Consider the following 56028-nt stretch of genomic DNA (forward strand, 5'->3'; position numbering starts at 1 on the left):
ACGACGCTGTTCGAGGCCTTCAAGAAGGGCGATGTCGACATCTATCCCGACGGCAATCCCGGTCATTGGGCCAATGCCTATAATTTCCCCGCCGTCACCTCGGGGGCTGTGGTCAAGGACGTGTTCACGCCGAAACTGCCGAGCGGCATGCTCGGCTTCGTGTTCAACACGCGCCGACCGATCTTTGCCGATCCCAAGGTGCGCGAAGGCCTGTCGCTGGTGTTCGATTTCGAATGGGCCAACAAGAACCTCTATTCCGGCGCCTACAAACGCACCCAGAGCTTCTGGCAGAATTCCGAGCTGTCAAGTTTCGGGGTTCCCGCCAATGCGGCCGAGCTTGCCCTGCTCGGGCCGATCAAGGACAAAATTGCGCCGGAGATTCTCGACGGCACCTACAAGCTGCCGGTCACCGACGGCTCCGGCCGCGACCGTAATGTGCTGAAACAGGCCGTCGAGCAACTGAAACAGGGCGGCTACACGATCCAGGGCGGCAAGATGCTCGATGCCTCCGGCCGCCAGCTCGCCTTCGAGATCATGACGCAGAATGCTGACCAGGAGAAGCTCGCTGTCGCCTATCAGCGTTCGCTGCAGACGATCGGCATCGCCGCTTCGATTCGCACGGTCGACGATTCGCAGTATCAGAGCCGGACGAACAGCTTCGACTTCGATATGATCATGAAGTCCTACACGTCCTCGCTATCGCCTGGAAACGAACAGCTCGGCCGCTGGTCTTCGGCCGCGAAGACCCGCGAGGGCAGCGACAGCTTCGCCGGCGCTGCGGATCCCGATCTCGATGCGTTGATCGATCACCTGCTCCGGGCGCGCTCGGCCGAGGATTTCACCGCGGCGGTGCGCTCCTACGACCGGCTGCTGCTGTCCAGCCATTACGTGCTGCCGCTCTATCATATGGGGCAGCAATGGGTGGCGCGCAGCAAACGCATCGGCCATCCCGATACGGTGCCGCTCTACGGCTACCAACTGCCGCTCTGGTGGGATACGAGCGCCCAATAAGAAGCAGCCGGACCGCTCCGGCTTGAATGTCTCCCTTGGGAGATGCACAGAATAAGGAAAATCATCATGGAGCGTATCACCATCGACGTCGTCTCGGATGTCGTCTGCCCCTGGTGCTATCTCGGCAAGGCGCGGCTGGAGCTCGCCATCGCCGAGGTGCAAGACCAAATCGGCGTCGACATCAACTGGCGGCCGTACCGGCTCAATCCCGACTATCCCAAGGAAGGCGTCGACCAGAAGAAGGCGCTGGCTGAGAAGCTCGGCGGCGAGGAGCGCGTGGCGCAGGCGCACAAGATGCTTTCCGATTACGGCCGCGAAGTCGGCATTGCCTTCGATTTCGAGGCGATCAAGATCGGCCCGAACACGCTCGATGCGCATCGGCTGATCCACTGGGCGATGATCGAAGGCCGCGAGAAGCAGGACAAGGTCGTTGCCGCACTGTTCAAGGCGAATTTCGAGGAAGGCCGCAATGTCGGCGACCATGCGGTGCTGCTCGATATCGCCGAAAAGGCCGGCCTCAACCGTTCGGTCATCGCCTCGCTGCTTGCTTCCGAGGCCGATCGCGATCTGATCGTCGCCGAGATCAAGGCAGCGCAGGAGATGGGCGTCAACGGCGTGCCATTCTTCATCTTCGACCAGCAATATGCCGTCAGCGGTGCACAGACGCCTGACGTCCTGGCGAACGCGTTGCGCGATATCGCCAAGGCGAAAGCCGAGGCACGATCAGGCCTCAACTGACGTCGACGGCCATGCGGATCGAGATCGAACAGCCGCGACAAAGCTGGGTCGAAGATTTCGCGATATTCAAGCGCGCCATTATGCAAGCGGCGCCTGCCGGAGCCTATCTGCCCCACATTGGCTCGACCGCTGTTCCCGGTCTGCCCGCCAAGGATATCATTGATATTCAGCTGACGGCCGACGATCTGGCCGAGATCGATAACGGCGCATTCGAACGCGCCGGTTTCGAGCGCAGGCCCATTGTGACCACTAGGACACCCGCTTTTCCTGCATTTGACGGACGATACGTCCCCGCCCGCCATTGCGTCGCTTGCTACCTCTAAACCACCGAAAAGCACCGCATTCGGCCCCGACGACCATCAAATGCACGAAAACTTAACCTCTGGTAGATACCACTTAGGGATGCATTAGGAGATGATCCCTTGTCCGAAACATCCAGAGCGCGAGGCTTTTTAATAGGTCTTACCGGATGTGCCTACGCCATCGTCCCAATACTCGCCTGGATTGTTGGTCTATCGGTGGATCTAAGAGGCTTCACCCAGTTAGTCGCGGCCGCGCTGGTTTTCCTCCTGGTCCTCGGGCCTCTTTGCCATTGGCGCAGAATCCCGTCGCTGAAATGCATCGTTGAATGCACAGGCATGGGTCTATTGTTAACGGCGCCACTTGTGGTGTCCACCTACGTTGCTTTTGCCCTGAATCTGCCTCTGCAGGATCAACAGCTTCTCCAATTGGATCGCCGTCTCGGCATCGACTGGTTGAGCTTGATTGCTTTTTTTGACACAAATCCCCTGCTCGCGAAGTCACTGACGCTTGCTTATCAAACATTTCACCATCAGCTTTTATTTCTTCCAATGGTGCTAAGCCTGTATGGTCAACGCGCTCGCGCATATCAGGTCGTCGGGACATACGGCTTTATTTGCGTCATCGCGAGTATCATCACCATTTGGTATCCTGCGCTCGGAACCTATACTGATTTTGCCGTCAATCCCCATGATCTCAAAAACATCAATGGCATGCTTGGCGTGGAATACGTCCCGCAAATCCTAGCTGTCAGGGATGACCCACACTTTATCCTGCAATTACAGCATGCAAGCGGCATCATCTCGTTCCCGTCGGTCCACGCGGCGGTGGCTGTATTGTGCAGTTGGGGCGCGTGGACAATAAGATGGATTCGATTTCCGATGATCTTCTTAAACACGCTGATGCTGCTGTCCGCCATCACCGAAGGCGGCCACTATGTCGTCGATTTGGTTGCAGGAATTGGCGTTGCGGCCTTCAGCATAGCCTTGGTGTTATATGTTTCCCGTAGCGGCAGCGTTCAATTTTATCACGATCAATTCCAAGGAAAACGCATAGTGGATTTTGTGCCTTAGCATCGGGCTATTAACCGTACACAAATCCCGCTCTCTTTAGGAAGTTTGGACTTCGATGGTTTCATCCCAGAATGATGACTAGTCCCTTAGCTCGAAGCGGGTGCCGTCATTCAGCTGGCGCATAATCAGGGGACGATTCGATGAGCAGCGCATTCCAACTTCGCTATAGAGCGAAGTTGCAGGAATGCCTGCCTAGCGCCTGCCTCAGCCCAGAACCGGAACGCAGCGCACCTCGGTCTTCACCGAATTAGCGATGAAACATTCGCCGTGGGCGCGATGGTGCAGACTTTCCAACTCGCTGAGCGAGGGCTGCTTTTCGCCGCTGAAGACGACATGCGGACGGAGGGTCACGACGGTCATGGCAAGACGGCCTTCGGCATTTTTCTCCATGATGCCCTCGGCAGCATCGGTATAGCTGTCGACGCAAAAGCGCTGTTTGGCGGCGATCGACAGGAACCAGAGCATGTGGCAGCTGGAGAGCGAGGCGACGAAAGCCTCCTCCGGATCGACGGCATCCTCGGCCGAATAGGGCAGCGGAACGACATGCGAGGACGAGGATGCCTTCACCTCGATACCGCCGTCGAAGGTCCAGCGGTGGGCACGGCTGTAGCGGTTATCGGTGAAGGCTTCGCCGTTCCGCTGCCAGGCGATCGTTGCGCCGTATGTTCCCATCTCTATCTCCTTTTTCCATGCAATTCCCCGGCAAAATCGCTTCGCGCTTTACCCAGCAAAACCGCGGGACAGTTTTGCTGGAATTGCTCTATTTCGCCAGTTCCGCCAGTTGCGTCATGATAACAGCTGCGCCCTGCAGGCGTTTTTCCGGCGTCGGCAGGTCGCGGGTCAAGAACAGGCTGTGATCGGGGCGGATCTTCGCCATCGTGCCCTGCTTGCCGATATAACCGACGAGGTTTGCCGGGTTGGGGAATTCCTTGTTGCGGAACTGCACGACGACGCCCTTCGGGCCGGCATCGAGCTTTTCGACATTGGCGGTGCGGCAGAGCGATTTGATGTAGACGATCTTCAGCAGATGCTGGACTTCGATCGGCATCGGGCCGAATCGGTCGATCATCTCGGCGCCGAAGCCATCGATCTCCTTGAGCTCGGTGATTTCGCCGAGACGGCGATAGAGCGCCATGCGCAGGTGCAGGTCGGGCACGTAGCCTTCCGGGATCATTACCGTCGTGCCGACCGAGATCTGCGGCGACCAGCCGGTGTCGTGGATCTCGTCGACCCCCTTGACCTCGGCAACCGCCTCTTCCAGCATCTGCTGGTAGAGCTCGAAACCGACCTCCTTGATATGGCCGGACTGCTCCTCGCCGAGCAGGTTGCCGGCGCCGCGGATATCGAGGTCGTGGCTCGCCAGTTGGAAACCGGCGCCGAGCGTATCTAGCGACTGCAGCACCTTGAGGCGCCGTTCGGCGGTGGCCGTCAGCACCTTGTTGACCGGCAGGGTGAAGAGCGCGAAGGCGCGCACCTTCGAGCGGCCGACGCGGCCGCGCAGCTGATAGAGCTGGGCAAGGCCGAACATGTCGGCGCGGTGGACGATCAGCGTATTGGCCGTGGGGACATCGAGACCGGATTCGACGATGGTGGTGGACAACAGCACGTCGTAGCGGCCTTCATAAAAGGCGTTCATGATGTCTTCGAGTTCGCCGGCCGGCATCTGGCCATGGGCGATGGCGACCTTCAGCTCCGGCACATCCGATTGCAGGAAGGCATGCACGTCCTCGAGGTCGGCAAGCCTCGGGCAGACATAAAAGCTTTGGCCGCCGCGATAATGCTCGCGCATCAGCGTCTCGCGGATGACCAGGCTGTCGAAGGGCGAGATGAAGGTGCGCACCGCCATGCGGTCGACCGGCGGCGTGGTGATCAGCGACAGTTCGCGCACGCCGGTCATGGCAAGCTGCAGCGTGCGCGGGATCGGCGTTGCCGACAGCGTCAGCACATGCACGTCGCTCTTCAGCTCCTTCAGTCGCTCCTTGTGCTTGACGCCGAAATGCTGCTCCTCGTCGATGACGAGGAGGCCGAGATTGGCGAATTTGATGCCGGCGCCGAGCAGCGCATGGGTGCCGACGACGATATCGGTCTTCCCCTCAGCCACCTCCTTCTTCGTCAACGCCAGCTCCTTGGCGCCGACGAGGCGCGAGGCCTGCTGGATGCGCACCGGCAGACCGCGGAAACGCTCGGAAAAGGTCTTGAAATGCTGGCGGGAAAGCAGCGTCGTCGGCACGACGACGGCGACCTGGGCGCCGTTCATCGCCGCGACGAAGGCGGCGCGCAGCGCCACTTCGGTCTTGCCGAAACCGACGTCGCCGCAGACCAGACGGTCCATCGGCCGGCCGGCGCCGAGATCGGAGCGCACCGCCTCGATGGCGTTATCCTGGTCCTCGGTCTCGTCATAGGGGAAGCGGGCGGCGAATTCGTCGTAAAGGCCTTCAGGCGTCGTCAGCATCGGCGCATGGCGCGTCAGGCGCTCGGCGGCGATGCGGATCAGCGCATCGGCCATGTCGAGCAGGCGCTTCTTGAGCTTGGCCTTGCGCATCTGCCAGGCGCCGCCGCCGAGCTTGTCGAGCTGGGCTTCGGTGCCCTCGCCGCCATAGCGCGAGAGAAGATCGATGTTTTCGACCGGCAGGAAAAGCTTGGCCTCGTCGGCATATTGCAGTTCGAGACAGGCATGCGGAGCACCAGCAGCCTCGATCGTCCTCAGCCCTATAAAGCGGCCGATGCCGTGTTCGGCGTGGACGACGATCGAGCCTTCGTCGAGGCCCGCGACTTCCGAGATGAAATCGGCTGCGCGCTTGCGGCGTTTGGAGCGGCGCACCATCCGGTCGCCGAGGATGTCCTGCTCGCCGATGACGACGAGGTCGCCGGCCTCGAAGCCGGCTTCGAGACTGAGCACGGCAGCAGCAGCCTCGCCTTTCGCCAGAGACCCGACATCCTTCAGCGCCTCGATCGGCTTGACCTTCTCCAGGCCGTGCTCGTTCAGCACCTGCAGCAGGCGCTCCAGCGAACCTTCGGTCCAGGCGGTGACCAGCACTTTGGCGCCGGCAGCGCGGCGGTCGGCAATATGCTTGACGACGACGTCGAAGATGTTGATGCGTTCGGCATCGCCGCCGCCTTCGGCGTTCGAACGCGCCCAGCGCTGGCCCTGGCGGGCGTCGACATTGACGACCCGCCGCGCCTCACCCTCATGCTCGTTGAAGGGGCTGATACGGATCGCGCCAAGCGCGTCGAGGGTTTTGACGAAAAGCTTGCTGTCGAGATAGAGCTGGCCTGGCGTCACCGGTTTGTAGGGCGTGCCCTGCGTCATCTGGCCCTTGGTCGGCTGGCCGGAATTCAGGCGGGCGTCGTAATAATCGAAAACGAGCTTGGAGCGCTCTTCTGCTGCCTCACGCACCGTATGGTCGATGACGATACGGAAACCGCTGAGATAATCGAAGACGGTATCGAGGTTCTCGTAGAAAAGCGGCAGCCAATGCTCCATGCCGGGGTAACGGCGGCCTTCGGAGACGGCGAGATAAAGCGCGTCGTCGCGTGTGGTCGCGCCGAAAGCGGAGAGGTAATTCTTGCGGAAGCGGCTGATCGTATCCGGCGTCAGCGTCACTTCGCTCATCGGGTTGAGATCGAGGGATCGCACCTGCCCTGTCGTGCGCTGGCTGGCCGGATCGAAGCTGCGGATGCTTTCCAGCGTGTCGCCGAAGAAATCGAGGCGGACCGGCTCTTCCGAACCCGGCACGAAGACGTCGAGAATGCCGCCGCGCACGGCATATTCGCCGACCTCGCGAACGGTCGCGACGCGCTCGAAGCCGTTGCGCTCCAGGCGACCGGCGAGATCGTCCATGCGCAGCTGATTGCCGGGGCGGGCCGAAAAGGTCAGGCTTTCGATGACATCCTGCGGCGCCACCTTCTGCAGCATGGCATTGGCAGTGACGAGCACGATCGCCGCGTGCGGCTTCTTGCGATGGGCGATAAGGCCGCCGAGTGCGGCAAGCCGGCGGGCCGAGGTGTCGGCACTCGGCGAGACGCGGTCATAGGGCAGACAGTCCCAGGCCGGCAGGGTGAGAACCGGAATGTCGGGGGCGACAAAGCCCAGCATCTGTTCGAGATCGGCCATGCGGTGGCCGTCGGACATGACATAGGCGACCGGCTCTCCCGTTCGGGCGAGCTCGGCGAGCAGCAGCGTCTCCAGACCTGCCGGCACATTGCCGATCGTCAGCGGCTCGGCAATGGCCGCAAGCTTCTTCGCATCGAAACCAGGGATCATTCCGGCGTCCTGAGGGGCTTGTCGAAATCGGGCTTGTAGGCGGCGATGCGGGCAAACATCGGTGTCTGGAAACGCTCAGGCACCGGCCATGTTCCCATGATCCAGCGGACGAGATCATTGTCCTCTTCCGCCATGATCGTCTCGAACTCGTCGAGTTCGGCTTCCGACAGATTCGCGACCTCGGCTTCGGCGAACTGGCCGAAGACCAGATCCATCTCGCGGATGCCGCGATGCCAGCAGCGGAAAAGGATTCTGCGGCGGCGCGGGTCGAGACCGGCACTCGTGAGCGTGACACCTGTCATGGCATTACCTTCCTGTTGATGCGCCTCTATAGACCCTGGAAAGCGGCTTGTCAGCCTTGCCAAGGCCGCATTGTTCATCGCATTTTGGCCGCATGCGCCCCGCCATTCTCGATCCTCTGTTTTCCCCCATTTCGGGCCTTCCGGGCGTCGGCCCGAAGATCGCCGACCTGTTGGTCAAGCTGCTCGGGCGCGAGACGCTGGAGGATTGCCGGGTCATCGACCTGCTCTTCCACGCGCCTTTCTCGCTGATCGACAGACGCAATCAGCCGGGGATCGCGCGCGCGCCGCAGGGCGCAATCGTGACGATCACGGCGCGCGTCGACCGCCACCAGGTGCCGCCGCGCGGCAAAAGCAACATTCCCTATCGCGTCTTCCTGCATGACGAGACCGGCGAGCTGACGCTGGTCTTCTTCCGCGGACAGGCGGCGTGGTTGGAAAAGCAGCTGCCGATCGACGCAGAAGTGACGGTTAGCGGCAAGATCGACTGGTTCAACGGCCGCGCCTCGATGGTGCATCCCGATTATATCGTCAGAGCGGACGAGACGGAGAGCCTGCCGCTGGTCGAGCCGATCTATCCGCTGACGGCGGGGCTCTCGCCGAAGACGCTGCGCAAGATCATCGACGCCGGCCTGCCGCGCTTTCCCGAGCTGCCGGAATGGATCGACCTGGCGTTGACTGAGAAACAGGGCCTGCCGTCGATCCGCGACAGTTTCCACATGCTGCACGAGCCGCGCGACCCTACCGATATCGACCCGCAGGCTCCTGCCCGGCGGCGGCTTGCCTATGACGAGTTCCTCGCCGGACAGCTGTCACTCAGCCTGGTGCGGCAGAGGCTGCGCAAGGTAGCGGGCCAGCCGGTGCATGCGACCGGCACCATCAGCGGCAAGATCCTGAAGACCTTGCCCTTCTCGCTCACATCAAGCCAGAACGAGGCGATCGCCGAGGTTTTGAAGGATATGGCCGGCAACGAGCGCATGCTGCGGCTGCTGCAGGGCGATGTCGGTTCCGGCAAGACGCTGGTGGCGCTGATGGCTATGGCGGCGGTGATCGAGAGCGGCGGCCAGGCCGTGCTGATGGCGCCGACCGAAATCCTAGCGCGGCAGCACCACGCGACGATCTCGAAATTCGCGGCCGCCGCCGGACTCAGCATCGAGGTGCTGACCGGGCGCACCAAGGGACGCGAGCGGGAGGAAATCCTGGAGCGCATCGCCTCGGGTGCTGCCCAGATCATCATCGGCACGCATGCGCTGTTCCAGGACAGCGTCGCCTACGCCAATCTGATGCTTGCCGTCGTCGACGAGCAGCACCGTTTCGGCGTGCATCAGCGCCTGCGGCTGACCGCCAAGGGCCTCTCGCCGCATATGCTTGTCATGACGGCGACGCCGATCCCGCGCACGCTGGTTCTCGCCGCCTTCGGCGATATGGACGTCTCCAAACTCACCGAAAAACCGGCCGGCCGCAAACCGATCCAGACGATCACCGTGCCGATGGAACGGACCGGCGAAATCGTCGGCCGACTGCAAAGCGCGATTGCCGAGGGCAAGAAGGCCTACTGGATCTGCCCGCTGGTCGAGGAGTCCGAGGAGCTCGACCTGATGTCGGCCGAGGAACGGCACGCGACGCTGGTCTCGGCACTCGGCCCGGATGTCGGCCTCATCCATGGCCGCATGAGCGGACCGGAGAAGGACGCGGCGATGATGGCGTTCAAGAACGGCGAGACCCGGCTGCTCGTCGCCACCACCGTCGTCGAGGTCGGTGTCGACGTGCCGGATGCGACGATCATGGTGATCGAACATGCCGAACGCTTCGGCCTGGCGCAATTGCATCAGCTGCGCGGCCGCGTCGGGCGCGGCGACGAGGCCTCGACCTGCATCCTGCTCTACAAGGGACCACTCGGCGAGACCGGCCATGCCAGGCTTTCGATCATGCGGGAGACGGAAGACGGTTTCCGCATCGCCGAGGAGGACCTGAAGCTGCGCGGTGAAGGCGAATTGCTCGGCACGAGGCAATCGGGCACGCCGGGTTTCCGCATCGCCAGTCTCGAGGCGCATGCCGACCTGTTGGAGATCGCCCGCAAGGATGCCGCCTACCTCATCGAGCGCGATCCGGAGCTGACCACCGAGAGAGGAACGGCGATCCGCACCCTGCTCTATCTTTTCCGCCGCGACGAGGCGATCCGTTTTCTCAGGGCTGGATAAAGCGCGCTGCGGAGCGCTTTAAGTCTCTGTTCTATGCATGTCGTTAACCCAAAACCGCTGAATACTTTTGGGCGACATGCATCAATCCGCTTTGGAAACCGCAACCGGCTTCGGCCGCGGCAAATGCTTCTGCTTGGGATCGGCCGGCTTGTGTTCGGGCGCCACAAGCCCGCCTGAAATCAGGAACTTGGCGGCGTCTTCCGGCGACATATCGAGCATGACGATCTTCTCGCGCGGCACGAAGATGAGGAAGCCGGCTGTCGGCACCGGCGTCGGCGGCAGGAAGACGGCGACCATGTCCTGGCCCATGGCATTGAACTTCGAAGCGATTTCGCCCTTGGCGTCGGTGGCGATGAAGATCAGTGCCCAGAGGCCGGGACCCGGATATTCGATGAGGCCGACCTTCTTGAAGGAGTTCGCCTGTTCCTTCAGCACTGTTTCGAAAATCTGCTTCACGCTTCTGTAGATCGTGCGCACCAGCGGCATGCGTTGAACGATCGATTCGCCGAACCGGACGATGCTCTGGCCGATGAGGTTCTTGCCGAGGAAGCCGACGACGGTGATCAGGATAACGGCGGTCAGCAGACCGAAACCGGGAATGGCGAAATTGAGATAGCTTTCCGGATTCCAGCGCGCCGGAATATAGGGCCGGACCCAGCTGTCCGACCAATGGATGAAGGTCCAGGTCAGCCAGATGGTGATCGCGATCGGCGCGCAGATGATCAGCCCTGCGAGAAAATTATTCCTCAGCCGGGTCGCGACCGGCATTCTGGGGGTGTTGTCGGTCATCGTTTCCTGATGATCTCCATCTCAGTCGTGGACAGGCCGGTACGCCGGCCCTTCCCCCTTGTCCGTAGACCAAAACTGCCAGAATTCGGGGCGCCGCACAATATGTTTCGGCGCGACGGTCCCGGCCCTACAGGCTTATTCCACGGTCACGGATTTCGCCAGGTTGCGCGGCTGGTCGACATCGGTGCCCATGAAGACGGCAGTGTGATAGGCGAGCAACTGGATCGGCAGCGAGAAGATCATCGGCGCGATAATTTCGTCGACCACAGGCAGGGTGATCGTCGCCATGGTCGGCAGTTTCGAGGCGGCCGCGCCGGCCTCGTCGGTGATGAAGATGATGCGGCCGCCGCGGGCTGCGACCTCCTGCATGTTCGAGACGGTCTTTTCGAAGAAGCGGTCGTAAGGAGCGATGACGATGACAGGCATGTTCTCGTCGATCAGCGCGATCGGGCCGTGCTTCAATTCGCCGGCGGCATAACCTTCGGCATGGATATAGGAGATTTCCTTGAGCTTCAGCGCGCCTTCCATGGCGAGCGGGAAGCTGGTGCCGCGGCCGAGATAGAGCACGTCCTTGCACTTCGACAGCTCGCGCGACAGGCTTTCCATCTGCGGCTGGATAAGGTTTAGCACCCGGCTCATGATGCGCGGCATTTCGGCGAGATGGCGCACCAGCGCCCTCTCCTCGTCGGCACTCACCGTGCCGCGCGCCTTGCCGGCGCCGATCGCCAGCGCTGCCAGCACGGCAAGCTGGCAGGTGAAGGCCTTGGTCGAGGCAACGCCGATCTCGGGGCCGGCCATGATCGGGAAGACGGCGTCGGATTCGCGCGCGATCGTCGATTCGCGGACATTGACGACCGCGCCGATCTTCAACCCGTTATCGCGGCAATAGCGCAGCGATGCTAGCGTATCGGCGGTCTCACCGGACTGCGAAATGAACAGCGCTGCCTGCGACGGCGAAAGCGGCATTTCGCGGTAGCGAAACTCGGAGGCGACGTCGATCTCAACAGGCAGGCGGGCATAACGCTCGAACCAGTATTTGCCGACGAGGCCTGCGAGATAGGCGGTGCCGCAGGCCGAGATCGCAAGTCCGGTTGACGCCTTGAAGTCGATCGCGGCGGCATTGGCGCCGATTGTGTTCTCGGCGAAATCGACATAGTGGCTGAGCGCGTGGGAGATGACCTCCGGCTGCTCGTAGATTTCCTTTTCCATGAAATGGCGGTGGTTGCCCTTGTCGACGACATAGGCGGTCGCCTGCGAGATCTGGCGGGCGCGCTTGACCGGCTTGCCGGCGAAATCGAGCACCGCGACACCGTCGCGGGTGAGAACGGCGAAATCGCCGTCGACGAGATAGGTGATCTCGTTGGTGAAGGGCGAGAGCGCAATCGCGTCCGAGCCGAGGAACATCTCGCCGCGGCCATAGCCGACGGCAAGCGGCGGTCCGGAACGGGCAGCCATGATCGTGCCGGGATGGGCCTTGAGCATAACAGCCAGCGCATAGGCTCCGGTCACCCGGTTCAGCATCTTCAGCATGGCGTCGCGCGGATCGAGGCCCTCACGCAGGTATTTCGCCAGCAGATGGGCGACCACCTCGGTGTCGGTCTGGGTCTGGAAGACCGAACCCTCCTCGGTCAGTTCGTCGCGAAGCTCGGAGAAATTCTCGATGATGCCGTTATGGACGACGGCGACACCTTCGACGAAATGCGGATGGGCATTGGTCTCGTTGGGAACGCCGTGGGTCGCCCAGCGCGTGTGGGCGATGCCGACGATGCCGGGCAGCGGTTCGCTGTCGAGGCGCTTTTCCAGATTGAACAGCTTGCCCTCGGCGCGGCGGCGATCCATCACGCCGTCATGAATGGTGGCGACACCGGCGGAATCGTAACCACGATATTCGAGACGCTTCAGCGCATCGACCAGGCGCCCGGCAACAGGCGCAGTTCCGACGATCCCCACAATGCCGCACATATAGTATCCCCATGAAGGCTTCGATGACGAGGCCAGTCCTAACGATTCCTGCTTATTTCTCAATCACCTCGGCGGTCACTTTGAATTTCCGCCGGTTACGCAAGGCCGGTCAGGCTTTCGCCTTCTTCGCCGCCTTGATGGCGAGCGCGCGTTCGCGCAGCAGCGTCGCGCGGCCGGGCTTGATCTCTTGCCGGGCGCGGCCGAGCGCCAGCGCGTCGGCCGGCACATTGACGGTGATGACACTGCCGGAGCCGATATAGGCGCCGTCGCCGATCGTCACCGGCGCGACCAGCGAGGAATTGGAACCGATGAAGGCGTTTTCGCCGATCACCGTCTCGCTCTTGTTGACGCCGTCATAGTTGCAGGTGATCGTGCCGGCGCCAATATTGCTGCCGGCGCCGATGACGGCATCGCCGATGTAAGTCAGGTGGTTGACCTTGGCGCCCTCGCCCAGCCGGCCGTTCTTGACCTCGCAGAAATTGCCGACCTTCGCGCCGTTGGCGAGATCGGCACCCGGCCGCAGCCGGGCGAAGGGGCCGACGGTCGCACCCTGGCTGACATGGGCGCCTTCGATATGCGAGAAAGCATGAATGACGGCGCCGCTGTCGATCACCGCGCCGGGACCGAAGACGACGTTCGGCTCGATCAGCGCATCCTGGCCGATGACGGTATCATAGGACAGAAAAACCGTTTCCGGCGCGATCATGGTGACGCCGGCCAGCATCATCTCGTGGCGGCGGCGCTCCTGCCAGAAACGCTCGATGACGGCGAGCTCGGCACGGGTGTTGCAGCCCGTCATCTCGATCTCGGGAGCGTCGACCGCGGTGACGCGTCCGCCGAGCGAACGGGCGATCTCGACGAGATCGGTCAGATAGAATTCACCCTTGGCATTGGCATTGCCGATGCGCGAGAGAAGATCGAGCGCCTTTCTGCCGTTGATCGCCATCAGCCCGCTGTTGCACCAGGTGACGGTGCGCTCGGCATCGGTCGCGTCCTTCTCCTCGCGGATGGCGATGAGTTCGCCGTCCTTGACGAGCAGGCGGCCGTAGCCGGTCGGGCGGTCGGTGTGGAAGCCGATGACGACGACATCGCTGCCATCGGCAAGGCCCTGGCGGGCGGCTTTGAGCGGCCCGTCGGTCTGGAGCGGCACGTCGCCATAGGTGACGAGGATATCGTCGTAACCCTTGGCGATCGCTTCGCGCGCCGCCAGCACCGCGTGGCCGGTGCCGAGGCGTTCCTTCTGCAGATAGGATTCGATGCCGACGCCGTCGATGCTTGCGGCCTTCGCCACGTCCTCGGCGTCACGGCCGACGACAAGGGCGACGGACGAGATGCCGGCGGAGGCGACCGCCTCGACCACATGGGCGATCATCGGCCGTCCGGCGACCGGATGCAGCACCTTCGATTTCGAGGATTTCATCCGCGTGCTGTCACCGGCGGCAAGGATGACGGCAAGACAAGTGCGTTCCATGATTTGCTCCGCGAATCCGCGCCATGAGGCGGCTTTATCGCCTCATACTGCAAAATTCCCTAAATCGGAATCGATTTAAGGATAAATTATGCAGCCATTCAAAGTGCTGCAGCGTCCTTTGCGGCTCTCGAAAAGACGCGCGGCGCTATAGATAAGCAAAGCCTTCACAAAGGTGAAATTGCGGCCGAAATCGGCCCTGTGACGGCGTCGGAACCGCGGGCCACGAAGGCTTCGTGCACATGAACGCGGCCATCCAAGATGACGTCCTCCATCGCGCGGCGCGCGGCGGCGTTATCGCCGGAAACGATCGCATCGACGATGCGCATATGGGTGTCGGCGATATTGGCGAAGCCGTTTTCGGTTGGCGGCGTGCTTATGCGGAACATGCCGACGAGAGCCGCTTCGATGAGGCTGCCGAGCGTCCGCATGAAGGGATTGTGCGAGGCTTCGGCGATCGCCAGGTGAAAACGAAGGTCGGCGAGTGCGAGGCTGTCGGCTGTATGACCGGCCGCGGCCATCTCGAGCGCCAGCCCGCGCAGCATCTCGATATCCTCGGCATTCGCCCGCTCGGCGACGAGACCGGCGGCGAAGGGTTCGAAGGCGAGGCGAATATCGTAGAGCTGCAGCAGAAACTCCTCCGTCACGCCGTTGTCGAAGTGCCAGGCGATGATCTCGCTGTCGAACATGTTCCAGAGGTTCTTCTCGGTCACACGCGTGCCGACCCGCGCCTTGGCGACGACCATGCCCTTGGCGGCAAGCGTCTTCATCGTCTCACGCAAGACGGTGCGGGACACTTTGAAACGCTGCGCCAGTTCCGTATCGCCAGGCAGGATCGAGCCAACGGGATAGGTGCCGGCGACGATCGCCTTGCCAAGTTCGTCGACGACCTGGGCGTGGCTCGTCCGGGTTCTGCGCCCCGTCTTGCGTGTCTCGTCCAATTTGTAGCGCAAGCGATCCGTCTCCCCCTCAGGCGTACCTCTTGTTCAGACTGGAAACGAACAGGATGGCTTTCTGCATTAGGATGAATGCAAATAGCAGAAGGCCAATCAGGATCTTGGTCCACCAGCTCGACAGCGTACCGTCGAAGGTGATGTAGGTCTGAATGAGCCCCTGGATCAGGATACCGATCAAGGTTCCCGCCACGAATCCCGCTCCTCCGGTCAGCAGCGTCCCTCCAATGACCACCGCCGCGATGGCATCGAGTTCGACGCCGACTGCTGCAAGAGAATATCCGGCAGAGGTGTACAGCGAAAAAACGATCCCGGATAGGCCTGCAAGAAAGCCCGACAGCGCATAGATCTGGATTGTCGTGCGTCCGACCGGCACGCCCATCAGCCGCGCCGTCTGCGTGCCGCCGCCGAGTGCATAGACGTTGGTGCCGAAGCGGGTGCGCTGGGCGATGAAGATGCCGACCGCAAAGACCAGAAGCATGATGCCGCCGATCAGCGTCAGCCGCCCGCCGCCGGGGAGACGGTAATAGAGGCTCGTCAGCGTCGAATAATATTCGTGATCGATCGGAATGCTGTCGATCGAGAGCACGAAGGCCATGCCGCGTGCCAGGAACATGCCGGCAAGCGTGACGATGAAGGCCGGCATTTCCAGATAGTGGATGATCGCGCCCATGATACCGCCAAAGGCAGTCGTGATGACGAGCACGATCGCAAAGGCGAGCAGCGGATGGATCGCGGTTTTCTGCAGGATCACCGCGAGGAACACGCCGGTAAAGGCAATGACCGAGCCGATCGACAGATCGATGCCGCCCGAAATGATGACGAAGGTCATGCCGACGGCGGCGATGCCGAGAAAGGCGTTGTCGGTCAATAGATTGCCGATGACGCGCGTCGACAGAATGTTCGGATATTGCAGCGCGCATCCAGCATAGGCGAGCACGAAGATGACGATGGTCGCAAGCAGCGGCAGGTATTTGGAGTTCATTTCGGCTGCTCCCTTCCGCCCTGCCGGCGGCTGGCGAAGATGGCGAGCGATTGCACCGCAGGCGACTGGATGACGAGGATGACGATAATGATGACGGCCTTGATGATCAGGTTGAATTCAGGCGGGAAGCCGGCGGACAGGATGCCGGTATTCACCGCCTGGATGATCATCGCGCCGATCAGCGATCCGAGAATGCTGAAGCGACCGCCGAGCAGCGAATTGCCGCCGACGACGACGGCCAGGATCGCGTCGAGTTCCAGCCATAGGCCGGCATTGTTGGCATCCGCGCCCTTGATGTCGGCTGCGACGATGATGCCCGCAATCGAGGCACAGATCCCGCTCAGCATATAGACCGCCATCAGCAGCACCGGCGTTTGAATGCCGGAGAGCGTGCTGGCGCGGCGATTGATGCCAACGGCCTCGATCAGCATGCCGAGCGCCGTGCGGCGGACAAGCAGGATGACGAGCAGGCCGACGAGAAGCCAGATGACGACAGGCATCGGTAGAAGCAGCAGCGAACCGCTGCCGAAGAAGGTCAGCCCGTCATCGTTGAAGGTCAGGATGGCGCCTTCGGTGATCAGCTGGGCGATGCCGCGGCCGGCCACCATTAGCACCAGCGTGGCGATGATCGGCTGGATATTGAGGACTGCCACCAGGAACCCGTTCCAGACGCCGCAGGCAAGCCCAATCGCAAGTGTCAGGATAATGGTGTAGGCAACTGAATTTCCTGAAACAATCGACGATGCGGCGACGGCGCCGCAGATCGCGATGACCGCACCGACGGACAGGTCGATGCCCTTGGTGGCAATGACCAGCGTCATGCCGATCGCCAGCAGCGCCACCGGCGCGCCGCGGTTCAGCACATCGATCAGGCTGCCATAGAGCCGGCCATTCTGAACAACGACATTAAAAAACTGCGGTGACGTGATGAAATTCAACAAAAGAATGACAACGAGCGCAATCAATTGCGGCGCCAGGCGATATGCCAGCGCTTTCACGGAGGACCTCATGCATCCTCCATCTTGTGTTCGGCGGCGGCAATGGCTTCGACGATGCCGGCAGCGGTGATACGCTCGCCTGTCAGTTCAGCGATATGCTGTCTGTCGCGAAGTACGATGACACGTGAACTATAGGCGACAAGCTCTTCAAGTTCCGAGGAAATCACGATCAGCGACATGCCGCCGGCACAGAGCTCTTCGATGAGCCGGATGATCTCGGCATGGGCGCCGACATCGATGCCGCGGGTCGGCTCGTCGAGGATCAGAAACTTGGGATTGGTCGCCAGCCAGCGGGCGAGGATCGCCTTCTGCTGATTGCCGCCGGAGAGCAGCCGGATAGGCTTCTCGCGATCGGTGGTGCGGATATCGAGCGCCTTGATGTAGCGGTCGGCAAGCGTATTCTGTTCGGCGCGCGAGAGCGGCCGCGTCCAGCCGCGGCGAGCCTGCAGCGCAAGTGCGATGTTCTCCCTGATCGACAGGTCGCCGATGATGCCATCGGTTTTGCGGTCCTCGGGGCAGAAGCCGAAACCCTTTGCGATCGCGGCGCGCGGACTCGAAAGCGTGACCGGCTGGCCGTCGATCGTGGCGCTGCCGCTGTCGGCATGCTCGATGCCGAAAAGCAGTTCGGCGGTTTCGGTGCGGCCGGAGCCGAGCAAGCCGGCAACACCGACCACCTCTCCGGCGCGCACCTCAAGGTCGAATGGTTTGACCTTGCCGCGTTTGCCGTAGCCTGCGAAACGATATCGGACCTCGCCTGCCGCGAGGCTGTGTTGCTTGACCGTCTCCTCGACATGCGCCAGTTCGCGACCGAGCATCATGGCGATCAGGCCCTGGCGCGGCAGATCGGCGACCTCGCGGGTGCCGACGAGCTTGCCGTTGCGCAGCACGGTAATGCGGTCGCTGATCGCATAGACCTGCTCGAGAAAATGGGTGATGAAGACGATGCCCAGGCCGCGCTTCTTGAGGTCTTCGATGATGCGGAAGAGCAGCGCCACCTCCTGATTGTCGAGACTTGCAGTGGGCTCATCGAGGATCAGCACCTTGCCTGAAAGATCAACGGCACGGGCGATGGCAACCACCTGCTGGACGGCGACGGAGAAACGGCCAAGTTCGGCGGTGACGTCGATATCGACGCCATAGCCGGCGAGCAGATCGCGTGCCTTGCGGTTCATCGAACGCACGTCGGTCATGCCGAACCGCCTTGGCTGGCGTCCGAGAAAGAGGTTTTCAGCGACGCTCAGATTGGAAAGGAGATTGACCTCCTGATAGACCGTGCCGATACCGAGCTTCTGGGCGGCGAGCGTATTGGCCGGATTGATTTCCTGGCCGTCCAGCGTCAGGCTGCCCTCGTCGCGATGATAGGCGCCGGTGATGCACTTGATCAGCGTCGACTTGCCGGCACCGTTTTCGCCCAGCAATGCGTGCACCTCGCCTCTGCGGAGCGTGAAATCGACCTTATCCAGCGCCACTGCGCCGGGAAAGAATTTCGATATTCCGGAGGCCGCGAGAACGTTCTCGAAATCGTGAATCATAAGGGTCTGTTTTCCTGATATTGACGGCAAAAGCCGCGCCGCGGCCGGACATGACGTCCCAAGGCGGCAAAGGCAGTTCCGCACCGGTCCATGACGGGCCGGTGCGGTTCTACAGCGCCGCCTGTGTCTTTCGAGACGCATAAGGACGCTGTAGCGCTTTGAATTGCTGCATGATTTTATCCCGAAATCGAGTTCCGATTTAAGGAATTATGCAGCGGTGTCACATCAGATCAGTAGCCCTGACCCTTCTTCTCTTCGTAGACCTTCATCGGTTCGTCGGCAGGCGTGTAGAGCTTCGACTCAGTCTGGATCCACTTGGCCGGAGCCTTCTTGTCCTTCAGATAGGCTTCGAGCGCATCGAAGGCCGGACCTGCCATATTCGGTGTCAGCTCGACCGTGGCATTGGCCTCGCCTTCGGACATCGCCTTGAAGATATCGGGCACGGCGTCGATGGAGACGACGAGGATATCCTTGCCGGGCTTCAGGCCGGCTTCCTTGATCGCCTGGATGGCGCCGACGGCCATGTCGTCGTTATGGGCGTAGAGAGCGCAGATATCCTTGCCGCCATTCTCGGCCTTCAGGAAGCTTTCCATGACTTCCTTGCCCTTGGTGCGGGTGAAGTCACCGGTCTGGCTGCGAACGATCTTGAGGTTGTCGTGGCCGGCAAGCGCCTCTTCGAAGCCCTTCTTGCGGGCGATGGCCGGCGACGAGCCGGTGGTGCCCTGAAGTTCGACGACATTGCACTTCTTGTCGCCGACGGTCTTGACCAAGAAGTCGCCTGCGACTTTGCCTTCATGGACCAGGTCTGACGTCACCGCCGTCAGGTAGAGATCGTCGGGAGCCTTGATGGTACGGTCGAGAAGGATGACCGGAATCTTGGCTTCCTTGGCTTCCTTGAGAACGTCGTCCCAGCCGGTTTCGACGACCGGAGCAATGAGAATGGCATCGACGCCCTGAGCAATGAAGGAGCGCAAAGCCTTGATCTGGTTTTCCTGCTTCTGCTGCGCATCGGCAAACTTCAGATCGATGCCGCGCTTCTTGGCCTGCTCCTTGGTCACAGTCGTTTCAGCCGCACGCCAGCCCGATTCCGAGCCGATCTGCGAGAAGCCGACAGTGAGGCCGGCGGCCGAAGCAGAACCGAACATGCAGGCAGCCAGAATCGTGGCACTCAAAAGTGCAGTCTTCAATTTCATGATTTCCTCCCAATGCCGCATCTCGCGGCGCAGGGTCAAAAAATCATATAGTATTACTTTTGTAAATCGGAATCTTGGGATGCATTGCAGCAAAAAAAGAGCGCCCACAGGGGCGCTCTTCGCATCTGCGAGACAGCTTGCGGGATTATTTGCCCGGCAGCTTGTCGTCGACGCCTTCGATGTAGAAGTTCATGCCGAGCAAAGTGCCGTCATCGGCCTTCTCGCCGGCCTTCAGCCAGGGCGTGCCGTCCTGCTTGTTGATCGGCCCGGTAAAGGGATGCAGCTCGCCTGATTTGATCTTGGCTTCGGTTTCCGAGGCGAGTTTCTTCACATCGTCGGGCATGTTGGTATAAGGCGCCATCGTCAAGATGCCGTCCTTCAGGCCGTCCCAGCTCTGCTCGGACTTCCAGGTGCCGTCGAGAAGCGCCTTGACGCGCTTGGAGTAGTAATTGCCCCAGGTGTCGATGATCGCAGTCAGCTGGACATTCGGGCCGGCCTTGATCATGTCGGAAGCTTGGCCGAATGCCTTGACGCCGCGTTGTTCGGCGACCTGCATCGGAGCCGTGGTGTCGGTGTGCTGGGCGAGGATATCGACGCCCTGGTCGATCAGCGCCTTGGCGGCGTCAGCTTCCTTGCCCGGATCGAACCAGGTATTGACCCAGATGACCTTCATCTTGAAGTTCGGGTTGACCGACTTGGCACCGGCTTCGAAGGCATTGATGCCCATCACCACCTCAGGGATCGGGAAGGTGGCGATATAGCCTGCCGTACCGGTTTTCGAGAGCTTGCCGGCGATGATGCCGCTGATATAGCGACCTTCATAGAAGCGCGAATTGTAAGTCGCGACGTTGTCGGCGGCCTTGAAACCGGTCGCATGCTCGAACTTCACCTTCGGGAATTTCTTGGCGACGGCAACGGTGGCGTCCATGTAGCCGAAAGACGTGGTGAAGATCAGCGAGCAGCCGGAGCGGGCCATGCGCTCAATGGCGCGTTCCGCATCCGGGCCTTCCGGGACGCTTTCGAGGTAGGGCGTCTCGATCTTGTCACCGAATTCCTTCTCGACCTGGAGGCGGCCGTTCTCATGGGCCTGCGTCCAGCCGCCGTCGGTGCGGGTGCCGACATAGACGAAGCAGACCTTGGTCTTGTCGGCGGCCTCGGCGGCCGAGCCGATGCTCAGGACGAGGGCAGCGGTTGCTGCGAGAGCAAGTGCTAGTTTTTTCATTTTGATCCCTGTTGGTTGGAAGTTTCGAAACCCGTCTTTTTGTTGTTGCTCACCGGTCGGGCACAAAGGCCTTGCCGAGCGATGCCGGCGTATTGATCAACGTCGTGCGTCGATTATGCGAGATGATGATGAGGACCACAACCGTCGCCGCGTAGGGCAGCATCGATAGGAACTGCGAGGGAATGCCGATACCGAAGGCTTGCGCATGCAACTGAAGGATCGTCACCGCGCCGAAGAGATAACCACCAGCCAGCAGACGCCACGGCCGCCAGGAGGCGAAGACCACCAGCGCGAGTGCGATCCAGCCGCGCCCGCCCGACATGTTCTCGGTCCATTGCGGCGTATAGATCAGCGATAGCTGCGCGCCGGCAAGGCCCGAGCAGGCGCCGCCGAACATCACGGCGAGGTAGCGCATGCGGATGACATTGATGCCGAGCTCATGTGCGGAGGCGTGATTATCGCCGATGGCGCGGATCTTCAGGCCGGTGCGGCTCCTGAACAGGAACCAGTTGACGGCGATGACGAGCAGGATCGACAGGTAGAAGATCAGATCCTGCTTGAAGAGGACCGTCCCGATATAGGGAATGGCTGAAAGTACCGGGATTTCGATCGGCAGCAGCCGGATGCCGGGGGCGCCGACGAAGGCTTCGCCGAGCATGCCGGAAGCGCCGAGGCCGAGGATCGTCAGCGCAAGGCCTGTTGCCACCTGATTGGCGACGAGCGTCAACGTCAGGAAGGCGAAGAGCCAGGAAAACAGCGCACCGCTGACGATGCCCCCGACAATGCCGATATAGGCCGAACCGGTGAGCTGTGCCGCAGCAAAGGCGCCGACCGCACCCATGATCATCATGCCTTCGACACCGAGATTGAGAACGCCGGAGCGCTCGGTCACCAGTTCACCGAGTGCTGCGATGACGAGCGGTGTGGAGGCGGTGATGACCGTCAGCAGAATGGCTTCGAAGATGCTCATGCCGCCCTGCCCCTTAGCCGCGACCAGACAATGCGGATTTTGTAATAGATCAGCGTATCACAGGAGAGCACGAAGAAGAGCAGCAGACCCTGGAAGACGCGGGTGACCTTGTCGGAAACGCCGAGCGAAAGCTGTGCTGCCTCGCCACCGAGATAGGTCAACGCCAGCACCAGGCCGGATGCGATGATGCCGAGCGGATTGAGGCGGCCGAGGAAGGCGACGATGATGGCGGTGAAGCCGTAGCCCGGCGAGATCGCCGGCTGCAAATGGCCGATCGAGCCGGAAACCTCGCTGATGCCGGCAAGCCCGGCAAGCGCGCCCGAAAAGAGAAAGCTGAACCAGATCATCTTCTTGGGGGAGAAACCGGCAAAGCGCCCTGCCCGCTCCGATTGGCCGAGCACGACGATCTCAAAGCCTTTCAGCGTATAGCGCAACATGAACCAGACGCCGATTGCGGCGACAATGGCGAAGATGAAGGCCCAATGGGCCCGGCCCGATTCCTCCCAGATCGCCGGCAGCACCGCTTCCGGTGCGAAATCGCGCGAGACTGGAAAGTTGAAGCCCTTCGGATCGCGCCAGGCGCCGCGGATCAGCCAGTCAAGGAAGAGCTGGGCGATATAGACCAGCATTAACGACGTCAGGATCTCGTTGGTATTGAAATGCGCCTTCAGCAGCGCCGGAATGGCGGCGAAAAGCGCACCGCCGAGCGCACCAAGGATCAGCATCAGCGGCAGCACGAGCGGCGAATGCCAGTCGTAAAAGACGATCGGCAGATAGGAGCCGGTGATGGCGCCGATGGTGAACTGGCCTTCGGCGCCGATATTCCAATTGTTCGAGCGATAACAGACGGCCAGGCCGACGGCGATCAGGATCAGGGGCCCGGCCTTGATCGCCAGCTCGTGCAGCGACCAGACCTCGAGCAGCGGCTCGATGAAGAAGGCGTCAAGTGCCTCGACCGGGTCCTTGCCGAGCATGGCGAACATGATGGCGCCGAATACCAGCGTCAGGACAAGGGCAAGCAGCGGCGAGACGAAGGCGAAGAGCTTCGAGACGTCGGGCCGTTTTTCAAGTTCAATGCGCATGGGGCGCCTCCGGGCGAGAGCTGCTCTCGTGCAGGCCGCCCATCAGCAGTCCGATCCTTTCCCGCGTCAGTTCGCCGGCCGGAAACGGGTGGGAAAGACGGCCTTCGCAGATGACGGCAATATCGGTCGCCACTTCGAAGATCTCGTCGAGATCCTGGCTGATGACGACGACAGCCGAACCAGCTCTTGCGAGATCGACGAGCGCCTGGCGAATGCGGCTTGCAGCCCCGGCATCGACGCCCCAGGTCGGCTGGTTGACGACGAGTACTGCGGGCTGGCGGTCGAGCTCGCGGCCGACGATGAACTTCTGCAGATTCCCCCCGGACAGGGAGCCGGCGGCCGGATCATCGCCGCTCTTGCGGACATCCATGGCCTCGGAGATGCGCCTTGCGGCAGATTTCACCGCCGCATGGCGGATGATGCCGAGCAGGCCCAGGAACGCCTTGCGGTCCGACTGGCTGCGGGCAAGGACGAGATTGTCGGACAATTTCATGGCGGAGACGGCGGCATGGCCGTGGCGCTCCTCCGGCACGAAGCCGGCGCCGAGAAGACGGCGAGCGGTAATGCCCTGATTGCCCACGTGCTTTTTGCGGATGACGATCGCCTCGGCCGAAGCAACCGGATATTCGCCGGACAGAGCGTCGAAGAGTTCACTCTGCCCATTGCCCGCGACACCGGCGATGGCGAGGATCTCGCCCGAGCGCACCGCCATCGACACATCGCGCAGCGGCATAGCGAAGGGCGTGCGGGCTGCGACGGAAAGGTTGGCAACGGCAAGCTGCACCTCGCCCTTGTCGCTGCGCTCCGGATGCGTCACGGTCGCCACCTCGCTGCCGACCATCATGCGGGCGAGCGAGGCCGGCGTTTCATGCTTGGGATCGCAGGCGCCGGTCACACGGCCATGGCGCAGCACGGTGGCGCGATCGCAGATGCGCTGCACCTCCTCCAGGCGGTGGCTGATATAAAGAACCGAACGCCCCTCGGCGCGCAGCTTGAACAGCGTCTCGAACAGCTTGTCGGCCTCCTGCGGCGTCAGCACCGAGGTCGGCTCGTCGAGGATAATGAGTTTCGGGTTCTGCAGCAGTGCGCGGACGATCTCGATGCGCTGGCGTTCGCCGACCGAGAGATCGGCGACATGGGCATGCGGATCGAGCGGCAGGCCGTAGGCGACCGACAGCGCCCTCGCCTCCTCGGCGATTTTGTCGATCGGGATAGCGTCATCGAGCGACAGCGCGATGTTTTCGGCAACCGTCAGCGCCTCGAACAGCGAGAAATGCTGGAAGACCATGCCGATGCCGAGCTTGCGGGCCTCCCCCGGCGAGGCGATCGCAACCGGCTGGCCCTGCCAGAGGATATGCCCGCCCGTCGGATCGAGAACGCCGAACAGCATTTTCACCAGGGTGGATTTGCCTGCACCGTTTTCGCCGAGAAGCGCATGAATTTCGCCCGGCGCTATATCGAGATCGATTTCATTGCAGGCTGCAAAGCTTCCGAAGAACTTCGTCAGCTTCTGAACCGATAATAACGCACCGGAATCCGGCACATTCAATGGCGACACGTTCCCCTCATTTCTTCTGCCAACCGGTCCGTTCGGATCTCATGGAATCAGCAGCGTCGTTCCTGTTGTTTTTCTTGTTTCCAGATCCGCGTGAGCCTGCCCAACCTCACGTAACGGATAGGTTTGATTGATATTGATACGCACTTTGTTGCTTTGCACAATATCAAATAGCGCTTTCGCACTGTCGATCAGTTCCTGGCGCGCGGCGATGTAGGTGAAGAGCGTCGGCCGCGTCGCAAAGAGCGAGCCTTTCTGCGCCAGTGCCGCAAGGGTGAAATTCTCGATCGGCCCGGAGGATTGACCGAAGGAGGCAAAAAGGCCGCGCGGCTTCAGGCAATCGAGCGACTGTGGAAAAGTATCGCGGCCGATCGAATCGTAGACGACATCGACGCCCTTGCCACCGGTGATTTCGCGGACACGGCCGACGAAATCTTCGCTCTTGTAGTTGATCACATGGTCGTAGCCATGGGCGAGCGCCAGCCCGATCTTGTCTTCGGAGCCCGCCGTGCCGATGACGGTGGCGCCGAGCGCCTTTGCCCATTGGCCGGCGATCAGGCCGACGCCGCCGGCAGCGGCGTGGAACAGCAGGACCGTCTGCGGGCCGACCTTGAAGGTGCGGTTCAAGAGATATTCGGCGGTCATGCCCTTCAGCATCATCGCCGCTGCCGTTTCGAGCTCTATGCCGTCAGGCACAAGCACCAGATGCCGCGTCTCGATATTGCGCTCAGCGCTATAGGCGCCGTCTGCGCCGGCGTAGGCAACACGGTCGCCGACCTTGAAACCCTCGACGCCGGGGCCGACCGATGTCACGGTCCCGGCGCCTTCCTTGCCGGTGACGAAGGGCAGATGCGGGGTCTTGTAGGTGCCGTTGCGGAAATAGACGTCGATGAAATTAAGCCCGACCGCCGCCTGCCTGATCTGCACTTCGCCCGCCGAGGGTGGCGGAAGATCGATCTCGACATAGTCGAAAACCTCCGGCCCGCCCGTCCTCGAAAATGAAACCGCCTGCGTTTTGGTCATCTGCCTATCCTAAGCTTCGCGTCCAAGGGCGGGGAAGAATTGCAACACCGCGCCGATGACGTAAAGATAGATTCCGGTCACGATAAAGAGAATGAGCGCCCATTCGGGCGTGTCGAAATGCATCAGTAGCGAAAAAATGCCGAGCGCCGACCACAGGAAAAAGACGCCGAGGTTGAGCGGGCGCAGCCTTTTGACCCGAACCGGGTGGAGGAAATTGATCGGCAGGAAGGTCAGCACCACCGAGACGATGACCACAGTGAGCGCCGTCGTGGCGCTGGCATCGATGACGAACAGCGTGAAGACGATCATGTTCCAGACGACAGGGAAGCCGGAGAAGAAATACTCGTCCGTCTTCATGCCCATATCGGCATAGTAGATGGCGCTGGAGACGACGATCATGCCGGCGGCGACGAAGGACCAGGGCTCGCCGATCATGCCGCTCTGATAGAGCGCGAAGGCCGGCAGAAGCACATAGGTGACGTAATCGATGATATTGTCGAGCGTATCGCCCGACCAGTTCGGCAGCACTTCCTTGACGCGCACCTTGCGGGCGATCGGCCCGTCTATGCCGTCGACGAGAAGGGCGAGGCCCAGCCACCAGAACATGTCGATGAAGCGGTGTTCGGCGGCGGCAACGACGCCGAGAAAGGCAAGGAAGGAGCCGGATGCCGTCAGGATATGGACGGAAAAGGCGCGCATCTCCGCATAAGGAACACGCTTGTAGTTGAAAATCTTCATATTCCCCCGACCGCCCTATCGCGCTCGCCCCGGCAAGCATCTTTTTTCGCCACCATCGCCGAACCCTATTGCTGAATCGGGTTCGACGCCGTAGGTCTTTGTTGTCGCACCATTTTTGCCGAAAACCGGCATCCGTTTCCGGCGTGCTGCTCTAATATGCATCCTTTGCCGGGCTTCGCCAGCGGGAAATACGACATTCCCCGCCAGCCATTGAATCCTGACAATGACATGCATATTTCCCTTTAGAAGCGTCGCGTGGAATGGAATGCCTTTAATTCCGGCCCGATTTGTAATATCTCGCTTGCATCCGACTGTTCATCCGACGAAACGGGATCCGCTACCGAAATGAACGCGCCTGCAAAGACCGAAGACTTCGCCTTGTCCATCCCCGCCGGCGTCTATGCCGAGACGGTGCTCGATGTCACGCACTATACCGACCGGCTCTTCCGCTTCACGATGACCCGGCCGCAGGGCTTCCGTTTCCGTTCCGGCGAATTCGCGATGATCGGCCTGATGGTCGAGGGCAAACCGGTCTTCCGCGCCTATTCGATCGCCAGCCCCGCCTGGGCCGAGGAGCTTGAATTCTTCTCGATCAAGGTACCGGACGGTCCGCTCACCTCACATCTGCAGGCGATCAAGCCGGGCGACCAGGTACTGATGCGCAAGAAGCCGACGGGCACGCTGGTGCTTGACGCGCTGACGCCCGGCCGTCGTCTCTACATGTTCTCGACGGGAACGGGCATTGCGCCTTTCGCCAGCCTGATCCGCGACCCCGAGACCTATGAGAAGTTCGAGGAAGTCATCCTCACCCATACGACACGTGATGTCGCCGAGCTGAAATATGGCTTCGACCTCGTGCACGAGATTCAGAATGACGAGCTGCTGAAGGAAGTCGTCGGCGACAAGCTGCGCCACTATCCCACAGTCACGCGCGAGGATTTCGAATATCGCGGCCGCATCACCGACCTGATCTCCTCCGGCAAGCTGTTCACCGATCTCGGCGTGCCGCCGCTCGATCCGGAAATCGACCGCGGCATGATCTGCGGTTCCTCGGCGATGCTGAAGGATACCAAGGAACTGCTCGAAAAGGCCGGCCTCGACGAAGGCGCCAACAGCAAGCCCGCCGAATTCGTCATCGAGCGCGCTTTCGTCGGCTGACGCTTTCCGACAATCAGATCTGACAACGGCTCCGGAAACGGGGCCGTTTTTATTTGCGGGCGAGATAGTCGATCAGCACCGCCATGGCGGCGCGTGCTTCATCCGGCCCCTGGTGGATGGCGCGGATGACGGCGACGTGCAGCGCGATGGCGCGATCCATTCGCTCCGGGCTTGCGGTGGAGTACCAGAGGCGACGTGAATGCGTCTGCACCGGGCCGAGTGCTGCCGTGATGAAGCCGTTCGGGCAGGCATCCTCAAGGATTTCGTCGAAAGCCTTGTCGGCGGCGAAGAAGCCGGCGAGATCGCCGGTGACGGCGCATTCCTCCATCGCGCGGGCGCAGTCGTTGAGACGCGCGCGCTGCTCGTCGCTCGCATGTTCGGCGACCAGGCTTGCCGCGATCGGCTCCAACTCGCGGCGCACCTGCATGACGTTGCCGTGATCGTCAGGTGCGATTTCGGCCACCTGCAGCCCGACGCGCGGCTTGACCAGGATCAACCCTTGCCAGGCAAGCTTCTGGATCGCCTCGCGCACTGGCGTACGCCCGTGGCCGGCCATATCGATCAACTGCTTTTCGGTGACGAGCGCACCGGGCTTCAGCGCCAGCGTCACGATCAGATGCTCCAGCGCGAGATAGGCAAGATGGCTCTGTGACGTCTGCATGCGGAGATCCGTCGCCTCAAACTGATATATCACATTGTGGCACGGTCAAAAACCGAAGACAAGTCGGCACTGAATATCAGAATAGAGACAGATAGATAACATAGTGAGGCTGCCGAAAACCGGCGAGGCATTGACGTCACCGTGATGAAGGCTCGTGCCACCCGCCCCGGCCTACTGACGCACACCGCCTCGCCTATGTCATCAGGCCGGCCGGCACTACCCCTCGGTCACCCCTTGCGGAACGCCCGGCTGGAAACCGAGATCGAATTTTGACACGGGTCTTTTGCATTGGCGAACAGATAGCCATCGGCTTTATGGATGGCACCGAACTCCAGGCCATTCTCCGCGCATCGCCTGCAAAAGGCCTCGACATCCTCTACGTCGAAGACCAGCTTGACGATGGATTGGCCGCTCCGCTGCCCCTTGGCGGCCCGGTGCAGCATGATATTCGCACCGCCGTCCTGAGCGATGAGTTCAATGATCCTGTCGCCAGGCAGGCTGGTCGCCTTGAAACCAAAGTGCTTCTCATAAAAGCGCGCCGTTTCCTCGACATTCCCAGCGTAGATCACCAGTCTGCTGAGCGGCATGATGCCAGCCTCCGATAGCGCTTGCGTTCGATTAACAGGAGTAGAGGGACATCACGCGTTTTGCCACGGCGCATTTATTCGTGTCGCAGCGCCTCGATGGGGTTCAACTGCGCTGCCCTTCTCGCCGGGAAATAGCCGAAGATCATGCCGATCGCCGCGGAGAAGAGGAAGGCGACGGCGACCATCAGCGGGCTGAAGACGAAGGGGACTTTCAGCAGCGTCACAGCGCCGAAGCCGAGGCTCAAGCCCAGCACGATGCCGGTGATGCCGCCGAACAGCGACAGTGCCACCGCTTCGACCAGGAACTGGGTGAGCACCTGGCTTTCCAGCGCGCCGATCGCCAGGCGGATGCCGATCTCGCGGGTGCGCTCGGTGACGGAGACCAGCATTATGTTCATGATGCCGATGCCGCCGACGAGCAGGCTGATCGCAGCGACGGCGCCGAGCAGGCCGGTCAGCAGCGTCGTCGTGCCGGTCATCGCCTCGGCGATCTGGGTCATGTCGTTGACGTTGAAATCGTCCTGGCGGCCGGGCACGATCTTGCGGCGCTCGCGCAGGAGATTTTCGACATCGGACTGCACCTTGGCTGTGGAGACGCCGTCGCGCGCCGAGATGATGATCTGCGGCACGTTGCTGTTGCCGCTGATGCGCCGCTGAAACACCTTGACCGGCATGATGACGACATCGTCCTGGTCGTTGCCCATGCCGGACTGACCACGCTTGGCAAGCACGCCGATGACGGGGCATGAGACCTTGCCGACGCGGATCTGCTGGCCTGTGGGGTCGGCGCTGCCGAAGAGCTGCGAGCGCACCGTCTCGCCGATGATGCAGCGCGCCTGGCCGCGTTCCTCGGCGGGCAGGAAATTGCGGCCGAGCGCCAGATTCCAGTCCTGTGCGATGAAATAGTCATTGGTGGTACCGGAGACGCTGGTCGAATGGTTCTGGCCGCCGAAAATGACGGTCGCTGTGGACTGGTTGAGCGGCGCCACGGCCCTGAGGCCGCCGATCTGGTCGCGGATAGCCGCGACGTCCTTGACGCTGAAGCGCTTGGCCTCGGAGCTCGCCCGGCCGGGGCCGAACTGGCCGGGGCGGACGAACAGCATATTGGTGCCAAGCCGCGACAGCTCGGTCGAGACTTGCGCGGTGGTGCCGTTGCCGATCGTCACCAGCGCGATGACGGCGGCAACGCCGATGACGACACCGAGCACGGTCAGAAACGAGCGCAGCATGTTGCGGCTGATGGCCCGCAGCGCCAGCTTCAGCGTCTCAAAGAACATGATCCGCCCTCCTCCGGTGCTCGACTTCAGTCTCCAGCTTGCCGTCGACGAAACGCAGCAGCCGCTGGGCATAGGCGGCGATATCGGGCTCATGGGTGACCATGACGATGGTGATGCCCTGCTCGCGGTTCAGCCGCGTCATCAGATCCATGATCTCGACGCTGGTCCTGGTGTCGAGATTGCCTGTGGGCTCATCGGCCAAGAGCAGTGCCGGCTCGGTGACAATGGCGCGGGCGATAGCGACGCGCTGCTGCTGGCCGCCGGACAGTTCCTGTGTCTTGTGATGTTCGCGCCCGGTGAGACCGACCAGCGCCAGGGCTTCGCGGGCCCGCTCGCGTCGCTCGCGCACCGCCATGCCGCGATAGATCAGCGGCAGCTCGACATTTTCGACGGCCGAGGTGCGCGACAGGAGGTTGAAGCCCTGGAAGACGAAGCCGAGCATGTGGCGGCGCAGCAGCGTCAGCTGGCTGCGGTCGAAGCCGCTGGTCGGAATGCCTTCGAAGATGTAGTCGCCGGCGCTCGGCACGTCGAGGCAGCCGAGAATGTTCATCGCCGTCGACTTGCCGGAGCCAGACGGCCCCATGATCGCGACGAATTCATGGGCGTTGATCGCAAGGTCGACGTGGTCGAGCGCGCGGATCGCCGCCTCACCCTCGCCGTAGATTTTCGAGACCTGTCTGAATTCGATGAGCGGCGGGCTTGCCATCCGTCTCTCCGCCTAGTTCGCACGCGTCGTGGCGTCGGTCACCAGTGCGTCGTTTTCCTTGATGTCGCCGGAGACGACCTGGGTGAACTGGCCGTCGGATGAGCCGACCTGGATGACAACAGGCGCCGGGCGACCATTGCGCAGCACCCAGACACGACGCTCAGCGCCCTTCAGCGCCGGGCCGGCATTGTTGTTGCGCTGGCGTGGCGGGCCGAAGATTCCGAAAATGCCGCGGCCGCGCCTTTCCGCCTGCGCCGGGGCGTAGCGCAGCGCAGCGTTCGGCACCATCAGCGTATCCTTGACGGCCTCGACGGTGACGTCGGCCGTCGCCGTCATGCCGGGGCGCAGCAACAGATCGGCATTGTCCACGGATAGAACCGCCTTATAGGTCACGACATTGTTGACCACTTCGGAGGCGAAGCGGATCTGCTCGATCTCGGCGGGAAAGCTCCGGTCGGGATAGGCGTCGACTGTGAATTTCGCCTTCTGGCCGACAGCGATCTGGCCGACATCGGCCTCGTCGACATCGACCTGCAGCTCCATCTTCTTCAGGTCGCCGGCAATGGTGAAAAGGATCGGCGCCGACAGCGAGGCTGCGACCGTGGCACCGGGATTGACGGAGCGGGTGAGGATGACGCCGTCGATCGGCGATATGATCTTCGCCTTGGCGAGATTGACTTCGGCAAGCTGCAGGTCGGCCTCCGAGGCAAGGACCTCGGCCTCATTGATCTGTTTGGCGGCGACGGCGGAATCATATTTGTAGCTGGCGTCGTCGAGGCTCTGCTGGGTGGAGACGTTGCTCCTGACCAGGCTTTTCAACCGCTCGAGCGAGGTGCCTGCCGATTGCATATCGGCATTGGCCTTGACGACGTTCGCCTTGGCCGAATTGAGCTTGGCGCGCGAACTCTTCACATCCGCCTCGAGCTTGTTGGTATCGAGGAGAGCGAGCACTTCGCCTGATTTGACCGTGCTGTTGTAATCGACATTAACGTCGCGAACCGTGCCGGAAAGCTCGCTTGATATATCCACCTGCTCGGTCGGCTGCACGGAGCCGGTGGCGGTGACCAGCACCGTCAGGTCGCCGCGTTTTGCTGGCTGGGTATCATAGCTCAATTCGCTTTGCCCACGGCCCATATAGAAATAAGCGGCGACTGCGGCAGCAGCGATGAGGATCAGCAGGATGATCAGGCGTCCGCGCCAGCGGCTGCGCTTGCCCTGCCGTCCCGATGCCGCAAGGACTGCGGCGAGATCGGACGCTGCGCCTGTCTTTGCTCCGGTTTCGCTGCCGCTTACGATTTTGTTCATGTCGTCCTCAATCAGTCAGTGGCCGCTTGCGGCCTCTGCGGCGAAATAATCACAACGCAGATGAACCGGCGATTAGCACTGCCGCCGAACTGGCACGGAATTGCAGATGGGTGAAATGAAATATTGGTAAGGAAAGTCAAGTTTCGGTGCGACTGAGCATGTCGCGCAAAACTGTGCAGCGGTTTTGCGATCACGACATGCGGAAAATCAAAGATCTAAAGCGCGGCAAGCTCGATCGCGACGCGCTTTAGCGCCGGTCAGTTCGCATCCTCGGCAAATTGGGCCGCGCCGGGCAACGGATGCAACCACGGTTCACGCCGCTTGATCCAGACCTCATAGCTAGGCGCAAGGTCGGTCGGTGGAGTGTCTAGGGACCCCAGGCGGAGTTCCGCCTCATCTTCCCGGAGGCAGAAAAGCCTGCCGCCGCAGACGGGGCAAAAGCTGCGGCCGGCGAAGGTGGCGATCTCGCCGCTGTGGGAGAAAGCCTGACGCGGCCAGACCGCGAAGAAGACGAAGGCGGAGCCGCTCGATTTGCGGCAATCGGCGCAGTGGCAGAGGCCGGTGCGAAGCGGCTCGCCTTCCACCCTGTAGGCGACCGCCCCGCAAAGGCAGCTTCCGGTTCGGATCCCCATGGCGCCCGTCAGGCGTCGAGATTGGTCGGCAGGCCCGGTGGGCGCCGCTTTGCCGCCATCAACAGGTCAAGTTCGGTGGCGGACGGGCCGAACTTCTCGTAGAGGCGCTTTGCCTCCTTGTCGTCGAGCCGATATTTCCTGGCAAATTCGCCGATGCTATAGGGGCGGCCACGCAACACTCTCCGCGCCGGGGTCGCCGTATTCGGTGCGTCGGTCATGGTTTTCTCCTTTTCGTCAGGTATCTTTTAAGCTAGAGCGACCCGTCGATTTGGAAAGAGCCCGCAAGCCGCATTGAGGCTTCAGGCATGAATGGATGCGGTTGTTTTCCTGGAACCTTTTCGCCGAGATGCGCATTTTTTGATCGAGGTTGCGGGCCGCGCCAAGCGGACGCGGCGGTGCTGGAGAACATCGGGATTTTTCCGCTTTCTCCCGGTGGCCAACGCAATGGCAGGCGAGCTCCCTACCCGCCCGGTTCGTTTCCTCATCCGGTTCTTTTCGAGCGGAGATCACGAAATATTAAAATGCGGAACGCATGCGCCGGAGCGAGGTTTTCCCATTGAGGTCGACGTGGCCTCGTTCAACAACCAAGGAGAACCGAATGGCAAACCAAGGTGGATCCCATGAACAGCACGTCAAGGCTGGGCAGCAGAGTCACAAGAACGACTCCAATGCCCGCGACGCCTCAGCCGGCCGCGACGCGCAGTCCAGCGGAACCCGCGGCGGCAGCCATGAACAGCATGTGAAGGCTGGTCAACAAAGCCACAAGAACAGCCACTAAAGCTGTTCTGTTATGAATTCGGCTCGCGCTTCGGCGCGGGCTTTTCTTTGTCGAGTCGCTACAATGGGTCGACCGCCTCTAACCGCCGATCTTTCCTCAATGAATATTCGGGCGCAGACAATTCCAATCGCGAGTGGCCGCCGTCATTCCATCCTGAACCGGGTGTGGCAGGTCGTGCAGGTCTGTAGCATGAGGTGGAACGCGTGTTCCGCCGCCATCGTCGACAGTTCGTGCTCGTTGCGGACGTGGGTGCCAAAGGGACCGCCGCCCATCGCCTCTCCGGGCTTCATGCGCATGCTTGCAGTCATCGGCCCTGGGTTCTTCTGCGCGGCGGCATCCAGCGCGACGGCGTAGTCGCGCAAGTCGTTGGCGATGCGGTCGAACCGGTCGCGCTCCTTCAGAATGTTCGGTCCGGCCTTCGACTGCCGACCGTCGGCCGCGGACGCGAAATGTGCAGAGAGAACGCCTCCAGCCCTGTCGCGGATGGTGTCGGCCGCCCATTTGAACTCGCTGGCCTTGTAGGTCGTCGAATCCTTGAACATGCCGGAGATCGTTTTTGCCGCTGCGGCCATGGCTTTCATGTCCGCCTGCCGAATGGCGACAACGTCCTCCTCGGCGGAAACCATGGCCGCCGTCATCAGGACCGCCGCCATGAAGGCGAACAGTCTGAATTTGCTGCTGTCAGCTGCTAATCTCATCGACGCCGCCTGGATTGGTGACCATGATGCTGCAACGGATATCCGTCTTTATCTGGGCAGCAAGAGGGCGAATGCGCGGCGCGTCAGGCGGCCATCTTCTCATAGCTCTCGGCGCAATCGCGACAGGCGTCGACGCAACTCTACATATCGCCGGCCCGTTTTCAGTCCTTGGCACAGTCGGCGCGGATTTTGACGCATTCCCGGCTTCCAATAGACTCAGATCTTTTGGCAACCGAGCGATGAGAAAGCATTAACTGCCGCCGGTTAGTCTGCGCCTCTCGCTCGGAGAGGATCGATGAAGAGTGGCTACTCGCGCGCCCAGATAGGACTCCACTGGCTCGTCGCCTTCATGGTGCCGGTTCAGTATCTGACCGGCGGCAGCATCGAGAGAACCCACCACGCCGTCCACATGGGTCTCACACCGTCCTATTGGGACGTCGTCCAGCACCAGCTTCACAACTATGCGGGAATGGTGATCGGCCTGCTGATGGGCGTGCGGCTGGTTCTTCGTCTCCTTCAACCGCCCGAAACCAACGGGCCGAATTCATGGGCCGGGCGAGCCGCGAAGGCGCTTCACTACGGCTTCTACGCCGCAATCATCGGACAGGCCTGCATGGGGTTCGTCGCGAGCTATCTCTCGTTCGCCATCGCGCCGTATCACGTAATCGGGTCGAAGATTATCTTGGCGATGGTCGCGCTGCACCTCGCCGCAGCGGCCTGGCACACGCTGGTCGCCCGCGACGAGACGGTCGACCGCATGGTGTTCTCGCGCCGGAAGCGGTCAGCCGAGAATTTCTAGGGTGGCCAGCGTCAGCACGACATAGCGGCCGGTCTTGGCGGCGAACACAGGGATCGTGAACGGGATGATGTTCGTGCCACATAAAGGACTCGAACATTGACGACAGGTGAGTTGCAATTGAAATCGAGCTGCTTTGCATGTAGTTCGAGGAGCATGGGCAAGATGTACCGAATCGCAATGAGCAGGCTGCTCGTGATGATGCGGCTGGTGATGATCGTATCACTGGCGGGGTACTCGCTGTCGAACGCCAGCGCCGCCATGCATGGCTCCTCGTTCCCCGAAATGGCAGCGGCCGTGTCAGAAACCGATGCCATGCAGCATCACGATGGCCATGACATGACGAAGATGGCTGTCCATGACCACTCCCAAGGCGAGGCCAGCGGTGACGCCGATGGCGTATCGAAGCCCGTCAAGCAAGAGTGCTGCAAGGATTTCTGTGGCGGGCTCGGCATTATTTGTGAAGGCCAGGACGTCGGCGGACCGGTCGTAACCTCGATCCGGCAGTTCATCGACGACCGGACGACCCTTGGCGAACTGCCGACCCTCAACCGTCCCCCGAATATCTGAATAGAGACGCACCCGCTTGATCGGGTCTAGTCGGACGCTTGCCTGCTTCTGGGCGAGCGCGCCGTAGGCTATCTCCTATTCGGATATTTCAAAATGAAACCCTCGCTTTTCGTGGTGGGGCTGCCGCTTGTTACCGGCGGCTGCGCATCCACGCTTCCTCCCGACGTGGTGGCATTTCCCACCGCGGTCATTCAGCCGTCCGCGCTTCCGCCGGCATACAGGTCGCCGATCACAGGTTACGTCGCCCGCCAGCCGGTCGATCCCAAACCCTGGCGCAGACAGAACGATCTGCAGTCTCCCATGAATGGAGACGGCTCATGATCGGCACCACAAGACTGATCGCGGCGCTGGCATTCCCGCTCGCGTTGAGCGGCTGCGTTACAGGCGCCGACTATTCCCGCAAGGAGGCGGGCTTCACCTCCGTTGCCAACAAAACCGCTACGGTCACGGCGAAAGAGACCGTCTGGATCCAAAACCAGAACCAGGCGCGATCGGCGGCCGCGCAGGTCAAAGGCCTGCTTGCTCGAACGAAGCCTCTCGACGTCGAGACGGCCGTCCAGATCGCGCTGCTCAACAACAAGGGCCTCCAGGCCGCCTATGCCGATCTGGGCGACAGCGCCGCCGACGCCTGGCAGTCGACGATGTTCATCAATCCGACCGTCTCCATCGGCACGACAGGCATGGGGACGCCGGAGCTGGGGGCGTTCAAAACGATCGAAGGAATGCTCACGACGAACATCCTGGCGCTCGCGACGAGGAACCGGGACGTGGCGATCGCCGACACCCGCTTCCGGCAGGCGCAGTTGACCGCTGCAGTGAAGACACTCCAGGTCGCCGCTGACACCCGGCGCGCCTGGATCGGTGCGGTCGCGTCATGGGAGAATGTCGGGCAGCTCCAGCACGCCCAGGCGGCTGCCGACGCAGCCTCGGAACTCGCCGAGAAACTCGGCGAGACAGGCGCGATGGCCAAGGGCGCCCAGGCCCGTGAACATGTGTTCGTCGCCGAGCTCGCCGGAGAAACGGCAAAGGCCCGGCTGGCGGCCCGTCTCGCCAAGGAGGATCTAACGCGGCTGATGGGCCTCTGGGGCTCCGATCTGGACTACCAGGTCCCGAACAGCCTGCCGCCGCTCCCCAAGTCCGTCGTCAGACGCGACACCATCGAGGCCGAAGCCCTCAGGAACCGCATCGACCTGCAGATTGCTAAGCTCGACCTCGAGGCCACTGCCAGATCCTACGGCCTCACCGAGGCGACGCGCTATGTGACCGACCTCGAGATCCTGACCGGTTTCGAAACGGAACGCGAAATCGAGGACGACGAGACGAAAACGAGGACCACTGCGCAGGTCGAGCTTGAGTTCGCCATCCCGATCTTCGACACCGGCAAGGCCCGGATGCGCAAGTCCGAGCTGGCCTACATGCGGGCGGCGAACCTGCTGGCCGAAAAAGCCGTCAACGTCCGCTCGGAAGCACGCTCCGCCTACGAGGCTTACCGCTCGCACTACGATATCGCGCGACACTACCGCTACAACGTCGTGCCGCTGCGCACCAAGGTCGAGGAGGAATCCCTGCTGACCTACAACGGCATGATCTCGAACACCTTCGAGCTGCTGACGGACACCCGCGACAAGATCAACTCCACCCTGCTTTCCGTCAACGCGAAGCGAGATTTCTGGCTGGCCGAAGCCGATCTGGCGCCTGCGATCTACGGCGGCGGCGCGACGAAGGCGGCGGCAGAGACCGAGGTCGCCGCTGTTTCCGAAAGCAGCGCTGGCGGCGGTCATTGAGAAAGGACACACCATGTTCAACAGACGACAACTTTTTGGCGCCAGCGCTGCTCTGCTCACCACAGCCGCCTGGACGAAGACCTCGGCAATGGGTCTGCCCGAGGCCCCGACGATGGAATCGGCCGACATGCAGCCGCCGCTCCTCCCTACCTCCGGCCCGGACTATCAGCCGGTCGTCACCCTGAACGGCTGGACCCTGCCGCACAGGATGAACAATGGCGTCAAGGAGTTCCACCTCGTCGCCGAACCGGTCGAACGCGAGATGGCGGACGGCATGACCGCCTATCTGTGGGGCTACAACGGACAGTCACCGGGACCGACGATCGAGGCTGTCGAGGGAGATCGCGTCCGCATCTTCGTCACCAACAAGCTGCCGGAGCACACGACGATCCACTGGCACGGCATGATCCTGCCGTCGGGCATGGACGGCGTCGGCGGCCTGACGCAGCCGCACATTCCAGTCGGCAAGACCTATGTCTACGAGTTCGACCTCGTGAAATCCGGCACCTTCATGTACCACCCGCATTCCGATGAGATGGTGCAGATGGCGATGGGCATGATGGGTTTCTTCGTGATCCATCCGAAAGATCCCAAGTTCATGCGCGTCGACCGGGACTTCGTCTTCCTGCTCAACGCCTACGACATCGACCCCGGCTCCTACGTGCCGCGGATCATGGAGATGACCGACTTCAACATGTGGTGCTGGAACAGCCGCGTGTTCCCGGACATCAGCCCTCTTGTCGTGTCCAGGAATGACCGGGTACGCGTCCGCGTCGGCAACCTGACGATGACCAACCATCCGGTCCACATGCATGGCTACGATTTCGAAGTGACCTGCACCGACGGCGGCTGGGTGCGGCCGGAAGCGCGGTGGCCGGAGGTGAGCATCGACATCCCCGTCGGCGCGATGCGTGCCTACGAGTTCGACGCCAAGTATCTCGGCGACTGGGCGATCCACTGCCACAAATCGCACCACACGATGAACGCGATGGGTCACGACATCCCGACCTTCATCGGGGCTGACAAGTCCAAGGTTGCCGAGAAGATCAGGAAGCTGCAGCCGGATTACATGCCCATGGGCACCAAGGGCATGGCCGACATGGGCGAAATGGAAATGCCCATCCCCGAAAACACCGTCCCGATGATGACCGGCTGGGGCCCGCACGGCCCCATAGAGATGGGCGGCATGTTCTCGGTCGTCAAGGTCCGCGAGGGCATCTCGGCAGACGATTACTCAGATCCCGGCTGGTACGAAAACCCGCCCGGAACGCAGGCCTGGGAGTGGACCGGAGAACTTCCGGACGCGACCAAGGCCAAAGACGCGGAAACGCAAATCACGCCGAAGCCGACAAACGGCTGAGGTCCAATCTCAACATCGAAAAGGAATTACGGATGAAGAATTATCTCATGGCACTGGCCCTCGCAGCACTCGCGTCGCCAGCACTTGCCTCAGGCAACCACGCCGGCGGCCATGGCGAGAAGATGGCCATCGGAGAACCCGGCGACAAGGCAAAGGCGACGCAGACGATCCGCGTCACGATGAAGGAAACCGATGACGGGAAAATGTTGTTCACCCCCGCCGTCTTCAACGTCCGCAAAGGGCAGACGGTCAAGATCGCGATCAAGAACGCCGGAACCGTCGACCACGAATTCGTGCTCGATCAGGAAGACAAGATCCTGGAGCACAAGAAGGTCATGGAGAAGTTCCCGGAAATGGAACATGCCGACGCCAACTCCATCCGTCTTCCGGCCGGCCAATCCGGCGAGATCGTCTGGAAGTTCACCACCGACGGCGAGTTCAAGTTCGCCTGCCTGATCCCCGGCCACTACGAGGCCGGTATGCACGGCGACGTCACCGTCGCTGACAAGTAATCTGCAACAATGGAGCTACAAGCATGAAAACTGCAATGATCAAAATTGGCCTCGCCGCCCTGCTCTGCACCAGCGCAGCCTTCGGCGCACTCGCCGAAGAATTCACTAAGGGTATCGTCAACAAGGTCGACACAAAGGCAAAGAAGGTCACCATCAAGCATGAGGACCTGAAGAACCTCGACATGCCGGCGATGACGATGGTCTTCCGCGTCGAAGACCCGGCTCTGCTCGAGAAACTGAAAGAAGGCGCGAATGTCGAGTTCGTTGCCGAGCGTGTGAATGGCAAGCTGACCGTCACCAATGTAAAATAGCCACCTCCTGCCGCCCGGGTCGATCCGGGCGGCAGGACATCGAGGAGCGCAGACGATGCACGGAAGAAGAAGTTTCATTGCAATGGCGGGCTCTGCCCTGGTGTTCCTGAGCGGAAGGGCTCGTGCCACAGCTCCGGCAAAAATGACCGTCTATAAGGACCCGAATTGCGGTTGTTGCCACGAATGGGCGAAAGCAATGGCAGAGGCAGGTTATTCCGTCGATCTCCACAACACCGACGACCTTGCCGCAGTCAAGGCACGGCTTCGCGTGCCTGCCGAAATGGAAGGGTGCCACAGCGCTGTCGTCGAGGAATACTACCTTGAGGGACATGTTCCGCTCGAGGCTGTGCACCGCCTGCTCCGAGAGCGGCCGCCGGTCCGAGGACTGGCCGTGCCGGGGATGCCGTCTGGCTCACTGGGAATGGGTGTCGATCCGGCCGCGGTCTATGACGTCTATGCGATCCCCTCGGGAACCGGCGCGCCATACGTGTTCATGCAGGTCCGCCCCCGGAAAAGCTGACGCTCGATCGATCAAGCCACGCTGAGCTGCCGCTCAGGAAACCGGAGCGGTGCAGAGCGCCGCCCAGAGATCGTGCTTCCAGTCCGTTCCCGGCCGCGTCGACAGGTCGATCACATAGTCGGCGGAATTGATCCGCACCATGGCGGGCGCAATGCAGCGCACGCTCGCCTGGTGTCTTCCCCCGTCCCGATAGAGCACCGTCCCGTCACCGTCGAATTCCGACAACGTGATGACGACGTCGAAATCAAAGGCGCGATCGCGGGCGGGACCGCCCTCTGCCAGACTGAGGCTGACCGACCGGCTGCCGCCGAACGAAGCGGTGTGGAAAATGGCGAGCTCGGACGCCGCCGCCGCCGTCGATGCGGATTGCGCGCAAAGGATCAGACACAGAAGGACTCGGCGCATTTACCCCTCCCGTGGTCAATGCATTGCGATCCTATCATATCCTCGGCGGCTCCGCGACTATTCGCAGAGCCGAGGCTGGATCCCAGGCCCCGCTACGGCCGCATCAATGCCTGCAATTCGTCGGTCGTGACCTTGCCGTCCTTGTTCGCGTCCACGCCGTCGAATATCCGCTTGTGGATCGCCGTCACCTCCTCGAAGGACAGCGCGCCGTCTCCGTCGGCGTCGGCGACCGCGAACATGATTTTCATCATGTGTCCGCGCATCGACATCATCGGCATACCGTCCATCATGCCGGACGGCATCATCATGCTCCGCCCCATCATTCCGTCGGGCATCATGCCGGATCCGCCGGGGCATGGATCCCTGACCTGGCCCCATCGTCCCGTCGTCAGCGTCGGACGGCTGGCTTGCCTGCGCCGATGTCGCAGGATGATGGGGGGTCGGCGTCGTTTGTCTGCGCGAGCGCGAGACCTGCTCTCGCAGCCTATCAGGACAGGCGCCGCCCGTCCTCGCCGAAGAGGTGCTGTTCACACAGTCACTTTCAAGGAACAATAATAGCCATGGTTAGAAAGCCGCTTTCTCGAAGGTATTCGACCAGTTCGGAAAATGGGATCATGGCGATGGTGAAGAGAGAATCTCTTGATGTCACCAGCAGCGCCCGGTTGGAAATCACCGGAGCCTGCCCCCACTCAAAGTTGGAGAAATTGGGCCAGAACAACGGTGTGCGCCGGGCGTATTCCGCATATGGCTCAGCGAAGAGGTGAGACAAATATACAGCCTCCCGCTTCGCCGTATATCTGAACACAAGATAGGCGAGCAGCGTGAAAATTGCGGTGATAAGCAGACTTCCAAACACCAGGCAGACGCCGCTGATCGTGCAGAGCGAAAAGAGATAAAGAGGGTTGCGCGTGATCGAATAGGGTCCCTGGGTCACAAGCGCGGAATTCTTTCGACCTCCAATATAGATGGTCGCCCAGATTCGTCCGATTATGCCAAAAGCGATCAACAATGTTCCAAACTGAGCGAGCAGTGTGAGAAAAAGGCTTTCAGGTCCGAAGCCCGGATGCGCGATGAGCTGGAAGGTGACAAAGGCAACGGTCAGCACCCAAAAGGCCCAAATTCGCCGCTTCTGCTTGAAGGGGCGGTCGGAGGAAGTCGTATAAGCCATCATTATTTCCGATCTCTATAAAGTCTTCGAAACGCTCTGCAGGCATGCCTGCAGAGCGAGGTTAAATTCGGGGGCCGAGGCAACAATCAGCTATCCGCAATCCCTCTGTTTGCAGGGATGCTTTTCCTGAGCGCGCCACTCCTTGACGAGTTGGCGGCGGTTTCCCGGATAGTGATCGTCCAGGAAACTGACGGTCATGACGTGGTCAGCTTGGAAAATGCGAAAGTCGCCCAGCAATTCGCACCAACCCGCGATAAATCGCTGTGAATCAATGAATCCCAGCATGATTGGCCATATGTTCCTTTCGGACACAGCCCCGCTTTGATCTGCGTGCGTGATGCGGATCTTTCGCTGCTCGCGCATCGCTCGCCTGACCTGCGCCAGATCAAGCACCGATGAACCTTTTTCAGAACGACCAACAAAGAACGTGTTGTCGTCCAAGCCCCGTCGCAGGTCGGGGGGAAGCACACCGCCGATTTTTGCGAGCGCGTTTTGAACAGCGTGCGCCAAAGCATCGTCTGTGTGCCGACTAACCCACTGCGCGCCAGCGACAAGCGCCTGGATCTCTTCTTCCGTGAAAGACAGAGGCGGCAAAAGGAAACCCGGCTGCAGTATGTAGCCGACCCCGGGCTCTCCATCGATATCCGCGCCCATGGCCTGCAGCGTCACGATGTCACGACGGATGGTCCGCAGCGAAACGCCGAGCTCTCGCGCAAGCGTCAAGCCGGGTACCGTTCCGCGGTGACGACGAAGAACTTGCATCAGGTCAAATAATCGATGGCTTCGTGACACGCTCACTCCATCGTGACGAGGGCTTTTCCGGCGAGCTTCCGTCCGGACTCAAGAGCCGTGATGAGTGGAATGGCTTCGCTGAGAGGCACGATCTCGGCGATCGGAAGGCGAAGATTTTCGTCCTTGGCGGCACGAGCGATTCTATCGAGAATCTCGGACCTCGGTGTGCACACCACAACCTTCAGTCTTCGGTTGAACATCGACCGAATGAATTTCCCTGGCGTGGGATTGAGGTCGACGAACCGGCCATTCTGACGCAAGAGCCCAAGCCCCACGGCGTCCGTCATCGTCGCAGCCGTGTCGTAGACCACATCGAAACGCTCGCGAACCGTCGACAAATCAGTTGTCCGATAGTCGAACACGGTTTGAACGCCGAGGGCCCGCGCCCGTTCCGTCGCCACCGCGCTGCAACTGCCCGAGACCTTTGCGCCCAGAATCTGCGCGATCTGCACAGCCGCTTCGCCCACCGCACCGGTACAGCCATTGATGAAGACGTGCTCGCCGGCAGTCAGCTTCGCTTTGTCGACCAGCCCGTTCCAAGCAGTGGCTCCAGGCGTCCCGAGACAAGCCGCCTCCTCAAACGAAACGGTGTCGGGCTTCTTGGCCAAGAAGCTGTCCTTGGTGACGACAGCCTCTCCCAAGGCCCCGCTCTCCTTGAACCGGGCAAGACCGAACACGGCATCGCCGATCTTGAAGCGCGTCACCCCTTCACCGACCGAAATGACGGTCCCGGAAATATCCATCCCCATTGCGCGAGGAAAAGCCCTTCCCGTAACGATCTTCATCCGTCCCGCCCGCAGCTTCCAATCGATAGGATTGATCGCTGCGAACTTGATCTTAACCGCCACTTGTCCTTTACCCGGCGAAGCCAGTTCGAACTCCTCGAGCCGCATCAGATCGGGGCCGCCGTACTGGTGATATTGAATGCGTTTCATAGTGGGCCATTCTTCCTGTTTTGCTGAAGGCACGACTGTGACGGTGGCAGCCGCCGCGAGCCCGGGCAGCGCCATCGGCCCGATGACCAGGCAACCTCCCCTGCCCGCGTTTGATGGGAATGCTTGGGGATCGCATGGACATCCGCGGAGGCAATTTCCGGCGTCGCCGCGAAGTCTGATGACCATGGCTTTCCTGAATTCCGTCACGTCGATGCAGGTTAGACCACCACGGTGCCAAATTCTGGCACCATCGTTAGTGTGACGTCGTCCGCTTGCAGATCTAGCGGCCGAGCGGCGATCTTCGGGAGGGATTGCCGCGACCGGTCACGGCAATCCACACCCATCAGGAGCGGCTGTTCATGCGCTCGAACAGGGCTTCGCCCATCCGGCGCGTGTCGGCGGAGATACCGACGAGGATCTCATCCTTATCCGCTTCAAGCTGCGCCAGCGCATCGGCAGCGAACTCTTCCGAGGAGACCATCATGCGGCTTGCTGTGCCTTCGCTGCGCGTACCACCGCCGAGAGCGGTATCGACGATCGGTGGCGCGACCTCGATCACCCGAATTGCTGTGGATTTCAACTGATGGCGCAGGCTGAGCGTAAAGGAGTGGATCGCGGCCTTCGTGGCGCAATAGACCGGCACATCGGCCATCGGCGAAAAAGCGAGGCCCGAGCTGACGTTGATGATGAACGCATGTTCTTGCTGCCGCAAGGTAGCGAGCAGCTGAGCGATCAGATGGATCGGCGCCGTAAGATTGATCGCCACTTCCTGATCGAGAGTTTCGATCGCCGGATCCGTATTGAAATCGCGCCGATGCTGAACGCCGGCGTTGTTGACGACGACGTTGAGTGCCGGATGCTCCGCCTTCAGCCATTCGACCATAGAATGGCGGCTCTCGCCGTTGGCAAGGTCGCAAATGCGGGTGATCAGCGCAGGCACGTCCTCCTGTGCCTTCCGGAGCGCGCCTTCGCTTCTACCGCAAATGATGACGTGATTGCCCTTTTCGGAAAGGCGCCGCGCGAGCGCAAAACCGATGCCGGTTGCGCCGCCAGTAATGAGAATTGTGTTTCCTGTGAGCTTCAAGGTCGTCCATCCTTCCAACAGTTGAGAAGGTGCGCCGACGATGACGTGGTTATCAGCGGACACACCTTTGCGACCGGCAAGCCGGTCTCGGGTGTCGCGGATACCCTTGGAGGGAGAATTGCCGTCCCTTGAGACGGCGACCGGGCTACCATCCGGTCAGCACTCTTTCGACAGGCCGTTCGTAGCAGAATGCCGATCGAACCGCAATCGATCACCATGTTCCGGTGCGCCGAGTTAGCCCCCCTACTGATGTGAGCGAGGACGGATGTCCGCTTAAGCCACCCTTCCAGCCGAGTGGTTGCTTAGCCCCCTGTGACCGGCCCGCATTGATGATTCACGCTCATAAGTTCATGCGATTTGCTGTGCCTAATCATGGCTGGGGGGCGCCCTATATTCAGAGCATAAGATTGAGAAGCAGTATGACGGCTGCGGCCGACACAAGCGGAGAGCGACGATGAACTGGTCGGATGACGAACTTAGCAAAATCGATCAGGCCGACGATCTGAAAATCGCACCGTTTCGCGAAGATGGCGCCACCTATGGCACCCCGACCTGGATCTGGGAGGTCGTTGTCGATGGCTGGCTCTATGTACGCGGCTACCATGGTCAGAAGTCCAGATGGTATCAGGCGGCGGTCCACCAGAAGGCCGGACGGATCATTGCCGCCGGGATGACGCGCACGGTCGCCTTCGAGCCTGTGGACGGCCCAATCAACGATCGCATCGACGACGCTTACCGCGCCAAATACGGCAAGAGCCAGTATCTCGCGCCGATGGTCAGTGCCCGAGCACGCGCGGCAACCGTCCGGATCACGCCGCGCGAGGAAAATACCTGACGGCGGTCGGATCGCATGAGATCGGCATGCGATCGCCTCAGGGCGCGCGTCGTCGATAGCTCTTCAAATCAACCTGAAAAGAGGAGAAGCAAATGATCAAGCGCACACTCGGCCAGGGCCTGGAGGTCTCCGCTTTGTCGCTGGGCGCCATGGGCTATGGCAAGGCCCGCGAGCTCCCCGACCGAATGGAGATGATCGACCTGCTTCGCACCGCTGTCGAACGCGGCATGGATTTCTTCGACACCGCTGAAGTCTACGGCCCCTGGACGAACGAGGAGATGGTGGGCGAGGCGCTTGCTCCGGTTCGCGCCAAGGTCAAGATCGCCACGAAATTCGGCTGGGACATCGATCAGCAGACGGGCGAGCACCGCGGTGGCGTCAATAGCAAGCCGGCGCAGATCCGCCGCGCCATCGAGGGCAGCCTAAAGCGCCTGCGCACCGACCACATCGACCTCTACTATCAGCACCGGGTCGATCCAGACGTGCCCATGGAAGATGTGGCCGGCACGGTCAGGGAGCTGATCGCCGAGGGCAAGGTGCGGTGGTTCGGTCTGTCCGAGGCCGGTGCCCGATCGATACGCCGTGCGCATGCGGTACAGCCGGTGGCCGCGTTGCAAAGCGAATATTCCTTGTGGACCCGCGAGCCGGAGGCCGAAATCATTCCGACGCTCGAGGAGCTCGGCATCGGGCTCGTGCCTTTCAGCCCTCTCGGCAAGGGATTTTTGACCGGCAAGATCGACCTCAACACCACATTCGACAGTTCCGATATCCGAGCGGGAATCCCCCGCTTCTCCGAGGAAGCGCGTCTTGCCAACCTGAAGCTGGTCGAGCTGACCGGCAAGATCGGCGAGAAGCATGGTGTGACGCCGGCGCAGGTCGCGCTAGCTTGGCTGCTGGCGCAGAAGCGCTGGATTGTTCCGCTGTTCGGCACCCGCAAGCTCGAACGGTTCGAGGAGAATATCGGGGCGCTGAACGTCACCTTGGACAAGGCCGATCTCGATGAGATCGAGCAGACCAACATCGTCATTCAGGGAGCTCGTTATCCCGAAGAAATGCTGCGTCGATCCGGTCTCTAGCGGCACATTCTGCAGCAGCAATACCACAGAACCGTGCTTCGACGCTGACGACGGGCGCATTGCGGCTTTCGTCGTTGCGCCGTTGCAGGCCCATTCCAGGCGATGCCGGAACAACCAAGTTGGAAGGATATCATCATGAAACGAATTTTGGCCGCCACGGCAATCTCGCTCACGATGGGCGAGCCTGTCATGGCCCAGGAAGGAAGTGGAGGCGGAGCCATGCCGGCAAGTGCTTCATCATTGTCGGTCAGCGATATCCAGTCCGTATCGCCGGCTCTTGGCCGATACGCTGAAGAGGACGTGCTCGGAAACCTGTGGCAGCGGCCGCAACTGTCACGTCGCGATCGCAGCATCGTCACGCTCGCCGTTTTGATCGCCCGAAACCAGGCAATCGATCTGAAGCACTACATCGACGTCGCTCTCGATAGCGGGGTGACCTCGACGGAGGTCTCCGAGATCATCACGCATCTGGCTTTCTACTCGGGCTGGTCGAACGCGATGTCGGCAGTCGCGGCGACCAAGGACGTCTTCAAAGATCGGGGCATCACCACAGATCAGCTGCCTGCGGCCTCTCCGCAACTGCTGCCACTCAACGAGGAAGCCGAGCGCCAACGCGCCACCGGCGTCGAAAAGAATGTCGGTCCGATCTCTCCGGGGCTCGTGCAGTTCACAACCGACCCGCTGTTCCTCGATCTCTGGCAGCGGCCGGGCCTTGCACCGCGAGACCGCAGCCTCGTGACGGTCAGCTCGCTGATCGCATCGGGCCAGAGCGCTCAGATCACCTATCACCTCAACCGCGCCATGGATAACGGCCTGACCGCCGACGAAGCCGGCGAGGTCGTTGCCCATACGGCCTTCTACGCCGGCTGGCCGAACGCCTTCTCTGCATCGTCGGTTGTCGGAGAGGTGCTGCGTAGCCGGGCAAAGTGAAGCTCCAGCCTGCAGCGAAAGCACGCCGGTCCGGCGCAAAGGGGTCCGGCGTGCTTGCTGGTCCAGAGTTGATTGTTACCATTTCATAGGCAGGCGTTTATGATGGGCGTCGGTCTATGAGGAGGAATCATCAGTGGAGCGCCAGAATATCAACGACCTGATGGTGTTCTTGGTGGTTGCGAGGGAGCGCAGTTTCACCAAAGCCGCCGCCAAGTTCGGCGTCTCGCAGTCGGCGCTGAGCCATACGCTCCGTCAGCTCGAGCAGCGGCTGGGGGTGCGGCTGCTGACAAGGACGACGCGCAGCGTCTCACCCACCGAGGCCGGCGAACGGATGCTGCAGAGCATCGGTCCGCTTTTCGACGAGATCGGATCTGCGCTCGATGGGCTCAACATTCTTCGGGACCAGCCGGCCGGAACCGTCCGCTTGACCGCCGGCGACTATCAGATCCAGTGCTACATATGGCCGAAGCTTCGAACCTTTCTCCAACAATATCCCGACATCAGGCTCGAACTGGACGTGAACTACGGTCTGCAGGACATCGTCAGTGAAGGCTATGATGCCGGCGTGCGCTTCGGCGAACAGATTGCCAAGGACATGATCTCGGTGAGGATCGGGCCGGATGTCCGTTTCGCCGTCGTCGCCGCAGAATCCTATTTTGCCTCACGCGATATTCCAAGACATCCGAAGGACCTGATGCAGCACAGGTGCATCAATCTGCGCCTGCCCACCTATGGCGGTCTTTATGCCTGGGAGTTCGAAGAGAACGGCCGCGAGATCAAGGTTCGGGTGGACGGGCAGCTCGTCTTCAACACGATCTACAACGTTCTTGAGGCGGCTCTCGGCGGCTTCGGCTTCGCCTATGTCCCGGAAGATATCGCCAAGCTCCATCTCGGAACCGGTCGCCTCCAGCGGTTTCTGGAGGATTTTTCTCCCTATTGGGAGGGCTTCCATCTCTACTACCCAAGCCGACGCCAGTCTTCGCCCGCCTTTTCTCTTCTCGTGAACGCGTTGCGTTATTCAACGTGAGCGGCTGCGACGACACCGTGGAGAGCCACTTTAGGCACCGTTGCGCGGCTCCTGCGGGAAATGAAGCGCAAAGGGATCCGCTTCAGACAACGAAACGCTTCGGCAATTCGGTGGCGAGCGCATCGATCGCCAGTCGCGACCGCAACGGCAGATACTGCGTGGTTGGCCAGACGGCGTAGCATTCCATCGCCGCCCTCGGTCGATCGGTCCAGAGTTCGATCAGTTCGCCCGCCTGCACGCGGTCATGGATCAGCCAGTAGGGAAGCCAAGCCAGGCCCATGCCATCGACGGCGGCATCGGCGATCACTTCGAGATCGTCAAAGCGCAGTCTTGAAGTGACCGACAGGTCGATGAGAGCACCGGTCGCATCGGGAAGCTGCCAGGTCAGGCCATAATCGTTGCGCCAGTATACGAGGGTATCATGTTCTGACAGATCCGCCAGAGAACTCGGCTCCCCTCGTGCGGCAAGATAGGCTGGAGAGGCACATAGTGCCTTGCGTGGGCTGACCAGTCGCCGGGCGTGGAGCGCGGTTCCGTTGCCAAGGGCGCCGTTGCGCACCGCCAAATCGAAGCCGTCGGCAATCAGATCGATCTGGCGGTCACTGAAACTGAGTTCGAGCTCGAGCTTCTCGTGCTGGCGCGCATAGGCACGCAAGATGGGTGCGGCGCAGTAGCGGCCAAACAAGACGGGCAGCGACACGCGCAACCTGCCGACGACCTCGCGCTGACCCGATTCCAGAAGAGACTCGCCCGCGCGCAATTCCTCGATGGCACGCACACAGCGCTCGTAATATTGCTGACCATCCTCGGTCAGGCACTGCGTCCGCGTGGTCCTGTGAAACAACCGGACGCCCAGGCGCTCTTCGAGACGCGCGATGGCCTTACCGACCGCGGAGCGCGTCAACGACAATCGCTCGGCGGCTTTGGCAAAGCCGCCCGTCTCGACTGCCTCGACAAAGACTTGCACTCCATCAAACCTGTCTCGCACCAAGCGGATCCTCGCGAAGAGCGGCCCATCGATTGGAGAACCCCAGGAACCAAAGAAGAGAAAAACGATTTCTAATCGTCAACTGCATTCTACGATATAAGGCCGGCCAAGCAAACGGTATTTCATGGCAACCGCGACCTAAGCAAGCCGGACATATGGCAAAACATTGCCCGCCGTTCGCGCGCCATCTCATCAACGGAAGGACGGCAATTGCTGGTATCCATCGTCTATGACAGCGGCTACGGCCATACCGCGCGTGTCGCCGAGGCGGTTGCCGAAGGCGTACGGGAAGTGGAAGGAATCGGGGCGAAACTGGTCGCCGTCGCGGATGGCGCGATGGACTGGAACGCGCTGGAACGGAGCGACGCCATTATCTTCGGGTCGCCGACCTATAACGGCCTCATCAGCGCCAAGCTCAAGCAGTTTTTCGAGGACTCCACCAAAGCGGCCTGGTCGGAACTGAAGTGGCGCAACAAGATCGCTGCCGGTTTCACCAACTCCGGAGCCCAGCACGGCGACAAGCTGAACTCGCTCGTATCGATGGCGCTGTTTGCCGCGCAACACGGCATGATCTGGGTCGGTCTCGATCTGATGCCGGGCAACAGCAGCAGCACAGGCAGCACAGACGACCTCAACCGGCTCGGGAGCTGGCTTGGCGTCATGACCCAATCGAACATTGATCAGGCGCCGGATGTCACGCCTGCCGGAAGCGACCTTAAGACCGCGGGCTATCTCGGTCATCGCGTCGCCGAGACCGTGCGCCGGTTTCAACCCGCCTGATCCATCTTTTCCAACCAAGGAATCCTGCCATGAAACTGCTTTGCCTCGATATTCCCCAACCCGGCGCCAGTCTGGAAAAGTACCAGCCGCATATGTCGGATGAAGCCCGACACGCCTGGCAGATGTACAAGGGCGGCATCATCCGCGACATCTACTTCCGCCAGGATCGTCCGGGTGTCGCCATCATCGCCGAATGCGAATCGGTCGAAGCCGCCAAGCAGGCCTTGAGCGAATTCCCGCTCGCCAAGGCCGGGCTCATCGACTGGGAGGTCATCCCGCTCGGTCCTTTCCTCAACTGGGAAGCGCTGTTTGCGCCCGCCAACGCCTGAGATTTACGCCTGCGATACAACGGAACACATTGGGCCTGCCGCGAATTCGGCGGGCGCAGCAGAGCCTACGAGCGCATGTTGAAGAGCGACCTTCGTGATCGACATTGCCTCGCTCAACTCGTGAGGAGCCAAGACAATGGCAAATAACATCAAGCCCATCCTTTGCGTCGTGACCAGCCATCCGATCAGAGGCGATACCGGCGAGCCGACTGGCTTTGCGATGGTCGAACTCACGCATCCGCTCGAGGTTTTCCGCGCGGCCGGCATCCCGACCGAGATCGCCTCGATCCGGGGCGGCCATCCGCCGATCGACTTCTTCGACCTCACCGACCCGGTCAACGCCCGATTCTGGAAGAACCGCGAATTCCGCGATGCGCTCTCCCACTCGCTCATCCTCGACGAACTCGATCCCTCCCGCTACTCCGCAGTCTTCTTCGCCGGCGGCCACGGCACGATGTGGGATTTTGCCGACAGCCCGGCTGTGCAACACGTCATCCGCGATATCTACGAAACCGGCGGCATCGTCTCGGCGGTCTGCCACGGCCCCGCTGCATTGGTGAACGCAACCCTCTCGGACGGCAGCCATTTGGTCGCGGGCAAGAAGCTCGCCGCCTTCACGGACGAGGAAGAGGCGGAGGTCAAGTACACCGAGGTCGTGCCTTATCTGCTGGCAACGACCTCAAGGAGCGAGGCGCGCTGCATGACCCGGCGCCAAACTGGACGGAGAAGGTGGTGGTCGATGGCCGTCTGATCACAGGCCAGAACCCGGCGTCTGCACACGGCGTCGGCCAGGCGATCGTCGATCAACTCACCCGGAAGTCCTGACCGAGGGAATTCACCAATGAAGATCATCGCAATCGAAGAGCATGTCCTGCCCGATGAGGTGAAGCATGGGTGGAACACGATACCCGGCGCCGACGACGGGACGCTTGGGCTCAATCCGGGTCTGCTCGGCGAAAGGCTGGCGGATCTTGGAGAGCAGCGGTTGGCTCTGATGGACGAGACCGGCGTCGATGTGCAGGTTCTCTCCTTGACGACCCCGGGTCTCAACAATCTCGGCCATCACGGCGTCGATCTCGCTCGTCGCGCCAACGACATTCTGGCCCAGGCTGTTTCGGCTCACCCCTCCCGCTTCCAGGCGATGGCGGCTCTCTCCTTTGCGCAGCCGGACGAGGCGGCGCGAGAGCTGCGGCGAGCCGTCGAGGAACTCGGCTGCAAAGGTGCCGTTCTGTTCGGCCGGGTCGGCGACAAGAATCTCGATCATATGATCTTCGAGCCGACATTCGCCAGCGCAGCGGAGCTCAATGTCCCACTTCTGATTCACCCGCAGATCCCGCAGACGAGCATTCGCGACACCTATTATGCGGGCTTCGGCGCTCCCATCGATCTCGCCCTGTCCACATTTGCCCTCGGATGGCATTTCGAGGCAGGCATCCAGTTCGTGCGTCTGATCCTGGGCGGCGTCTTTGACCGTCACCCGAACCTCCAGGTCATCCTCGGGCACTGGGGTGAGCTGGTGCTGTTTTATCTCGAGCGGCTCGTCATGCTGGATCGGGTGTCCAAACTCCAGCGGCCATTCCTCGACTATGTCCGCAACAATCTCTATCTGACGGCCAGCGGCATGTTCAGCCCCGCCTATTTGCGGCAGGCGATCGATGCCGTCGGCGTGGACCGCGTCCTGTTCTCGACAGACTACCCATACCAGTATCGCCCCGGAGGCGATGCGCGGCGATTTGTCGAAGATCTGGAGCTCGATGCGGCCAAAAAGGCAAAGTTCGCGCATGCGAATTGGGAGCGCCTGACTGGAAGCTGACGAGCGGTTCAGCCCATCAGGACAGACGCCGGCCGTCCTCGCCGAAAAGGTGCAGCACATCGGGATCGAGATGCAGCGGCAGGCTGTCGCCTGACCTCATCCGCTGCTGGCCGGCAAAGACCGCAATCAGTTTCTTCCCGCCTGCGTCGGCGTGGACGACGGTCTCCGAGCCCAGTTCCTCGACAAGGGTGACGCGGGTGTCCAGTCTGCTCGCTGAGGCCGCATCGGCAAGGGTGATGTGCTGCGGGCGGATGCCGATGCTGACCCTTTCGCCCGTCGGGCGTGCCTCCTTGGCAATCACCGAGAGACGATGGCCACCAACGGTTTCGACCTCAGCGAAACCGCCCTGGTGACCGACAATCGCACCTTCGAGGAAATTCATGTGCGGCGCACCGATGAAGCCGGCGACGAAACGGTTGGCCGGGTTGTTATAGAGTTCCAGCGGCGTTCCCACCTGCTCGATCCTGCCGCCTCTCAGCACGACGATGCGGTCGGCCAGCGTCATCGCCTCGACCTGGTCGTGGGTGACGTAGATCATCGTCGCCTTCAGGCGGGCGTGAAGGGCCGCCAGTTCGGCCCGCATGCTGACCCTGAGTTCGGCGTCGAGATTGGACAGCGGCTCGTCGAGCAGGAAGGCATCCGGCCGCCGCACGATGGCGCGGCCGATGGCCACGCGCTGGCGCTGGCCGCCGGAGAGCTGGCCCGGACGGCGCTGCAGGAAGGGCTCGATCTCCAACATGCGGGCGGCGTCCGTGATACGCGCTTCGATCTCGGCTTTCGCCACCTTGGTGTTCTCCAGACCGAAGGCGAGGTTTTCCCTGACACTCATATGCGGATAGAGCGCATAGGACTGGAAGACCATGGCCAGGCCGCGATCGGCGGCGCTGATAGCGGTGACATCCTTGCCGTCGATGGCGATGCTGCCGCCGGTGGGCTTATCGAGGCCGGCGATGAGGCGCAGCAGCGTCGATTTCCCGCAGCCGGAAGGGCCGACGAAAGCGACGAACTCGCCGTCATTGACATGCAGCGAGACATCGCGAATGACCTCGACGGCGCCGAAATTCTTGACGATGTTCCTGAGCTCGAGCCCGCTCATGCACTCTCCTGTTCAAATTATAGCTGGCCTATTTGAGCCCCGAGCCGGCGATGCCCGTCGTAATGAAGCGCTGCAGGAAGACGAAGATCAGCACGACCGGGATCATCGAGACGACGGTCATGGCGAGGATGTAGTGCCATTGCACATTGAGTTCGCCGGCATAGACGTTGAGGCCGACCTGCAGCGTATAGAGTTCCTTGCGCGAGAGCACGATCAACGGCCAGAGGAAGTCGTTCCAGCGCCAGACGACCGAGAAGATCGCCAGCACCGCCAGTGCCGGCGCCGACAGCGGCAGGATGATGCGCCAGTAGATCTGCCATTCGCTGGCCTTGTCCATGCGCGCGGCGTCGAGCAATTCGTCGGGGATCGTCAGCATGTATTGCCTGAGCAGGAAGACGCCCGTCGGGGTGGCGACCGTCGGCAGGATGACGCCCCAGAGGCTGTCGAAGAGGTTCAGCGTGCCGATGACCGAATAGAGCGGCACGACGATGACCGAAAGCGGCACCATCAGTGTTGCCAGGATCATCAGCATGACGGCGGTGCGGCCGGGGAACTGGTATTTCGACAGCGCGAAAGCGGCCATGGAATTGACGAGCAGCGTAATGGCCGTCGCGACGACGGTGACGAAGACGGAGTTGCGCAGAAACAGAAAGAAATCGAAGCGCTGGAAAGGTTCGGTGTAGTTGCCGCCGGCGAATTCGACCTGGCGCACCGGTGTGCGGTCCTTGATATTCGCCTTGACGATTTCGCCCGGCTGTTTCGGATCGACCATCTGGCCGATGATGCCGATGCGGCGCACTTCGGCGAGCACACGCGTGCTGCCATCCGGCATTGCGACATTATAGAGCGGCAACGGCTTGTCGTAGCCCGGCACCACTGCCTGTTCGGTGACATAGGGCAGGAAGGAAGGCGGGAACTCGGCAAGGGCCGCCGGCGTCTTGAACGAGGAGAAGACCAGCCAGACGGCCGGGCCGAACATCAGGAAGACGCCTGAGATCAGCCAGATCCAGGTGACGACATCCGTCCAGTGCCAGCCTCGGCCGCGGCGGCGGAGCAGAAAAGCAGAAACAGCGCTCATTGTCGCGCTCCCTTCTTCTCGTTGCGGCTACTGACGCCGAGCTGGACAAGCGTCAGGATGACGAGCACGAAACCCATCAGGATCGAGGCAGCGGAAGCCAGCCCCGGATTGCGCAGCGAACTCGCAAAGCCGGTCTCATAGATATACTGGGTGATGTACATGGTGCTGGTGCCCGGCCCGCCGCCGGTCAAAACGAAGACCTCGTCGAAGATCTGCACGGCGCGGATCAGCGCCAAGACCAGCACGACGATGAGGTTCGGCATCAGAAGCGGCAGGGTGATGCGCCGGAAGATGCGGGTCGGACGGGCGCTGTCCATCGCCGCCGCCTCGTAGAGATCCCGCGGGATCGCCTGCAGGCCGGCGAGCAGGATCAGCGCATAAAAGCCCATATGCGCCCAGACCGAGACGAAGACGGCGAAGAAGAAGGCCCAGAAACGATCGCTGAGCCAGGAAAACGGCTCGAAGCCGAAGGGGCTTAGCGCATAGTTCAAAAGGCCCTCGCGCTGCAGGATCCATTTCCAGATCAGGCCAACGACGACTGGCGACAGCAGCACCGGGAAGAAGAAGACGGCGCGCCAGAAGCCGCGATTGGAAAGCTCGCGGTTGAGGATCAGCGCCGTTGCGAGCGCCGCGACCAGCATCACGGTCACCTGAAAGACGACGAAGACGGCGGTGTTGCGCACGGCCGCCCAGAAGGTGTCGGCCGCGCAGGTCGAAGGGTCGAGATAGCTGCCGCAATCGAAGAGGATGCGGTACTGGTCGGCGCCGACATAGGTCCTGTTCTGCAGGAAGATAGCGCTGCCGCTCGTCGTCGAATAGATGAAGTTGATGACCAGCGGCAGCAGCACGAAGACGGTGAAGATCAGCATATTGGGCGCCAGGAAGACACCGGCCATGCCGTTCAGCCCGGTCAGTTTCTGCCAGCCGCGCATGGGAATATCGACGAGCCCCATGGCAAGCCGGACAGGCGCAAGGAGCGCCTGCCGCAGACCAGTTTTGACAGGTGGTTCAGAAGAAACCGTCTTCGCCGTCATCTGTTCTTCCGTCAGTTGCCGGCGACCTTGGCCTTGATGTCCTCGTCGATGCGGGCATAGGCGTCGTCGAGCTTCATTTCGCCGGCGATAACCTGGCTGATGCGGGCGACGATGGCGCTGTAATAGGCGTCCGACCACTTCCAGCCCGGCAGCTTCATGGCGGGTGCCGCCGTCTGGCCGGCCGCTTCGACGAAGGCCTTCAGCGCCGCCTGCACATGCGGATTGTCGGTCTTGAAGTCCATCTGGCCGGCGGCAACACCCTTATGCGCCGGAATGAACAGGCTGCGTTCGGCAAATTCCTTCTGCACGTCGGCACCTGCCAGGTAGTCCATCACCTTGGCGACGTCCTTCGGGTTCTTGGTGTATTTGACGGCAACCAGACCGGCGCCACCCTGCATGCCGGAGCATGCGACCGAACCGCAGGGGCTGCCCGCCATCACCCAGTCGAAATTGTCGCCAATCTTCTGGGCGAAACCCGAAACCTGCCAACTGCCCGAATAAAGATAGGCAAGGCCGCCATTGATGAAGTCCTCGGCGGCGGAGCGGTAGGTGGTGCCGGCAGCACTGACCCAGACATCCTTGTTGATGGTGCCGTCCTCGTTCCACTTGACGAAGCGGCTGAGGAAGTCCTTGGCGCCCTGATCGAT

Annotated in this window: 57 protein-coding genes and 2 pseudogenes (2 of these 59 cut by a window edge); 23 read left to right on the forward strand and 36 right to left on the reverse strand. The window is 61.4% G+C overall.

All coding sequences use genetic code 11. The features are described from left to right. The 4 genes from AC1D2N_RS23035 to AC1D2N_RS23050 all read left to right on the forward strand — a co-directional run. Positions 1-1011 carry the 3' portion of an extracellular solute-binding protein gene (locus AC1D2N_RS23035; RefSeq protein WP_130652380.1) on the forward strand. Its footprint begins 792 nt before the window's first position, so the window shows 1011 of its 1803 coding nt (coding positions 793-1803); its start codon lies beyond the left edge, outside the window; its stop codon occupies positions 1009-1011. A 66-nt stretch (positions 1012-1077) separates the two neighbouring features. Then, a complete protein-coding gene (locus AC1D2N_RS23040) occupies positions 1078-1749 on the forward strand; it encodes a DsbA family oxidoreductase (protein WP_018242004.1) in 672 nt (223 codons plus the stop codon). An 11-nt stretch (positions 1750-1760) separates the two neighbouring features. Then, complete coding sequence (locus tag AC1D2N_RS23045) at positions 1761-2072, forward strand: GrpB family protein (RefSeq protein WP_130652379.1); 312 nt, start codon at positions 1761-1763, stop codon at positions 2070-2072. A 99-nt stretch (positions 2073-2171) separates the two neighbouring features. Beyond that, positions 2172-3122: a phosphatase PAP2 family protein gene (locus tag AC1D2N_RS23050; protein WP_130652378.1), complete on the forward strand. Its 951-nt coding sequence runs from the start codon at positions 2172-2174 to the stop codon at positions 3120-3122. A 204-nt stretch (positions 3123-3326) separates the two neighbouring features. Here AC1D2N_RS23050 and AC1D2N_RS23055 read toward each other — a convergent pair whose 3' ends face one another. From AC1D2N_RS23055 to AC1D2N_RS23065, 3 genes are all read right to left on the reverse strand, one after another. Then, entirely contained in the window at positions 3327-3794 is a 468-nt protein-coding gene (locus AC1D2N_RS23055) for an OsmC family protein (protein WP_130652377.1), read from the reverse strand. A gap of 88 nt (positions 3795-3882) precedes the next feature. Continuing rightward, positions 3883-7386 carry a transcription-repair coupling factor gene (gene mfd, locus AC1D2N_RS23060; protein ID WP_130652376.1) on the reverse strand — a complete coding sequence of 1168 codons (3504 nt, stop codon included), beginning with the start codon at positions 7384-7386 and terminating at the stop codon, positions 3883-3885. After that, positions 7383-7688 (reverse strand): FAD assembly factor SdhE, encoded by a 306-nt coding sequence (locus AC1D2N_RS23065; protein ID WP_018242001.1) that lies wholly within the window; start codon positions 7686-7688, stop codon positions 7383-7385. The genes mfd and AC1D2N_RS23065 overlap by 4 nt, the downstream gene beginning before the upstream one ends. A 92-nt stretch (positions 7689-7780) precedes the next feature. Between AC1D2N_RS23065 and recG the strand changes: the two genes are divergently transcribed. Next, positions 7781-9886 carry an ATP-dependent DNA helicase RecG gene (gene recG, locus AC1D2N_RS23070; RefSeq protein WP_130652375.1) on the forward strand — a complete coding sequence of 702 codons (2106 nt, stop codon included), beginning with the start codon at positions 7781-7783 and terminating at the stop codon, positions 9884-9886. An 81-nt stretch (positions 9887-9967) separates the two neighbouring features. Here the strand turns inward: recG and AC1D2N_RS23075 are convergent, their stop codons facing one another. The 14 genes from AC1D2N_RS23075 to pcsA form a co-directional block, all read right to left on the reverse strand. Next, positions 9968-10675 (reverse strand): DUF502 domain-containing protein, encoded by a 708-nt coding sequence (locus AC1D2N_RS23075; RefSeq protein ID WP_027684729.1) that lies wholly within the window; start codon positions 10673-10675, stop codon positions 9968-9970. Positions 10676-10810: 135 nt separating this feature from the next. Beyond that, a complete protein-coding gene (gene glmS, locus AC1D2N_RS23080; protein ID WP_130652374.1) occupies positions 10811-12637 on the reverse strand; it encodes a glutamine--fructose-6-phosphate transaminase (isomerizing) in 1827 nt (608 codons plus the stop codon). Between the two features lie 109 nt (positions 12638-12746). Further along, entirely contained in the window at positions 12747-14108 is a 1362-nt protein-coding gene (gene glmU, locus AC1D2N_RS23085; RefSeq protein ID WP_130652373.1) for a bifunctional UDP-N-acetylglucosamine diphosphorylase/glucosamine-1-phosphate N-acetyltransferase GlmU, read from the reverse strand. A 164-nt stretch (positions 14109-14272) separates the two neighbouring features. After that, the gene (locus AC1D2N_RS23090; protein ID WP_018241996.1) at positions 14273-15058 is read right to left on the reverse strand and encodes a FadR/GntR family transcriptional regulator; all 786 of its coding nucleotides are present in this window, start codon (positions 15056-15058) and stop codon (positions 14273-14275) included. 16 nt (positions 15059-15074) lie between these two features. After that, positions 15075-16043: a galactofuranose ABC transporter, permease protein YjfF gene (yjfF, locus tag AC1D2N_RS23095; RefSeq protein WP_065277512.1), complete on the reverse strand. Its 969-nt coding sequence runs from the start codon at positions 16041-16043 to the stop codon at positions 15075-15077. Further along, on the reverse strand, positions 16040-17053 hold the full coding sequence (locus AC1D2N_RS23100) for an ABC transporter permease (protein ID WP_018241994.1): 1014 nt from the start codon (positions 17051-17053) through the stop codon (positions 16040-16042). Before AC1D2N_RS23100 ends, yjfF begins: the two co-directional genes overlap by 4 nt. After that, complete coding sequence (gene ytfR / locus AC1D2N_RS23105; RefSeq protein ID WP_018241993.1) at positions 17050-18573, reverse strand: galactofuranose ABC transporter, ATP-binding protein YtfR; 1524 nt, start codon at positions 18571-18573, stop codon at positions 17050-17052. Before ytfR ends, AC1D2N_RS23100 begins: the two co-directional genes overlap by 4 nt. A 230-nt stretch (positions 18574-18803) precedes the next feature. Next, positions 18804-19766: a galactofuranose ABC transporter, galactofuranose-binding protein YtfQ gene (gene ytfQ / locus AC1D2N_RS23110; RefSeq protein WP_003559333.1), complete on the reverse strand. Its 963-nt coding sequence runs from the start codon at positions 19764-19766 to the stop codon at positions 18804-18806. Between the two features lie 145 nt (positions 19767-19911). Further along, positions 19912-20988 (reverse strand): BMP family ABC transporter substrate-binding protein, encoded by a 1077-nt coding sequence (locus tag AC1D2N_RS23115; protein WP_018241992.1) that lies wholly within the window; start codon positions 20986-20988, stop codon positions 19912-19914. A 49-nt stretch (positions 20989-21037) separates the two neighbouring features. Continuing rightward, positions 21038-21958: an ABC transporter permease gene (locus AC1D2N_RS23120; protein WP_130652372.1), complete on the reverse strand. Its 921-nt coding sequence runs from the start codon at positions 21956-21958 to the stop codon at positions 21038-21040. Next, positions 21955-23040 carry an ABC transporter permease gene (locus AC1D2N_RS23125; RefSeq protein WP_130652371.1) on the reverse strand — a complete coding sequence of 362 codons (1086 nt, stop codon included), beginning with the start codon at positions 23038-23040 and terminating at the stop codon, positions 21955-21957. The genes AC1D2N_RS23120 and AC1D2N_RS23125 overlap by 4 nt, the downstream gene beginning before the upstream one ends. Beyond that, complete coding sequence (locus tag AC1D2N_RS23130) at positions 23030-24598, reverse strand: ABC transporter ATP-binding protein (RefSeq protein WP_115157543.1); 1569 nt, start codon at positions 24596-24598, stop codon at positions 23030-23032. Before AC1D2N_RS23130 ends, AC1D2N_RS23125 begins: the two co-directional genes overlap by 11 nt. A 39-nt stretch (positions 24599-24637) precedes the next feature. After that, the gene (locus tag AC1D2N_RS23135; RefSeq protein WP_130652370.1) at positions 24638-25618 is read right to left on the reverse strand and encodes a quinone oxidoreductase family protein; all 981 of its coding nucleotides are present in this window, start codon (positions 25616-25618) and stop codon (positions 24638-24640) included. 9 nt (positions 25619-25627) lie between these two features. After that, positions 25628-26356, reverse strand: coding sequence for a phosphatidylcholine synthase (gene pcsA / locus AC1D2N_RS23140; protein WP_018069600.1), 729 nt, complete (start codon positions 26354-26356; stop codon positions 25628-25630). Positions 26357-26701: 345 nt separating this feature from the next. Here pcsA and AC1D2N_RS23145 point away from each other — a divergent pair, with 345 nt between their 5' ends. Further along, on the forward strand, positions 26702-27514 hold the full coding sequence (locus AC1D2N_RS23145; protein ID WP_018241987.1) for a ferredoxin--NADP reductase: 813 nt from the start codon (positions 26702-26704) through the stop codon (positions 27512-27514). 49 nt (positions 27515-27563) lie between these two features. On the opposite strand, the gene AC1D2N_RS23150 is transcribed toward AC1D2N_RS23145, so the two are convergent. The 7 genes from AC1D2N_RS23150 to AC1D2N_RS23180 form a co-directional block, all read right to left on the reverse strand. Further along, on the reverse strand, positions 27564-28175 hold the full coding sequence (locus tag AC1D2N_RS23150) for a GntR family transcriptional regulator (RefSeq protein WP_130652369.1): 612 nt from the start codon (positions 28173-28175) through the stop codon (positions 27564-27566). Between the two features lie 227 nt (positions 28176-28402). Next, positions 28403-28762, reverse strand: coding sequence for a VOC family protein (locus tag AC1D2N_RS23155; RefSeq protein WP_130652368.1), 360 nt, complete (start codon positions 28760-28762; stop codon positions 28403-28405). A 74-nt stretch (positions 28763-28836) separates the two neighbouring features. Beyond that, positions 28837-30039: an ABC transporter permease gene (locus tag AC1D2N_RS23160; RefSeq protein WP_018241984.1), complete on the reverse strand. Its 1203-nt coding sequence runs from the start codon at positions 30037-30039 to the stop codon at positions 28837-28839. Next, entirely contained in the window at positions 30029-30745 is a 717-nt protein-coding gene (locus AC1D2N_RS23165) for an ABC transporter ATP-binding protein (protein WP_112903020.1), read from the reverse strand. Before AC1D2N_RS23165 ends, AC1D2N_RS23160 begins: the two co-directional genes overlap by 11 nt. A 12-nt stretch (positions 30746-30757) precedes the next feature. Further along, complete coding sequence (locus tag AC1D2N_RS23170; protein ID WP_113544197.1) at positions 30758-32050, reverse strand: efflux RND transporter periplasmic adaptor subunit; 1293 nt, start codon at positions 32048-32050, stop codon at positions 30758-30760. 257 nt (positions 32051-32307) lie between these two features. After that, positions 32308-32682, reverse strand: a complete 375-nt coding sequence (locus tag AC1D2N_RS23175; RefSeq protein ID WP_018241981.1) for a GFA family protein — start codon at positions 32680-32682, stop codon at positions 32308-32310. Between the two features lie 8 nt (positions 32683-32690). Then, positions 32691-32900 carry a hypothetical protein gene (locus AC1D2N_RS23180; RefSeq protein WP_018241980.1) on the reverse strand — a complete coding sequence of 70 codons (210 nt, stop codon included), beginning with the start codon at positions 32898-32900 and terminating at the stop codon, positions 32691-32693. Between the two features lie 380 nt (positions 32901-33280). Here AC1D2N_RS23180 and AC1D2N_RS23185 point away from each other — a divergent pair, with 380 nt between their 5' ends. Then, complete coding sequence (locus AC1D2N_RS23185) at positions 33281-33460, forward strand: hypothetical protein (protein WP_130652367.1); 180 nt, start codon at positions 33281-33283, stop codon at positions 33458-33460. A gap of 143 nt (positions 33461-33603) precedes the next feature. On the opposite strand, the gene AC1D2N_RS23190 is transcribed toward AC1D2N_RS23185, so the two are convergent. Further along, positions 33604-34113, reverse strand: coding sequence for a cytochrome c (locus AC1D2N_RS23190; RefSeq protein WP_245484484.1), 510 nt, complete (start codon positions 34111-34113; stop codon positions 33604-33606). A 340-nt stretch (positions 34114-34453) separates the two neighbouring features. On the opposite strand from AC1D2N_RS23190, the gene AC1D2N_RS23195 reads away from it, so the two are divergent. The 8 genes from AC1D2N_RS23195 to AC1D2N_RS23230 all read left to right on the forward strand — a co-directional run bounded on the left by AC1D2N_RS23195 (position 34454) and on the right by AC1D2N_RS23230 (position 40011). After that, positions 34454-34957 (forward strand): cytochrome b, encoded by a 504-nt coding sequence (locus tag AC1D2N_RS23195; RefSeq protein ID WP_130652365.1) that lies wholly within the window; start codon positions 34454-34456, stop codon positions 34955-34957. Between the two features lie 153 nt (positions 34958-35110). Next, complete coding sequence (locus AC1D2N_RS23200; protein ID WP_197728259.1) at positions 35111-35524, forward strand: hypothetical protein; 414 nt, start codon at positions 35111-35113, stop codon at positions 35522-35524. Between the two features lie 93 nt (positions 35525-35617). After that, positions 35618-35845 carry a hypothetical protein gene (locus AC1D2N_RS23205; RefSeq protein ID WP_130652364.1) on the forward strand — a complete coding sequence of 76 codons (228 nt, stop codon included), beginning with the start codon at positions 35618-35620 and terminating at the stop codon, positions 35843-35845. Next, positions 35842-37308, forward strand: coding sequence for a TolC family protein (locus tag AC1D2N_RS23210; RefSeq protein WP_130652363.1), 1467 nt, complete (start codon positions 35842-35844; stop codon positions 37306-37308). Before AC1D2N_RS23205 ends, AC1D2N_RS23210 begins: the two co-directional genes overlap by 4 nt. A gap of 13 nt (positions 37309-37321) precedes the next feature. Continuing rightward, positions 37322-38668 carry a multicopper oxidase family protein gene (locus AC1D2N_RS23215; protein ID WP_130652362.1) on the forward strand — a complete coding sequence of 449 codons (1347 nt, stop codon included), beginning with the start codon at positions 37322-37324 and terminating at the stop codon, positions 38666-38668. Positions 38669-38700: 32 nt separating this feature from the next. Continuing rightward, complete coding sequence (locus tag AC1D2N_RS23220) at positions 38701-39180, forward strand: cupredoxin domain-containing protein (protein ID WP_130652361.1); 480 nt, start codon at positions 38701-38703, stop codon at positions 39178-39180. Positions 39181-39203: 23 nt separating this feature from the next. After that, positions 39204-39491: a copper-binding protein gene (locus AC1D2N_RS23225; RefSeq protein ID WP_130652360.1), complete on the forward strand. Its 288-nt coding sequence runs from the start codon at positions 39204-39206 to the stop codon at positions 39489-39491. A gap of 55 nt (positions 39492-39546) precedes the next feature. Next, positions 39547-40011, forward strand: a complete 465-nt coding sequence (locus AC1D2N_RS23230) for a DUF411 domain-containing protein (protein WP_130652359.1) — start codon at positions 39547-39549, stop codon at positions 40009-40011. Positions 40012-40044: 33 nt separating this feature from the next. On the opposite strand, the gene AC1D2N_RS23235 is transcribed toward AC1D2N_RS23230, so the two are convergent. The 6 genes and pseudogenes from AC1D2N_RS23235 to AC1D2N_RS23260 form a co-directional block, all read right to left on the reverse strand. Beyond that, on the reverse strand, positions 40045-40416 hold the full coding sequence (locus tag AC1D2N_RS23235; RefSeq protein ID WP_130652358.1) for a hypothetical protein: 372 nt from the start codon (positions 40414-40416) through the stop codon (positions 40045-40047). A 92-nt stretch (positions 40417-40508) separates the two neighbouring features. Beyond that, a pseudogene (locus AC1D2N_RS23240) lies at positions 40509-40888 on the reverse strand (EF-hand domain-containing protein); the annotation flags it as partial. 69 nt (positions 40889-40957) lie between these two features. Beyond that, on the reverse strand, positions 40958-41584 hold the full coding sequence (locus AC1D2N_RS23245; RefSeq protein ID WP_130652357.1) for a methyltransferase family protein: 627 nt from the start codon (positions 41582-41584) through the stop codon (positions 40958-40960). A 90-nt stretch (positions 41585-41674) separates the two neighbouring features. Then, a complete protein-coding gene (locus tag AC1D2N_RS23250) occupies positions 41675-42382 on the reverse strand; it encodes a helix-turn-helix transcriptional regulator (protein ID WP_115157554.1) in 708 nt (235 codons plus the stop codon). Next, the gene (locus AC1D2N_RS23255) at positions 42379-43311 is read right to left on the reverse strand and encodes an NAD(P)-dependent alcohol dehydrogenase (protein WP_115157677.1); all 933 of its coding nucleotides are present in this window, start codon (positions 43309-43311) and stop codon (positions 42379-42381) included. The genes AC1D2N_RS23250 and AC1D2N_RS23255 overlap by 4 nt, the downstream gene beginning before the upstream one ends. A 343-nt stretch (positions 43312-43654) precedes the next feature. Beyond that, entirely contained in the window at positions 43655-44395 is a 741-nt protein-coding gene (locus tag AC1D2N_RS23260; RefSeq protein ID WP_130652356.1) for an SDR family oxidoreductase, read from the reverse strand. 454 nt (positions 44396-44849) lie between these two features. Here AC1D2N_RS23260 and AC1D2N_RS23265 point away from each other — a divergent pair, with 454 nt between their 5' ends. The 4 genes from AC1D2N_RS23265 to AC1D2N_RS23280 all read left to right on the forward strand — a co-directional run bounded on the left by AC1D2N_RS23265 (position 44850) and on the right by AC1D2N_RS23280 (position 48263). Beyond that, complete coding sequence (locus tag AC1D2N_RS23265) at positions 44850-45230, forward strand: DUF2255 family protein (protein ID WP_018445399.1); 381 nt, start codon at positions 44850-44852, stop codon at positions 45228-45230. A 92-nt stretch (positions 45231-45322) separates the two neighbouring features. Then, positions 45323-46306, forward strand: coding sequence for an aldo/keto reductase (locus tag AC1D2N_RS23270; RefSeq protein WP_130652355.1), 984 nt, complete (start codon positions 45323-45325; stop codon positions 46304-46306). 135 nt (positions 46307-46441) lie between these two features. Then, positions 46442-47236: a carboxymuconolactone decarboxylase family protein gene (locus AC1D2N_RS23275; RefSeq protein WP_130652354.1), complete on the forward strand. Its 795-nt coding sequence runs from the start codon at positions 46442-46444 to the stop codon at positions 47234-47236. 133 nt (positions 47237-47369) lie between these two features. Continuing rightward, positions 47370-48263 (forward strand): LysR family transcriptional regulator, encoded by an 894-nt coding sequence (locus tag AC1D2N_RS23280; protein WP_130652353.1) that lies wholly within the window; start codon positions 47370-47372, stop codon positions 48261-48263. An 82-nt stretch (positions 48264-48345) separates the two neighbouring features. Here AC1D2N_RS23280 and AC1D2N_RS23285 read toward each other — a convergent pair whose 3' ends face one another. Continuing rightward, positions 48346-49251 carry a LysR family transcriptional regulator gene (locus AC1D2N_RS23285; RefSeq protein WP_130652352.1) on the reverse strand — a complete coding sequence of 302 codons (906 nt, stop codon included), beginning with the start codon at positions 49249-49251 and terminating at the stop codon, positions 48346-48348. Positions 49252-49461: 210 nt separating this feature from the next. Here AC1D2N_RS23285 and AC1D2N_RS23290 point away from each other — a divergent pair, with 210 nt between their 5' ends. From AC1D2N_RS23290 to AC1D2N_RS23305, 4 genes and pseudogenes are all read left to right on the forward strand, one after another. Then, complete coding sequence (locus tag AC1D2N_RS23290) at positions 49462-50031, forward strand: flavodoxin family protein (RefSeq protein WP_130652351.1); 570 nt, start codon at positions 49462-49464, stop codon at positions 50029-50031. 29 nt (positions 50032-50060) lie between these two features. Then, entirely contained in the window at positions 50061-50360 is a 300-nt protein-coding gene (locus tag AC1D2N_RS23295) for a YciI family protein (protein ID WP_130652350.1), read from the forward strand. A gap of 136 nt (positions 50361-50496) precedes the next feature. After that, positions 50497-51185, forward strand: a pseudogene (locus tag AC1D2N_RS23300) (type 1 glutamine amidotransferase domain-containing protein). 16 nt (positions 51186-51201) lie between these two features. Further along, positions 51202-52173 carry an amidohydrolase family protein gene (locus tag AC1D2N_RS23305; RefSeq protein WP_130652349.1) on the forward strand — a complete coding sequence of 324 codons (972 nt, stop codon included), beginning with the start codon at positions 51202-51204 and terminating at the stop codon, positions 52171-52173. A 16-nt stretch (positions 52174-52189) separates the two neighbouring features. On the opposite strand, the gene AC1D2N_RS23310 is transcribed toward AC1D2N_RS23305, so the two are convergent. The 4 genes in view from AC1D2N_RS23310 to AC1D2N_RS23325 are tightly spaced (at most 28 nt apart) and all read right to left on the reverse strand, a layout consistent with a single transcriptional unit that may run on beyond the window. After that, positions 52190-53269: an ABC transporter ATP-binding protein gene (locus AC1D2N_RS23310; protein ID WP_130652348.1), complete on the reverse strand. Its 1080-nt coding sequence runs from the start codon at positions 53267-53269 to the stop codon at positions 52190-52192. Positions 53270-53297: 28 nt separating this feature from the next. Beyond that, on the reverse strand, positions 53298-54347 hold the full coding sequence (locus tag AC1D2N_RS23315) for a carbohydrate ABC transporter permease (protein ID WP_003539547.1): 1050 nt from the start codon (positions 54345-54347) through the stop codon (positions 53298-53300). Further along, positions 54344-55381: a carbohydrate ABC transporter permease gene (locus AC1D2N_RS23320; RefSeq protein ID WP_018241965.1), complete on the reverse strand. Its 1038-nt coding sequence runs from the start codon at positions 55379-55381 to the stop codon at positions 54344-54346. The genes AC1D2N_RS23315 and AC1D2N_RS23320 overlap by 4 nt, the downstream gene beginning before the upstream one ends. A gap of 11 nt (positions 55382-55392) precedes the next feature. Further along, a protein-coding gene (locus tag AC1D2N_RS23325) for an ABC transporter substrate-binding protein (protein WP_130652347.1) crosses the window boundary here: on the reverse strand, positions 55393-56028 show its 3' portion. 624 nt of this gene lie beyond the right edge of the window; 636 of the gene's 1260 nt are visible here — the last part of the coding sequence; the start codon falls outside the window, past its right edge — the gene reads right to left on this strand; the stop codon is at positions 55393-55395.

The organism is Rhizobium sp. P1_B8 (genome assembly GCF_056406515.1).

Coding starts and splice junctions, on each gene's coding strand:
- AC1D2N_RS23040 (WP_018242004.1), top strand. CDS start 1,078: ATGGAGCGTATCACCATCGACGTCGTCTCGGATGTCGTCTGCCCCTGG.
- AC1D2N_RS23045 (WP_130652379.1), top strand. CDS start 1,761: ATGCGGATCGAGATCGAACAGCCGCGACAAAGCTGGGTCGAAGATTTC.
- AC1D2N_RS23055 (WP_130652377.1), bottom strand. CDS start 3,794: ATGGGAACATACGGCGCAACGATCGCCTGGCAGCGGAACGGCGAAGCC.
- mfd (WP_130652376.1), bottom strand. CDS start 7,386: ATGATCCCTGGTTTCGATGCGAAGAAGCTTGCGGCCATTGCCGAGCCG.
- AC1D2N_RS23065 (WP_018242001.1), bottom strand. CDS start 7,688: ATGACAGGTGTCACGCTCACGAGTGCCGGTCTCGACCCGCGCCGCCGC.
- recG (WP_130652375.1), top strand. CDS start 7,781: ATGCGCCCCGCCATTCTCGATCCTCTGTTTTCCCCCATTTCGGGCCTT.
- AC1D2N_RS23075 (WP_027684729.1), bottom strand. CDS start 10,675: ATGACCGACAACACCCCCAGAATGCCGGTCGCGACCCGGCTGAGGAAT.
- glmS (WP_130652374.1), bottom strand. CDS start 12,637: ATGTGCGGCATTGTGGGGATCGTCGGAACTGCGCCTGTTGCCGGGCGC.
- glmU (WP_130652373.1), bottom strand. CDS start 14,108: ATGGAACGCACTTGTCTTGCCGTCATCCTTGCCGCCGGTGACAGCACG.
- yjfF (WP_065277512.1), bottom strand. CDS start 16,043: ATGAACTCCAAATACCTGCCGCTGCTTGCGACCATCGTCATCTTCGTG.
- AC1D2N_RS23100 (WP_018241994.1), bottom strand. CDS start 17,053: ATGAGGTCCTCCGTGAAAGCGCTGGCATATCGCCTGGCGCCGCAATTG.
- ytfR (WP_018241993.1), bottom strand. CDS start 18,573: ATGATTCACGATTTCGAGAACGTTCTCGCGGCCTCCGGAATATCGAAA.
- ytfQ (WP_003559333.1), bottom strand. CDS start 19,766: ATGAAATTGAAGACTGCACTTTTGAGTGCCACGATTCTGGCTGCCTGC.
- AC1D2N_RS23115 (WP_018241992.1), bottom strand. CDS start 20,988: ATGAAAAAACTAGCACTTGCTCTCGCAGCAACCGCTGCCCTCGTCCTG.
- AC1D2N_RS23120 (WP_130652372.1), bottom strand. CDS start 21,958: ATGAGCATCTTCGAAGCCATTCTGCTGACGGTCATCACCGCCTCCACA.
- AC1D2N_RS23125 (WP_130652371.1), bottom strand. CDS start 23,040: ATGCGCATTGAACTTGAAAAACGGCCCGACGTCTCGAAGCTCTTCGCC.
- AC1D2N_RS23135 (WP_130652370.1), bottom strand. CDS start 25,618: ATGACCAAAACGCAGGCGGTTTCATTTTCGAGGACGGGCGGGCCGGAG.
- pcsA (WP_018069600.1), bottom strand. CDS start 26,356: ATGAAGATTTTCAACTACAAGCGTGTTCCTTATGCGGAGATGCGCGCC.
- AC1D2N_RS23145 (WP_018241987.1), top strand. CDS start 26,702: ATGAACGCGCCTGCAAAGACCGAAGACTTCGCCTTGTCCATCCCCGCC.
- AC1D2N_RS23150 (WP_130652369.1), bottom strand. CDS start 28,175: ATGCAGACGTCACAGAGCCATCTTGCCTATCTCGCGCTGGAGCATCTG.
- AC1D2N_RS23155 (WP_130652368.1), bottom strand. CDS start 28,762: ATGCCGCTCAGCAGACTGGTGATCTACGCTGGGAATGTCGAGGAAACG.
- AC1D2N_RS23160 (WP_018241984.1), bottom strand. CDS start 30,039: ATGTTCTTTGAGACGCTGAAGCTGGCGCTGCGGGCCATCAGCCGCAAC.
- AC1D2N_RS23165 (WP_112903020.1), bottom strand. CDS start 30,745: ATGGCAAGCCCGCCGCTCATCGAATTCAGACAGGTCTCGAAAATCTAC.
- AC1D2N_RS23170 (WP_113544197.1), bottom strand. CDS start 32,050: ATGAACAAAATCGTAAGCGGCAGCGAAACCGGAGCAAAGACAGGCGCA.
- AC1D2N_RS23175 (WP_018241981.1), bottom strand. CDS start 32,682: ATGGGGATCCGAACCGGAAGCTGCCTTTGCGGGGCGGTCGCCTACAGG.
- AC1D2N_RS23180 (WP_018241980.1), bottom strand. CDS start 32,900: ATGACCGACGCACCGAATACGGCGACCCCGGCGCGGAGAGTGTTGCGT.
- AC1D2N_RS23185 (WP_130652367.1), top strand. CDS start 33,281: ATGGCAAACCAAGGTGGATCCCATGAACAGCACGTCAAGGCTGGGCAG.
- AC1D2N_RS23190 (WP_245484484.1), bottom strand. CDS start 34,113: ATGGCGGCGGTCCTGATGACGGCGGCCATGGTTTCCGCCGAGGAGGAC.
- AC1D2N_RS23195 (WP_130652365.1), top strand. CDS start 34,454: ATGAAGAGTGGCTACTCGCGCGCCCAGATAGGACTCCACTGGCTCGTC.
- AC1D2N_RS23200 (WP_197728259.1), top strand. CDS start 35,111: ATGGGCAAGATGTACCGAATCGCAATGAGCAGGCTGCTCGTGATGATG.
- AC1D2N_RS23205 (WP_130652364.1), top strand. CDS start 35,618: ATGAAACCCTCGCTTTTCGTGGTGGGGCTGCCGCTTGTTACCGGCGGC.
- AC1D2N_RS23210 (WP_130652363.1), top strand. CDS start 35,842: ATGATCGGCACCACAAGACTGATCGCGGCGCTGGCATTCCCGCTCGCG.
- AC1D2N_RS23215 (WP_130652362.1), top strand. CDS start 37,322: ATGTTCAACAGACGACAACTTTTTGGCGCCAGCGCTGCTCTGCTCACC.
- AC1D2N_RS23220 (WP_130652361.1), top strand. CDS start 38,701: ATGAAGAATTATCTCATGGCACTGGCCCTCGCAGCACTCGCGTCGCCA.
- AC1D2N_RS23225 (WP_130652360.1), top strand. CDS start 39,204: ATGAAAACTGCAATGATCAAAATTGGCCTCGCCGCCCTGCTCTGCACC.
- AC1D2N_RS23230 (WP_130652359.1), top strand. CDS start 39,547: ATGCACGGAAGAAGAAGTTTCATTGCAATGGCGGGCTCTGCCCTGGTG.
- AC1D2N_RS23235 (WP_130652358.1), bottom strand. CDS start 40,416: ATGCGCCGAGTCCTTCTGTGTCTGATCCTTTGCGCGCAATCCGCATCG.
- AC1D2N_RS23245 (WP_130652357.1), bottom strand. CDS start 41,584: ATGGCTTATACGACTTCCTCCGACCGCCCCTTCAAGCAGAAGCGGCGA.
- AC1D2N_RS23255 (WP_115157677.1), bottom strand. CDS start 43,311: ATGAAACGCATTCAATATCACCAGTACGGCGGCCCCGATCTGATGCGG.
- AC1D2N_RS23265 (WP_018445399.1), top strand. CDS start 44,850: ATGAACTGGTCGGATGACGAACTTAGCAAAATCGATCAGGCCGACGAT.
- AC1D2N_RS23270 (WP_130652355.1), top strand. CDS start 45,323: ATGATCAAGCGCACACTCGGCCAGGGCCTGGAGGTCTCCGCTTTGTCG.
- AC1D2N_RS23275 (WP_130652354.1), top strand. CDS start 46,442: ATGAAACGAATTTTGGCCGCCACGGCAATCTCGCTCACGATGGGCGAG.
- AC1D2N_RS23295 (WP_130652350.1), top strand. CDS start 50,061: ATGAAACTGCTTTGCCTCGATATTCCCCAACCCGGCGCCAGTCTGGAA.
- AC1D2N_RS23305 (WP_130652349.1), top strand. CDS start 51,202: ATGAAGATCATCGCAATCGAAGAGCATGTCCTGCCCGATGAGGTGAAG.
- AC1D2N_RS23310 (WP_130652348.1), bottom strand. CDS start 53,269: ATGAGCGGGCTCGAGCTCAGGAACATCGTCAAGAATTTCGGCGCCGTC.
- AC1D2N_RS23315 (WP_003539547.1), bottom strand. CDS start 54,347: ATGAGCGCTGTTTCTGCTTTTCTGCTCCGCCGCCGCGGCCGAGGCTGG.
- AC1D2N_RS23320 (WP_018241965.1), bottom strand. CDS start 55,381: ATGACGGCGAAGACGGTTTCTTCTGAACCACCTGTCAAAACTGGTCTG.